A 57671-nucleotide genomic window follows, 5' to 3' on the forward strand; every position below is an offset into this window, starting at 1 on the left:
ATTTGCCTGGCGGCAATAGCGCGGTGGTCCCACCTGACCCCATGCCGAACTCAGAAGTGAAACGCCGTAGCGCCGATGGTAGTGTGGGGTCTCCCCATGCGAGAGTAGGACACTGCCAGGCATCAAACCAAGCCGAAAGCCCTGAACTGACGTTCAGGGCTTTTTGCTATGCGTAAAACGCAAAAAAGCGCAGCTATGCTGCGCTGCTTTTCCCAGCTTCTCTCCAACAGACAGCCAGAGAAAAGGCCCCGAAGGGCCTTTGATTAGGGTGTGTTTGCTTTTTTCACTTATTATTCGGTCAATGCGAGCTGCCCTGAGAGATGCCCAGCCCGGTCTGCGAACGGACAAACTGAGCCCGGAAGCGTTCCCGCTCCTGCTGCCCGGCCAGCGAACTGTCGGTGATCGAGAATAGCCAGGTACCGACAAAGGCCACGATCATCGAGAACAGCGCCGGGTATTCATACGGGTAAATCGGTTTTTCATGGCCTAGGATCTGCACCCAGATCGTCGGGCCGAGGATCATCAGAATCACCGCCGTCAACAGGCCCAGCCAGCCGCCAATCATCGCGCCGCGGGTAGTCAAACGTGACCAGTACATCGACAGAATGATAATAGGGAAGTTACAGCTGGCGGCGATGGAGAACGCCAACCCGACCATAAAGGCGATGTTCTGCTTCTCGAATAAAATCCCCAGGGCAATGGCGACAATGCCTAGCACCACAACGGTGATCTTGGATACTCTCAGTTCGTCGCGCTCGGTTGCCTTGCCGTTTTTCATCACGCTGGCGTACAGGTCATGGGAAACGGCCGAGGCGCCGGCCAGCGTCAGGCCCGCGACGACCGCCAGAATGGTGGCAAAGGCCACTGCCGAGATAAAGCCGAGGAAGAAGTTGCCGCCAACGGCATTGGCCAGGTGCACCGCCGCCATGTTGGTGCCGCCCAGCAGCGCGCCGGTGGCGTCTTTGAACGCCGGATTAGCGCTGACCAGCAAGATGGCGCCGAAGCCGATGATAAAGGTCAGAATATAGAAGTAACCGATAAAACCGGTGGCGTAGAACACGCTCTTGCGCGCTTCTTTGGCGTCGCTCACGGTGAAGAAGCGCATCAGGATATGCGGCAAACCGGCGGTGCCGAACATCAGCGCCAGGCCGAGTGACAGCGCGGAAATCGGATCGGACACCAGGCCGCCGGGGCTCATGATGGCGATGCCTTTCGGGTGCACCTTCACCGCTTCGGCGAACAGGGTATTGAAGTCGAAGTTAACCGACTTCATCACCATCAGCGCCATAAAGCTGGCGCCGGCCAGCAGCAGCACCGCCTTGATGATTTGCACCCAGGTGGTGGCCAACATGCCGCCAAACAGCACATACAGCACCATCAAAATGCCGACCAGAATCACCGCCACGTGGTAGTTGAGCCCGAACAGCAGCTGGATCAGCTTGCCGGCACCGACCATCTGCGCAATCAGATACAGCGCCACCACCACCAACGAGCCGCAGGCCGACAGGGTGCGGATCGGTTTCTGCTGCAGACGGTAAGAGGCGACGTCGGCAAAGGTATAACGGCCGAGGTTGCGCAGGCGCTCCGCGATCAGGAACAGAATGATCGGCCAGCCGATGAGGAAGCCGATGGAATAGATCAGGCCGTCATAGCCGGAGGTGTAGACCAGGGCGGAGATACCGAGGAACGAAGCGGCGGACATGAAGTCGCCGGCGATCGCCAGGCCGTTTTGCAGGCCGGTGATGCGCCCGCCCGCGGTGTAGTAGTCCTGGCGGGAACGGGTGCGTTTGGAAGCCCAATAGGTAATGTACAGGGTGGCGCCGACAAACAGGATAAACATCACGATCGCCTGGATGTTCAGCGGTTGACGATGCACTTCGCCGCCGATGGCGTCGGCGCAGGCCAGACCGGGCAGCAACAGCAGCGCGGCGGTGGACAATAAGCGCTTCATTGTTTCACCTCACGCAGGATTTCTGCGGTGAGGCGATCGAACTCGCCGTTGGCGCGAAACACGTAGATCCCTGTCAAGACGAAAGAGATCACGATCAGCCCGACACCGACCGGGATCCCGCGGGTGATGGTCGATCCGGCGGCGATCGGCGTGCCGAGCCATTGCGGATCGAAGGCGATCAACAGAATAAAGCCGACGTACAGCGCCAGCGTAATCAGTGAAAGCAGCCAGGCGAACCGGCCGCGTTTTCTCACCAGCTCTTTAAAGCGCGGGTTTTCTTCAATCCCTTGATAAATGGTGTCATTCATCAGAGTGTCTCCAGTCGGTATTGAGAGAGTACGCCGCGCCAGGGCCGCTCAACGGCACGTTATCCGAATGAGCGGCCTGAAGCGGCGTAAATTATGACGGCACTTTCATTGATTGTTTTTCTTCCAACAGCTTGTCGACTACGGCCGGATCCGCCAGCGTGGAGGTGTCCCCCAGGTTGCTGGTGTCGCCGGCGGCAATTTTGCGCAGGATACGCCGCATGATCTTGCCGGAGCGCGTTTTGGGCAGCGAATCTGTCCAGTGCAGCACGTCCGGCGTGGCGATCGGCCCTATCTCTTTGCGCACCCAGTTGCGCACTTCGGTATAGAGCTCCGGCGTCGGTTCTTCGCCGTGGTTCAGCGTGATGTAGGCGTAGATCGCCTGGCCTTTGATGTTGTGAGGAATACCGACCACTGCCGCTTCGGCGATTTTCGGGTGCGATACCAGCGCAGACTCGATCTCGGCGGTACCCAGACGGTGGCCGGAGACGTTCAGCACGTCGTCGACGCGGCCGGTGATCCAGTAGTAACCGTCCTCGTCGCGGCGAGCGCCGTCACCGCTGAAGTACATGCCTTTGAAGGTCGAGAAGTAGGTTTGCTCGAAGCGGTCATGATCGCCGAACAGGGTACGTGCCTGGCCCGGCCAGGAGTCGACGATCACCAGGTTGCCTTCGCAGGCGCCTTCCTGCGGTGTGCCGACGTTATCGACCAGCGCCGGCTGCACGCCGAAGAAAGGCCGCGTGGCGGAACCGGCCTTCAGCTCGGTAGCGCCCGGCAGCGGGGTAATCATGAAGCCGCCGGTTTCGGTTTGCCACCAGGTATCGACGATCGGGCACTTTGCGTTGCCTATCTTGTTGTAATACCACTCCCAGGCTTCCGGGTTGATCGGTTCACCGACCGAGCCCATGATGCGCAGCGAATCGCGTCGGGTGCCCTCGATCGCCTTGTCGCCTTCGGCCATCAGGGCGCGAATGGCGGTCGGCGCGGTATACAGAATGTTGACCTGGTGCTTGTCGATCACCTGCGACAGGCGATTGACGCCCGGATAGTTAGGCACGCCTTCGAACATCAGCGTGGTGGCGCCGCAGGCCAGCGGGCCGTACAGCAGATAGCTGTGGCCGGTGACCCAGCCCACGTCGGCGGTACACCAGTAAATGTCGCCGTCGTGATAGTCGAACACATACTTAAAGGTCATCGCGGCGTACACCAGGTAGCCGCCGGTGGTGTGCAGCACACCTTTCGGCTTGCCGGTCGAGCCGGAGGTGTACAGGATAAACAGCGGATCTTCGGCGTTCACTTCTTCCGGCGGGCAGTCGGCGGAAACGCCCTGTGTCAGCTCATGCCACCACAGATCGCGCCCTTCCTGCCAGTAACCCGGTTTCCCGGTGCGCTGGAATACCACCACGTTGGCCACGCTGACCACGCCGGGATTTTTCAGCGCATCGTCGACGTTCTTTTTCAGCGGTACGGCGCGGCCGGCGCGCAGGCCTTCATCGGCGGTGATGACCAGTTTGGCGTTGGAGTCGATAATGCGCCCGGCGACCGCTTCCGGCGAGAAACCGCCGAAGATCACCGAATGTACGGCGCCGATGCGCGCGCAGGCCAGCATCGCGACCGCCGCTTCCGGCACCATCGGCATATAGATAGCCACCACGTCGCCTTTTTTCACGCCGAGCTTTTTCAGCACGTTGGCGAACTGGCAGACGTCATGGTGCAGCTGTTTGTAAGTCACGTGCTTGGATTGGGTCGGGTCATCGCCTTCCCAGATAATGGCGGTCTGGTCGCCGCGCTCAGCCAGATGGCGGTCCAAACAGTTGGCTGACAGGTTCAACGTGCCGTCTTCAAACCAACGAATGCTGACGTGGCCGGGATCGAACGAGGTATTTTTGACTTTGGTATAGGGTTTGATCCAGTCCAGGATTTTGCCATGCTCACCCCAGAAAGCCTCTGGGTCTTGAACCGACTGTTGATAATACTGTTGGTATTGTGCCGGATTAATCAGGGCGCGTTCTGCAATTGCAGAAGGAATAGCGTGTTTATGCAGTTGGCTCATAGCTTTTCTCCTTGAAGTTGTTAATGATATGTCAACTGAAGGTTAAGTATAGTTTGCTACGATTCTTTGTTTCTTTTTTGCGCGGCAGATCACGCAACAAAGATATTGATTTGTAATCGTTCTGTCGCATTTGCAGGACGTATCTATCTCTTTGGCGTTTAAATCATCATAAACCCGTGTTTTTAGCCAAAAACACTTATCTAAAGAACAAAAAAGAATAAACAAAGGTAAAGTTATTTGCCCCGTGCCAAATAAATCGGTGGAAAGGCCTGCGTTATTTCGCGCTATAAATCTTTTTGGATTATTTTTCGCTATTAATATTCGAAGTTGGTATTAACGCGATATAACGATGGACGGCATATCGTGAAATAACGTTTTATTAACCTTTAATTCCTGATGAAAGGTCGGGAGATACCCGAGGATATTCAGCCTGCAATATCGTTCGTTTTTTAATCGCAATATAAAGTAGCTCTGCATTTATAGAGGAGCATGTCACTCGGCCAATTCTCATTTATTTGACTTTTAAGTAACAAAATATAAACATTTGATGCGGACTAAATATGCAGAATGGGCGAAAAATAACGCATTTCAATTGTGTTCAAAAAAACGTCGTCGGCGCGGTTATGTACTTCATTGTATGAAAAATTATGTTTTTAATAACAACCAATTATGCCGTTTGAAATAGTTACGCGAAATTTTTGTGATTCGATTCAGCGCTCAACCCTGACAAATCAAGGCTTGCAGAGCATGCCGCCCGGATGATACAGATTTATACTGCGTTGCACCCAGGGCCGGTGAACGCTTCCACTGAATTAACATAAGCCTGTAATAAATGATTAAGTATTCTTTTCGCCGTGTTGCGACTTTGTACGGTGAAAAGAGTCTTTGAGGACTTTTTGGGTATGAAAAGTGTAAAAATTAGCCTGGCTTGGCAAATCCTGATCGCGTTGGTACTGGGTATTATTGTTGGCGCAGTGTTGCACAACCAGACCGAATCTCGTGAGTGGCTGGTGAGCAATATTCTCAGCCCGGCGGGTGATATCTTTATTCGCCTGATCAAGATGATTGTGGTGCCGATCGTTATTTCCACGCTGATCGTCGGTATTGCCGGCGTGGGGGATGCGAAAAAGCTGGGCCGCATCGGATTGAAAACCATTATTTACTTCGAAGTGATCACCACCATCGCCATCGTGGTGGGGTTGACGTTGGCCAACGTATTCCAACCTGGCCACGGCATCGATATGTCGACGCTGACCACGGTGGATATTTCGCAATATGAGAAAACCACCGAACAGGTGCAAAGCGGTTCGCACAGTCTGGTGGCGACCATTCTGTCGCTGATCCCGTCGAACGTCTTCTCGTCGATGGCCAAGGGCGACATGCTGCCGATTATCTTCTTCTCGGTGCTGTTTGGTCTGGGGCTGTCGTCGTTGCCGAAAGAGACCAAAGAGCCGTTGCTGAAGGTGTTCAAGGCGGTGTCCGAAAGCATGTTCAAAGTCACCCACATGATCATGCGCTATGCGCCTATCGGGGTGTTTGGCCTGATTTCGGTTACGGTAGCCAACTTCGGTTTCGCTTCGCTGCTGCCGCTGGCCAAGCTGGTGGTGCTGGTATACTTCGCCATCGCGTTCTTCGCCCTGGTGGTGCTGGGGGCGGTCGCCCGGCTGTGCAACCTGCGCATCTGGACGCTGATCCGCATCCTGAAAGACGAACTGATCCTGGCTTATTCCACCGCCAGCTCGGAAACGGTGCTGCCGCGCATCATCGAAAAGATGGAGGCTTACGGCGCGCCCAAGTCGATCACCAGCTTCGTGGTGCCGACCGGCTACTCCTTTAACCTGGATGGCTCGACGCTGTACCAGAGCATCGCCGCTATCTTTATCGCCCAGCTGTACGGCATCGAGCTGTCGTTGGGGCAAGAGATCGTGCTGGTGCTGACGCTGATGGTCACCTCGAAAGGGATTGCCGGCGTGCCGGGCGTCTCGTTCGTGGTGCTGCTGGCTACGCTGGGCAGCGTCGGCATTCCGCTGGAAGGCCTGGCGTTCATCGCCGGCGTGGACCGTATCCTGGATATGGCGCGCACCGCGCTGAACGTCGTGGGTAACGCGCTGGCGGTGCTGGTGATCGCCAAGTGGGAACACCAGTTCGATCGCAAGAAGGCGCTGGCCTACGAAACGGAGTTTCTGGCGCAGAAGGTGAAGCCGGCCAATCAGGCCTAATTATCGAACATCGCCGACGTTAAAACGCCCCAGGCAGCTGTGCCGGGGCGTTTTGCTTTTATGAGCCTTCTACCCGTCACTTTCTTTCCTCCGTCCCTACTGCGTGACTTGCATCCCCGCTTAACAGAATCTAAAGTGTTACCAAATTAATAGAAATGATAATAGATGTTATTATCATTTTCATTTGATGATGTATGGAGACACGCAAAAGCCGTTGAACGGCGGGTTACGCCCGTTCGGCGTCTTTATTCGGGCTTATCAAAGGTAGGTAACATGTCGGACACCGCTTTGGCCTCTGAATGGTTGCCGCTGGCGCCAGCGCAGCTTGATTTCTGGGAAGAACACACCTTGCACCCCGGGCAGACCCTGTCCACCGTCGCACATTGCACCGAACTGTGCGGCGCGATAGAGGAAGAGATGCTCTGTCGGGCGATCGCCACCACCCTTGCCGAGACGCAGGCGTTTGCCTTGCGCTTTGGTGAGCGGCATGGCGACTCTCCCCCGCTGTTACGTTACGATCCGCAGCGCACACCGCCATTGCAACGCATCGATCTGCAAACGCACGGCGATCCCTGGCAGGCGGCGCAAAGCCTGATGCGCGAAGATATCGCGCAGCGCCGCGCGCTGCACCGCGAACCGTTAGCCGCCGCCTGGCTGATCAAGCTGGGGCCGGAGCGCTACCTCTGGTACGTACGTGCGCACCATATTCTGGTTGATGGTTTCGGTATGGCGCTAATTGAACACCGCTGCGCCGCGTTGTATGCACACTATCTGGGTGAAGGCAGCGCGGGTATGCCCTTGGGCGCTTTCGACGCCTTTCAACAGGCTGAGTTGGCCTACGCTGATTCTGAGCGATGCGAGCGCGATCGGCGCTTTTGGCAGACCTATCTGCCGCCGTCGCAGGCGCTGCCGACGGTGCGTAAGGGTGGTGAGGCCTATGGCGTGCGGCGTTTGAGCACCCGCCACCGGCTGCCGGCGGCGGTGTCGCACTGTCTGGCGCAGTTGGCGGAGCGTAGCGGCATCAATTGGCCCGACTTGCTGGTGGCGCTGTCGGCGGCCTGGCTGTTTCAGGTGATGCCGCGCGACACCCGGCAGGGCGATGCGTTGCCGATGTGGATGCCGGCGATGAATCGCCGTGGGCAGGCCGCCACCAACGTGCCTTCGCTGGCGGTCAATACTCTGCCGCTGCTGGTGTCACCGCCGCAAGCGGAGACGCTGGGGGGCTTTCTGACCACTCTGACGCAGCAGTTGCGGGAGCTGCGCAGCCACGCCGGCTACCGCCTGCGTCAATTGGCCGCCGATCGCGGCGTAGAACCGGACTCGCGCTTCTTTATTTCCCCTTTCATCAACGTGCAACCCTTCGATGCGCCCCGTTTTACTGGCTGTAGCGGTACCCGCAGCGTATTGGCCGGCGGCTCGGGCGATGGCTTCAACCTGACTTATCGCGGCCGCACCGACGCCCGCGATCTGCAGGTGGATATCGATATTTATCTGGAACAGTTCCCGACGGAGGATGCACTGGACTATGGCGAGGCGCTGCAAGAATTTCTGTTGCGCGCGCTGCAGCGGGGAGCCTGGGAGCAGCCGCTGGCGGCCCTGACGGCGTTGCCCGCCTGAGAAAATGCGGGCGGGGGGAATGACCCCGCCCGAGTGGTGTGGTTTCAGTTGGCCAGCAACGCCGCCACTTCGCGCGCGTTCTTGCACGGCAGGAGCGAACTGCTTACCAGACGGGTGCCGAAAGCGTCATTGAGGCGTGCCGCTACCTGTTTGATATGCGGCAGCTTCAGCCCCATGGCGATAAACGCCGTCTCTTCCCCCCATTCCGGGCGCGGCGTCACGCCGATCGCCTGCCAGTAAATGGTCAGGATCTCTGCGCTGCGCGCCAACGGTGCGTTCGGCGGCGGGGCCGCACAGGCGTTCAGCGCCAGCGCGGTTTGCTGGTGGTTCAGGTCGGCACGGATGCGATGGCGGTCGGTTTTGCCGTTGGCGGACAACGGCAGCGCCTCGGCATGGATAAAGCGCGTAGGAATATGGGTACAGGGCAGATAGCCGGTGGCGAAGGCGCGGATCTCGGACAGCGGCAGCGGTTTGCCGTCGCGGGTCAGATACAGGGCGCCGAGCGCCGCCTCGTTGTTCTCTCCGCTGGGATAATCCACCACCACCATATCCAGGATCGCCGGATGGCGGCGCAGCACGTCTTCGATTTCCGGCAGCGAGACGCGCACGCCGCGGATCTTCACATAGCCGTTCACCCGGGCGGCGAACATGATGTTGCCGTCTGTTCGGTAGTAGCCCTGATCGCCGGTGCGAAAAGCGCGCAGCGGTTGCCCATCCGGCCCTTCGAGGGTAACGAAATCGTGCTGCTTCAGCTCCCCCTGCTCCAGGTAGCCCAACGCCAGGTTCACCCCGGCGGTATGAATGCGGCCGACCACGCCGGCCGGGCAGTGGCTGCCGTCGTCATGGCAGATGAAGTAGCGGTTGGCCGGCAGCGGGCGGCCGTAAGGCACGGTGCCGCTCTCCTGCGGGGCGATCGGGTGCCAGATGCTCCAGATGGTGGTTTCGGTCGGTCCGCCGAGTGAGAACAGCGCGAGATCCGGGCGCAAGGTGCGCAGGGTTTGCACCGTCGCCGGCTTGATGTAGTCGCCGCCTTGCGCCACCAGGCGCAGCGAGCGCAGGCTGTCGGCCGTTTTGCAGGTGAGCAGCATCTCCAGAATGGCGGGCACCGAACACCACAGGCTAACCCGGTGCTTTTCCACCAACTGGTTCCAGCTGATAGCGTCTTTTTCCTGATGCGGCGCCGGCAGCACCAGCGTGGCGCCGGCGCACAGCGAACCAAACAGATCGAACATCGACATGTCATGGTGCGGCGGCGTGACGGAAATGAAGACGTCGTCGGCGGTGACCGCCCAGCGCTGCTGGGTCTGGTGGACGACATTGGCAGTGGCGCGGTTGTTGAGCACCACGCATTTGGGCTTACCGGTGGTGCCGGAGGTATACAGGTAGTAGCTCGCGGCCAGGCTGGCGCTGCGTTCCGCCAGCGCCTGTTCATCCGGCAGCGCGGGCGCGCGATCCGTCGGCGCCAGCAGGGTCGCCGGCGTCACGCCGAGCGGCGTTTCGAGATCGCCGCCGTGCACCACCAGCGTCGGCCGGCAATTCTCCAGCAGGTAGGCGGTGCGTTCCGGCGGCGAGTTGATGTCGACAGGCACCCAGATCACGCCCTGCAGGGCGCAGGCGAGGCTGAAGATGATCTGTTCCGGGCTGCGCGGCAGATACAGCGCGACCACGTTGCCCGGTTGCACGCCGCGGCTCTGCAGGTTGGCGATCGCCGTGGCGATCCGCTGGCCCAGCTCGCGGTAGGTCAGCGTCTGCTCGCCGCAGATCAGCGCGCTGCCGCCGTTTTGCTCGCCGAACAGCCGCTCGGCCAGCTGCGCCAGATAAGGATAAGGCGCGTAATTCGCTTCGCTGTCGTTGTGGCGATAATGCGCCAGATCGATGAAGTCCCGCGGCGCGACCGCCAGGTCGGCCCGTTGGCAGCTATGCAGGATGCGTCGCTGCAACGCCGCCAGCATGGCTTCTACCTGTTCGCCATGCAGCGCCTGCTCGGCGTAGTCTACGCACAGCTGCAGGTTTTTTTCGCTGTCCAGCGTCAGGCGAATGTCGATGGCGACCTGCGGTGTTTGGGTCAGGCCATCGTGAAAGCGCACCGGCGCCTCGGCCGGCAGCGTCTCCCAGCCCAGACAGTTGGTCAGGATCACCGGCAGCGCCGGGCCGCCCTGGCTTTGGCCGAGCAATTGCCGCGCCAGATCGACGCCGGAAAACGTCAGGTGATCGAGCGCGCCGAGCACGTCGTCCTGCAGGGCTTGCGCGCGCTGGATAAAATCTTCGCCGTGGCGCGAATAGCGTACCGCCACGAAGCTGGAGGCGTTGCCCAGTGCACCGTCGGCGGCGGGGAATGCCACCGGCACGCCGACGCACAGCTCGCCGTCGGTGGTCCAGTGGGCCAGCGTATCGAGGATCAGCGCCGAGAGCAGGCTGTTGCGCAGCAGCGCGTGTGGCGATCCCAGGCGGCCGAGCTGTTTTATCGTATCGTGCGGCAGCGTCAGGCTGACGCGGCGATAGCGTGACGAGGAGAGATTGGCGAGCGGGGCGCGCCACGGCAATGCCGACGGGGTGGTGACATCCTGCAGCTTTTCGCGCCAGTAGGCGGCATCGGCCTGCCGCTGCGCCGCCGGTGCGGCGGGGAGCGGCAGCGCAGCGGCGGTCGGCGCCAGAGGGCGATCGTCAAACAGGCGAGCGATCACGGTGGAGATCCCCTGGCCGTCGAGGATCAACGCATCGAAGCTGGTGAAGATCAGCGTATCGTACGGCGATCCCGTCGGATCCTGCTGTTCGGCCCGTTGGATCACGGCGATGCGCCACAGCGGTTGGCTCGGATCGTGGCGCTGGTGGGAGTATCGCTCGCGCAGTTGTTCGACCTGGCGCTGCGACGCTTCGCCATCAAGGGCGCGCAGATCGTGACGATCCAGATGCAGCGTCACCTCCGGGCGTACGTGCTGCGTGCCGCGCTGCACATCGATGCAGGTGCGCAACGCTGGGTAGTGCTGTACCAGCTCGGTCAGGCGCGCTTCAAGGCGCGGTACATCCAGCTGCCGGGCGCGGTATTCGCGAAAGTCGTGCATCGCCACGCCGCCGAGCGGCCATCGATCGCTGCGGCCCAGAAGATAGGCCTGCTGCAGTGCGGTTAATGCTGTCTCCATGGTACTTCCCTATAGTCGCTAACCGATTAAAACGAGCCGGGCGTCGCGCGCCCGGAAACCGATCTCAGTGCTGCGGCGCCAGCGCGGCGAGCAGCGTTTTCGCATGCCGTCCTGCCTCGGGCGAGCGTTGGCAGATCAGCGCCGCCAGCGCCGCAGGGGAGGAGTGCGCCGCCAGATCCTGCGCCGTCAGCGCTGCCGCCAGATACTTGTTGAGCACCGTCAGCAGCGCGTTCACCCCGGCATCCGGCAAGGCCAAGCGGCGGATATCGTCGTGGTCGTGCAAGCTAGCCTCGGGGGCCACTCGCGCCAGCAGCCGGTGCAGCACCAGGCGCACCGGCGCTTGCTGCGCCAGCGCGTCGGGCGTGCATTGCGCCAGCAGCTGCGACAGCGGGCGATCGAACGCCGCCGTTTGCCGCGCGGCCAGGTGCAGCAGCGCCCGGTAACAGGCCAGCAGGCGTGGCAGCACCTGCTCGGGGAACGCATCCAGCCGCACGTCCCAGTTGATCAGAATGCCGTCGTCGACGTGGGCGACCTGCGCATCCAGCGCCACCTGCGGCCCCTGAGAGATGACCCAGCCGAGACGGCCGAAGGTGTCGGTGACCCGTTCGGAAAACAGCGTCTTGCCGCGGATGCCAAAACCGGCGGTAAACACCACCGGCGAAGGCTGCAGGCTGCCGTGCAGGCGCGACAGATCGCGCATCACGCTCACACCGGGGTAATCCGCATGCTCGATCAATTCCGCCAGCTGCGTCATCAGGCGCCGGCAGAAGGCGCTCAGATTTTCCGTCGGATTCAGTTCCACGCCGAGCAGCACTAGGTTGGAGAAATCGCCGATGAGGCGATGCGCGTCCTCCCGTTCGCTCTCGCGGTGGAACAGCGGCACGTTGAGCCGGAAGCGCGTCATGTTCCAACCCTGGCCGACGGCCAGGGCGAACAGCGCTAAAAACAGCGTCGAGAGCGAGGTGTGGTGCCGTTTGGCGACGTTCTCCAGCGCGCGGCTTTCTTCCGCATTCAGCTGTACGGCCAGGCGATCGCTGCGGCAGCGGTCCGGCGTGCGCAGCAGGCGCGGCGCCGGGGGCACCTGCGCCAGGCGTTCACGCCACCAACGCTGGCCGCGTTCGCGCCGCTGGCGCAGCGCCTCGTCGGCGTCGCGCCGTTCGAGGTGGTCGAAGTAGGCCGGTAGCGCGTCATGGGAGGGGGACGGTGGGCACTGGTGATAAAACGCCGTCAGATCTTCCATCAACAGGCGAAAGCTCATGGCATCGCCGGCGATCATATCGAGATCGACATGCAGGCGGCTGCGCCCTTCCGGCATCAGGCTCAGGCTGATATCGCAGGGCACGCCCTGTTCCAACGGTAGCAACTGGGTGCTTTTCGCCTGGCGTTTGGCGGCGAGCGCGGCCGCCAGCGTCGCTGTATCGGCGTGCCGCCAGTCGTCGAGATGCAAAGTATGCCGGGGGCCGGGAGGCGCGATGGTCTGGCGGCCATCATCGGTAATGCGCAGGCGTAACAGCGGATGATGCAGGTACAACGCATCGACGGCCTGGCGCAACCGGGCGATGTCCAGCTCGCCGCCGTCGAATTCCGCGTACAGGTGGGCGGCCATGCCGCCGAGAGGAGGAGCGGACTGTCGGCCTACCCAATAGGCGGCCTGCATCGTGGTTAAAGCTTTCATCGGGTATCCATTTTGATTCAGCCAACGAGACTGCAAGAATATATCCAAATGTTAATAGGAATGAAAATTATTATTATTTGATCCATTTGGCGCGGAGGTGCTATCTATAAGGGGTTTTAGCGGTGGATGGCGCAGATGGTGTTGAGTGTGAATAATTTATTTATATTATTCTTAGCATTGCAATGATTGCTTGTTATTGCAGCGCGTGTTTTACCTGCAAAAGTATAAGGCCTTCTGGCTGTTTGCGTGCTCGTCCCCTCATCTTTGTTGATAATGATTTGCATTAGAATATGCAAAATATTATCATTCTTAACATTATTTTACGTTTTTATACAAGCCGCCGGCCGCTCCGCCGGCGGCTTGGCCGTGGACGGGGCCGCGCCCGTTCGGCCGCGCAAGGCATGGGTTTGCCGCAGGGATAAGCAACACAAAGGTCGGGAAGGCCGGAGCGTCAAGGTCTGTGTGAGTGTCGATGTAGGTTGTGTAAAAAAAATCAAATTTTGTGCACCTCTGGGATGAAAGGAGAAGACATCTATGGGCAAGCATTTTGCGGCTCAACGGCATGAAAGCGTAGGAAACGGGGAAAAAGCGGGGTTGAAAGCCATTGGGGCGTTTTCCTCCGTATTTTTAGGGGTTTGTTCACTGGCGATCGGTAACGTCAACGCGGCGGAAACCAAGAGCAACGAAACCTACCAGGACGCGGAAACGCTGCTGGTCACCGGTGAGAAGATCAAACGTTCCATTTTCGACACCGGCTCTAGCGTGCAGGTGTTCGACAGCAACCGCATCGCCTCGATGCCCGACGCGGTGCAGATCCCCGATCTGCTGCGCATGACCCCCAACGTGGTGGATCTGGGCATCGGCAACGAACTCCCGACCGTGCGCGGCATCGACGGTTCCGGCCCGAACGTCGGCGCCAACGCCTTCCTCAGCGGCACCCGCCCGCGCCTCAATCTGTCGTTGGACGGCCGTTCGCTGACCTATAACGAACAGGCGTTCGGCCCACAGTCGCTGTGGGATCTGGATCGCGTCGAAGTGTTCCTCGGCCCGCAAAGCTATATTCAGGGGCGCAACGCCATCGCCGGCGCCATCGTCATGGCCAGTAAAGATCCGACCTTCGAATGGGAAAGCGCCTTCAAGGGCGGGGCCGGCAACCAGCACTCTTCACAGCTGGCGGCCATGGCGTCCGGCCCGCTGGTGGAAGATCAGCTGGCGTTCCGCGTCAGCGTCGATCGCCAGCGCCGCCGCAGCGAGGCTGACCTGCCGGCCTATGCGCCGGTGGGCGATCCGCGTGAAGTGGAAGCCACCACCGCCCGCGCCAAGCTGTTGTTCAACCCGGCCGGCCTGCGCGACCTGACCACCAAGCTGACCTTTAACCACTTCGGCAGCACCGCGCCACAGAACGAAAGCCTCAACCCGCAGCCGCACCCGACCAATCCGCGCCACGATCCGCGCCGCGCCGTGTTCAAAAGCAACATGAACAGCACCATCTGGGATCTGGCCTGGGAGGCCTCCGATGCGCTGACGTTTGAAAACCGCGTTATCTACACCGACTTCAACATCAACCGTCCGACGGCTTACAATATCCAGTACGCCGAGATCGACGGCCAGGAAGTTCACGTAGAGCCGGTGGTGCGCTTCGGCGGCGCGGACAGCCGCCTGCACGGGCTGGCGGGGCTGCGTTACTTCCACGGCACGCAGGATGAGTTCGTCAACATCTTCGGCGGATCGACCTTCAAGGATAAAACCGATACCCATTCGGCGTTCGCCGAGCTGACCTATGCGCTGACGCCGCAGGTGGACGTGACCGCCGCCAGCCGTCTGGAACGCGAACACCGTCGCCGCGATGGCGGCAGCCAGGCGGTGCGCATCGACTTTGATGAAACCTATACCGTGTTTCTACCGAAGCTGGACGTGGCCTGGAAACCGACGGATACCCAAACCTACGGTGCCAAGATCGCGCGCGGCTATAACGCTGGCGGCGGCGGCATCACGATCGGCACGCCGGTGGTCAGCTACACCTACGGTTCCGAGTACGTGTGGAACTACGAGCTGTACACCCGCCACCATCTGAAAGACGCCAACGTGGTGCTGACCGCTAACGTCTTCTACAACGATTACAAAGATATGCAGCTGCCGTACTCGTTGGGTGAGAACTCCAGCGTGATCCGTAACGCCGACAAGGTGGAAACCTACGGCGCGGAAATCGGCGCCACCTGGCAGCCGCGTTGGGACTTCGAACTGTTCGGCAACCTCGGCCTGCTGAAAACCGACATCAAGAAGTTCTCGGGCAGCGGCGTGGAAGGGCATGAGCTGGCGCGCGCACCGGCTTACACCGCCAACATGGGTGCTAAATATCAGTTCTTGAAAGGGTGGGAGCTGAGCAGCAACGTGGCGTTTACCGACTCCTACTATTCGCAATACGACAACGATTCGCGCGGGCGCATCGGCTCCTATTGGACGGCCAACGCCCAGCTGGCTTACACCTTCGACTACGGTCGCGCCACGCTGTATGCGAAAAACCTGTTTGATTCAGACCGCCGCGAGATGGTCAGAAGCAACGACATCTACACGGCGACTCTCCAGCGAGGCCGTCTGGTCGGCGCAGCAGTTGAGCTGAATTTCTAACGCTATCGCGATGACGGGGGACGAATGTCCCCCGTTTCATGCGTCATCCCGGCACGGCCGGGCAAAGGAGATAACGCAGTGATCGGTGATTTTGACAGCATTCTGAGCGATGAAGAGGCCCAGCGGCTGGAGAGCGCCTTTCAGGCGCTGGGCGCGGCGTCGGTGAACGGCGATCGGCCGGTAAGCGAAGCCGAAGAGCGGGCGTGGTTCGCCCATCTGCAACAGGGTGACGCTCGCGGGCAGCGGGCGCTGGCCTGGCGCCTGACGGGGGACGTGGATATCGCCCAACTGACGGCGGCGCTGCAGGCGTTGGTGCGGGAAACGCCGGGCGTGGACGTGCATTACGTTTTTGATGACGAAAACGGTCTTGAGAAACGCCCCGCCGGCTCGGCGCCGTTGCCGGTGAGCCTTCGTCAGGTGGTGGACGAACCACACGCCATGGGTTGCCTGCTGCAAGCGCAGGCAACGCCGTTTGAGCTTGAAAACGAAGCGCCGCTGCGCTGCCTGCTGTTGCTCACGCCGGGCGATGCGGTGATTTTGGGCGTGGTCTTGCATGACATCCTGGCGGAAACGCTGCCGTGGCGCCACCTGCCGGCGATGCTGTCCGCCCGTTATAACGGGGATGTGATGCCTCTGCCTTTCGCGGTGGAACCGGTCGAGCTGGCGGAAACCTCGGAGCCGCAGCTGCCGTGGGTGCGCCAGGCGGTCTCGCTGCAGGATTATCGCAGCCCGGCGCGGCGCGCTGATGCGTTGCTGCCGGTGGGCTCGCGCGTGGTCACGCGCATTGATCGCTCGCTGTTGCCCGCCAACGACACGCCGCGGGCCTTGCTGGCGGCGGTGGCGGCACGGTTTGCCGAATTCGTCGCCGCGCAGGCCGGCGGCCAAGCGGTGCAGCTGTGCGTGCCGGCGGCGGAGACGGCGGAGTGCGTCGGCCTGGAGCTGGGCCTGACGGCGCCGCCGCTGATGCGTCTGACCGTGCAGCATGGCGAGAGCGACGTCGGGCAGAGGCTGCTGGCGCAGGCCGTGGCTGAACAGCCGGACCCGCAACGGGCGCAACTGCTGGTGGCCTGGCGCGACGATCTGGCCGCAGAGTGGCGGCTGGAAGGCGTTCACGCCGAACGCCTGTTGCTGCCGCCGCTGCATACGCCGTTCGAACTGGCGCTGCTGCTGGGCTTGCCGGAAGCGGAAGCGCTGACGCTCGAGCTGGTCACCGACCCGCGCCTGTCTCCCCATGTGGCACCTTTCTTGCTGGAGCAGTTCAGCGCCTTCCTGGCCGGGCAGCGGATTGCCGTCGCACTGCCGGCGGCTGAGGCCGATTCCCCGGCGATGGCCGCGCCGGCGGCGAACGGCGACGCGGACGAAAGCGTTGCACCGCTGATTTTGCAGGAGTTCCGTGAGGCGCTGGTGGCGCCGGAAATGACCCTGGATGAAGACTTCTTCGATCGCGGCGGCCATTCGCTGGTCGCCACCCGGGTGATCGGTCGCTTGCTGAGCCTGCATCAGATCGAAATCAACATTAACGATCTGTTCAGCCATCCGACGGCGCGCGGGTTGGCGGGCTACGCCAAACGCCTGAACGTCGCGCAGCCGAATGCCGCGGTGGCCACCGCCGACGATCATGATCGCGCGCAGGCGCCGCTGTCGCTGGCGCAGGAATCGCTGTGGAAGGTGTATGAAGCCTTCGGCCATGACGAGATTTTCAACCTGCCGTTCTCTCTGCGCTTCTTCGATGCAGTAGACGAAACGGCGCTGCGTCAGGCGTTTATCGACGTCATGACTCGCCATACCGTGCTGCGTTCACGCTTCGTCGAGCAGCAGGGAGAGGTGGTACAGGTGGTGGTGCCGGCCGCCGAACTCTCGGATTACTCGTGGTTCCGCTTCTCCAACGAAACGCCGGCGGGCAACGCCGCCGCCCTGTTGGCCGACGCCGGCCAGCACCGGTTCGATCTGGCCGCCGAGCTGCCGCTGCGCGCCACGCTGCTGCGCGATGCGGACAACGGCCAGCAGCTGCTGTCGCTATTGTTCCACCATGTGGTGCTGGATGAATGGTCGCTCAACCTGATGATGGATGAGCTGGGCGTCGCCTATCGCCATCGCGTCGTCGGCCAGGCGCCGCAGTGGAGTGGGCAACCACCGCAGTTCCACACCTTCGCCCGTCAGCAGCGGGCCTCCGGGGTGCAGCAGCAACATCTGGACTACTGGCTCGATGCGCTGCGCGGCGCACCGGTCGGCCAGCCGATCTTCCGACAAGAAGCATCCACCCACCCGGCGGTGCCGGCACCGGCGGACGTCAACGGCGGCTGGCTGGAGTTCGAGGTCGATCCTGCCGTGGCGGAAGGCCTGTATCAGCTTGCCCGCCGTAACAACGCTTCGCTGTTCAACGTGGTGTATGCCGGGATTACCTCGGCGCTGCGCCTGCTCGGCGGCCCGGCGGATCTGCTGGTGGGCACCTCGACCTCCGGTCGTAACGACGCCGAGTTCTTCGATACCGTCGGCTACTTCACCACCGTGGTGGTGCACCGCGTGCGCTTCGACGAAGGGCTGACGGTGGCCGGGTTGGTCAGCCAGGTGAAAAACACCATCAACGGCTCGCTGCCGTACACCGACATTCCGATCGATCTGGTGGAGGAAGGGCTGTTCGGCGTGGACGCCGACCGCAAGAACCACATGTTCGAAGTGTTCATCCAAATCCACAGCCGCATCAAGCTGAACGGCGAGTTCCGGCTGCAGGACGGCAGCGCGATCGCCTACCGTCAGGTGGAGCCGGAGAAAGCCGAATCGTTGCTCGGCCTGCAGTTTGAGGTGATGGAAGACGATCTGGCCGGGAAGAAATCCCTGCGGGTGATGATGACCTACCGCCAGGACCACTACAGCCGGGAGCAGGCCAATCTGATCGCCGACGGCGTTCAGCACGTCTTTACCCAGTTTGCGCAGCACATCGCTGGCGATATCGCTCTGGCGGCGCTGCCGCCCGGGCCGCAGGCATGACGTTGTTTCACTCTAACCGAAAGCATGATTTTCAAGGAGATAAAAGGATGTCTGGAACCCTAGCAACCCCGCGCGCGTTACTGTCGCTGCTGGTGGCGGCCTCTCTGGTGGTCGCCGGCGCCGCGCAGGCCGACGATGCCGGCATCAAACCGCAGGACATCAAGCGCGAGGCGCTGTCGTCGACGGTGGTGGAGATGGCCTACAGCACCTCGCAACAGGCGCTGTTCGTCAGCGCACCAGACTGGAAGGAAGAGGCGCGCTCCCGCGTGCTGCGGCTGGATCCCAACACCCTGGCGATCAAAGCGGAGATCCCGCTGCAGGTGAAAGGCTTCGGCGTGGCGCTGAACGATGCGGGCAATCGCCTATACCTGACGCAGGCCTTCAACGGCGAAGTCGGGGTGGTGGACACCACCACCAACCACGCGCTGGGCAGCATCAAGCTGCTGGACAAAGCGGTGCTGGAGCAGGCTTACAAGCAGGCGGGCATCAGCGGCAAGCGCCTGGATTTCCTGTTGGCGGAGCTGAAGAAATTCAAAATCACCGAGGACTACCTGTACCGCCTCCGCGAGCTCAAGTATGACGCGCAAAGCGGCCGTCTGTTCCTGCCGGGCCTGGGCTTCGGCGTCGACAGCGTGCTGTACGTGGTCGATACCAAGGCCGGCAAGCTGGAGAAAGTGATCCCGGGCTTCGGCTACAACGCGGTGGGCATCACGCTGGATGAGAAGGGCCGTCGGGTATTCGTCTCCAACATGCAGGGGCAGGTGATCACCCTGAACGCCGACACGCTGGCGATCACCGCCACGCACGAAGTACAGGCCGATCAGCTGCTGAACCTGGTGTATGATCCGGCGAGCAATCGCCTGTTGGGCGTCGATCAGGGCATCGATCGCGACGACTACCGCAACCATCATCTGGGGCACGACTACGTGAAGCGCAGCAGCGGCCATCGGGTGTTTGCGCTGGATGCGGACAGCGGCAAGGTGCTGGCCAGCGAGCTGACGGATGAGGTGCCGATCGGCCTGCTGCTCGACGAGCGCAGCCAGCGGCTGTATGTCGCCAACCGCAAAGGCGTGCGTGTGGATCATGGCGCCGGGACGCTGACGGTGTTCGACGCCAAGACGCTCAAGCGCCTGCAAACCGTAGACCTGCCGCCGCACCCTAACAGCCTGGCGTTGGATCCGAAAGGCGACGCGCTGTTCGTGACGGTGAAAAACGACGGCGCTTCCACCAAGGCCGGCAAGCCGGAAAGCGTGGTGCGTATTCAGCTGCATACCAGGTAACGAAAAAGCGAAAATAAAAAGGGGCGCCGCGGCGCCCCTTTGTTATTGGGACCATGTCATCAGAAGTGGGTGTTGATGCTCATGTAGTAGGTACGGCCCGGTTCGTTGTAGGTGGCCGCGCCCGCGCCGGCGATGTTAATCGCGCCGGTGTTCGGATCGCCCACGTTCTGCGCGTTGCCGGCGCGGAACTGGCGTTTGTCGAACAGGTTGTCGATGCCGGCGGTGAGGCTGACGTTTTTGGTCAGGTCATAGGTCGCGCTGGCGCCGACGACGGCATAAGGGCTGACCTCGCGGGTTTCGCCGCCGGTGGCCGGTTTACCCTGGTAGTTGTACTTCTTCGGCTTCTGACGGCCGTACCAGGTCAGGGTGGACTGCATCGACAGATCCTGCGTGGCCTGCCAGCTGAGGGTCGAGTTGACGGTGAACTTCGGGATCACCGACAGGTAATCGCCGGTGGTCTTGTTCTTGTTCTCGATCATGTAGGTGGCGTTGTTGCTCCAGGTGACGGTCTCGCTGACCGGCACGTTCAACGAGCCTTCCAGCCCTTGTACCACCGCTTTCGGTACGTTTTCCCACTGATAGACCGCCGTGCCGGTGCTGCTGGTGGCGATGCGAGAGTTACCCGCCTCAATCTTGTTGTGGTAATCGTTGCGGAAGTAGGTCACGCCGGCCAGCCAGCCTTCGTTATGGAATTCCAGCCCGATCTCTTTGTTGACGCTGGTTTCCGCTTTCAGATCGTCGTTGCCCAGCAGGTAGCAGCCGTTTTTGGTATCGCTGCCGGCACATCCCTGGCCTTTGCTGTACAGCAGGTAGTTGCCGTTGGTCTGGAACAGCGTCGGGGCTTTATAGGAACGCGCGATGCCCATCTTCAGCGTGAAGTAGTCGCCCAGTTCCTGCGACAGGTTTAGCGCCGGGCTCCAGTTGTTGCCGGATTCGGAATGCAGATCGTAACGCAGGCCCGGCGTCAGCATGGTGGTGTCGGTCAGCTCGATATTGTCTTCGGCGAACAGCGAGAAGATATGCGCGGAAGCGTAAGGGCTGCGCGTACCGGTAGTCATGCCGGGAATGGTGCCGCCCATCAGCGTTTGGCTGGTGGACGTGCCGTCTTTCATCCGCTGCTGGGTCCACTCGGTACCCAGCGTGGCGGTCTGGGCGACGCCCAGTTCAAACGGCACGCTGACTTCGCTGTGCGCCAGGAAGTCGTCCAGTTTGGTGGTGCCGAACCCGGTGTTTTTGGTGTCGAAGATGCCTTCGGTGCCGCCGGCCAGCCCTTCGTTCAGGCGGGTGTTGCGGGTGCGTTCAAACTGAACGTAGTTGTTGGTGCTCACGCCGTTGTCCCAGGCGCCGCGGTGGGTCAGGCCGAAGGTTTCACGGTAGATGCGGTTGGTCTCTTCGCCGTAGTTGCTCTGCACCAGGGCGTTGGTGTTGGTGTTCTGGGTATCGCCGGCGTACAGGTTGCCCTGGCGGCCGTAAGCGTACTCGAACTCCAGCGACTGCAGATGGGCGAAGTCCCAGTGCAGCAAGGCGTCGATGTTTTTATCGACTACCCCTTCGCGCCCGGCCGGGACGCTGTTGGCGTAGGCGCCGACGCGTTCGGACTTGTGTGATTCGTTAATGTCCCAGGCATCGGCCTGCGTTTTGCTGTAGCCGCCGAACAGGCGGAAGCTCAGGGAATCGCTCAGCGGGCCGGACAGGCTGAAGTCGGTGCGCTTGGTGGCACCCTCCTGCTTGTGCTGCGGCACGTTGAAGTAGCCGTTCAGCGAGCCGTGCAGCGCATCGCCGGCCTTCTTGGTGATGATGTTGACCACGCCGCCCGCGGCGCCGTTGCCGTAGCGCGCTGCGGCAGGGCCGCGCAGCACTTCGATGCGCTCGATCATTTCCGGCGGCACCCAGGCGGTATCGCCGCGCGAGTCGCGCTCGCCGCGCCAGCCCTGGCGCACCGAGTTGCGGCTGGAGGCCGGCTTGCCGTCGATCAGAATCAGGGTGTTTTCCGGGCCCATGCCGCGGATATCGATCTGGCGGTTGTTGCCACGCTGGCCGCTGGTGGAGTTGCCGGTCAGGTTAACCCCGGGCATGGTGCGGATCAGTTCGCTGATGTCGCGCGCCGGCGGGCGTTTTTGGATCTCGTCGGCGGTGATGGTGGACACCCCCGGTGCCTGCAGGTTCTGCCGGGCGGCGGTCACCACGATGGTGTCTTCGCCGCGCGGTTTTTTATCCACTGCGCCGCTGTTTTCTTCCGTGGTGGGGGTGTCGGTCTGCTGTGCGGCGTTGGCGAACGCGGACGCGCCCAATCCCAAGCCGATAAGAGTGGCTAAAGAATAACGTGATAGCTTGCTTTTCATTTGAGTGTCCTACCTTGCTGCCATCCCTCGCCGAACGGGGGGAAGGGCGGTTGTAGTTTTTGTGTAGTCGGAAATAGAAAATCGGCTGCGGCAAGGGATGCCATTGATATATCCCCGATCCCTGTCCGTTGCGCGCAATACCAGCACGATCTCCAAGCCTTACACACTATTGCAAATGCAAATTATTATCAATAGTATTTGGCGTACAGTGCGTTCGGGCGGTGGCCGGCGATAGGGAAAAGTCGACGTTCCCGGTGCCGCCAACTACAAAATGGGTAGGCGTTGTGAATACAGAACTACAGTCAGAAAGCAGCAGATTATTGGCCAGCAGCAATGCGGGCAGTCCAGGGTGGTGGTTGACGGTGGCACGGCGCGGTACGCCATGGGTAGAACCGGCGGGTAACGGCCGCTGGCGAACCACCTTTTTCTGGCGCGATCCTCAGGGATGCGAATTGACCTCCGCCTACCGTCGCGTGTGGATCAACATTAACTGCCTGACCGACCATCATCAGCCGAATCCGCCGCAAAGCCTGCAGCGTTTGGCCGGCACCGACGTGTGGTACTGGCAGACCGAGCTGAGCGGCGCCTGGCGCGGCAGCTACTGCTTTATCCCCTGCTTTGACGAGCGGCCGCCGGCGTTCAGCGGCGACGATGCGCACGCCAACATGCACAACCTGCGCCACTGGTGGCATCAGGTGTTCGCCAGCGCCACCCCCGATTTGCTCAACCCGTATCGCTCCTGGCAAAGCGCCAGCGGCCACAGCGTCTCCGGCCTGCACATGCCGGATGCGCCGCCGCAGCCGGTATGGCGCTCGTTCGACGAGTACGAGATCGCCAGCGGGCGCTGCACGCCGCCGTTGCCGGCGCGTTTGCAGCGCCATACCTGGCAGAGCGAACGCCTGGGCAACAGCCGCGATGTCTGGATCTACACGACAGGCGACAGCAAGCCGGCCGAGCGTCCGTTGGCTATCCTGCTCGACGGCCAGTTCTGGGCGAAGCAGATGCCGGTCTGGGAGCCGCTGATGCAACTGACCCGCGAGGGGGCGTTGCCGGAAGCGGTGTATGTGCTGATCGACATCATCGATCTGCCGCACCGGGCGCGAGAATTAACCTGCAAGGACGATTTCTGGCTGGCGGTGCAGGAAGAACTGATGCCGCAGCTGGCCGACTGGGCGCCGCACAGCGACAAACCGGCCGATACGGTGGTGGCGGGGCAAAGCTTTGGCGGTCTGGCCTCCCTGTATGCCGGGCTGCGCTGGCCGCAGCGTTTCGGCGCGGTGATCACCCAGTCCGGTTCCTATTGGTGGCCGCGGCGCGACATGCTGCAGCTGCCGAGCATTCCCGACGACGCCTGCTGGCTGATGCAGCAGGTAGAACGGCACGGCTTGGGCAACCACGGCGCGCTGAAGGTATTTATGGAAGCCGGTTCGCAGGAAAAGCTGGTGCACCGGGTCAGCGGCGAAATGGCGGCGCGCCTGAGCGACGCCGGCCATCGGGTGCACTACCGGGTGGTGGAAGGCGGGCACGACGCGCTGTGCTGGCGCAGTGGCCTGACCGACGGGCTGCAGGCGGTCTGGGCCTCCGCTTTCGCCACCGCTTACCCGGCATCGGCGACGGCACGAGGAACACATGATGGAAAGCCTGAATCCGTTCGATGATCCACAGCAGCGCAGCCTGGTGCTGCGCAACGTACAACAACAATACAGTTTGTGGCCGGATTTCCGCGCCATTCCGTCCGATTGGACGATCGTCTTCGGCCCGGCGGCGCACACCGCGTGCGCCGAATGGCTGGAACAGCATTGGCAAGACATTTTGCCGGTCGCAGCACGCGAGGCGTGACCGGCGCCAGGTAATCACGGGAGCAATAAGCAGTGTCACACACCCCTAACTCTCTCAGCGGCCCGGCGCTTGCGGGCGAATGGCCGCTGGTCGCGGCGCAACCCGGCATCTGGGTCGCCGATCAAATTTCTCCACATCGCAATGCCTACGCGGTGGCCCACGCCATCGAACTCAACGGCCCCATTGCCGTAGAGCCTCTGCTGCAGGCCATCATCCAGGGCCTGGGCGAGGTGGATATGCTGCGCCTGCGTTTTGCGGAACGCGACGGCGTGCCGGTGCAATGGCTGGACGACGCGCTGTCGGTGCACGAGCCGGAACTCGTCGATCTGACGACGTCGCCGGATCCCGAAGCCGCCGCGCGCGCGCTGATGGACATCGATCTGGCGAGCGATCTGCGCGCCGGCAGCGGCGCGCCGCTGTATCGCCATGTGGTGATGCGTCTGGCGGATGATCGCTGGTTCTGGTATCAGCGCTATCACCATCTGCTGGTGGACGGTTTCAGCTTCACCGCCATCGCTCGCCGCGTGGCGGCGATTTACACCCATCTTTGCCGCGGCGACGCGCTGGAACCGACGCCTTTCACGGCGTTCAGCGACGTGGTGGCGGAATACCAGGCTTACCGGGAGGCGCCGGCCTGGCAGCGCGACGCCGATTTCTGGCTCGAAAAAGCGCGGCAGCTGCCGCCGCCGGCCACGCTCTGCCCGCAGCCGCTGGCCGGGCAAACCCCCACGCCGCGCATCCATCGATTGGAACAGCGCTGCGATCCGCAGGCCTTCGCCGAACTGGTGCAGTGCGGTGCGCAGCAGAAGCTGAACGCCGCCGATATGGCGGTGGCGCTGGTGGCGCTGTGGGTATCGCGCCTGAGCGGCCAACCGAGCTTCAGTGCCGGTTTTATCTTCATGCGCCGCACCGGATCGGCCGCCCTGTGCGCCGCCGGCCCGGTGATCAACGTGCTGCCGATGGAGATGCATCTCGAGCCGCAGGCCACGCTGTATGAGGCAGCCACTCGCATCAGCCGCGAGCTGAAAACGGTGCGCCGCCATCAGCGCTACGACGCCGAGCAGGTGCAGCGCGATCTGGGGCGCATCGGCGACGGTGAACCGCTGTACGGCACGGTCTTCAACTTCAAAATGTTCGATTACCAGTTGGACTTCGCCGGTATCGAAGGCATCACCCACGATCTGGCCTCCGGGCCGGTGCGCGATCTGGAGATTGCGCTGTTTATCGACGAACACCATCAGCTGAAGGTGGAGCTGCTGGCCAACGCCGAGCGTTACAGCCGCCAGGAACTGCAGGCGCATTTGCAGCGGTTGCCGCTGCTGCTGGCGCAGTTCGCCGCGCAGGCAACGTTGCCGATCGGCGAAGCCGATATGCTGACCGCCGACGATCACGCGCTGCTGGCGCGGGTCAACGACACGGCGCACCCGGTGCCGGCGACCACGCTGAGCCAGCTGCTGGCGCAGCAGGCGCAAACCACGCCGGACGCACCGGCGCTGGCGGATGCGCATTTCAGCTTTACCTACCGCGAAACGCGCGAGCAGGTTACGGCGCTGGCGCGCGAGCTGGTGGCGCAGGGCGTGCGGCCGGGCGACATTGTGGCAGTGGCGCTGCCGCGTTCGGTGTTCCTGTCGCTGGCGTTGATGGCGATCGTGGAAGCGGGCGCCGCCTATCTGCCGCTGGACACCGGTTATCCGGACGAGCGGCTGGCGATGATGCTGGAAGACGCCGCGCCGCGGCTGGTCATCACCAACCCGGCGCAGCAGGCGCGTTTCGCCGACAAGGGCGAAATCTTGCTGTATGACGCGCCGCTGGCGGCCGATCACGCCGCCGAGGTGGCGATCGCGGGCCCGACGCCGGACCATGCGGCCTATATCATCTTTACCTCCGGCTCCACCGGGCGCCCGAAAGGCGTGTTGGTCGGCCATCAGGCGATCGTCAACCGCCTGCTGTGGATGCAGCACCAGTATCCGCTGGGAGCGGACGACGCGGTGCTGCAGAAAACGCCGTGCAGTTTCGACGTCTCGGTGTGGGAATTCTTCTGGCCGCTGATGGTCGGCGCCCGGCTGGTGATGGCGCCGCCGGAGGCGCATCGCGATCCGCAGCAGCTGCAACAGCTGATCGCGCAACACCGCATTACCACGCTGCACTTCGTGCCGTCGATGCTGGCGGCTTTTGTGGCCGCCCTGGACGACGACGCGGCGGTGGCGAACTGCGCCGCGTTGCGCCAGGTGTTCTGCAGCGGCGAAGCGCTGCCGGCGGAGCTGTGCCGCCTGTGGCAAAGCCGCACGGCGGTGCCGTTGCACAACCTCTACGGCCCGACCGAAGCGGCGGTGGATGTGACCTGGCATCCGGCCTACGGCGACGCGCTGGCGAAGGTGACCGGCGCCAACGTGCCGATCGGCCTGCCGGTGTGGAACACCGGGCTGCGCATTCTTGACGCGCGCCTGCGGCCGGTACCGCCGGGCGTGGCGGGCGATCTGTATCTGACCGGCGTGCAGCTGGCGCACGGCTACCTTGGCCGGCCGGATCTGACCGCCAGCCGCTTTGTCGCCGATCCGTTCGGCGAGGGCGGGCGCATGTACCGCACCGGCGACGTGGCGCGCTGGCTGCCGGACGGTGCGGTGGAATATTTGGGCCGCAGCGACGATCAGCTGAAGATCCGCGGGCAGCGTATCGAGCTGAGCGAAATCGACCACGCCTTGCTGTCGCTGCCGGGCGTGCGCCAGGCGGTGACGCACGCGCTGGTGCTGCAGGGCACGCCGGTGGACGCCGGCGGCGATGCGCGCCAACTGGTGGGTTATCTGGTGATGCAGCCCGGCGCGAGCTGGGATGCGGAAGCCCTGCGTGCGGCGCTGGCCGACCGCCTGCCGCCGCACATGGTGCCGGTGGCGCTGGTGGAAATGAGCGATTTGCCGCTGAGCGCCAACGGCAAGCTGGATCGCAAGGCCTTGCCGCAGCCGCAGGGCGGTGAACGCAAGGCAGGACGGCCGCCGCAGGCCGGGCTGGAAAGCGAGATCGCGGCGGTATTCGCCCGTTTGCTGCAGCGCGAGCAGGTGTTCGCCGACGACGATTTCTTCGCGCTCGGCGGCCATTCGCTGCTGGCGATGCGGCTGGCGGCGGAGCTGCGCCGCGATCTGGGCAAGGCGGTGTCCGTCGGCCAGGTGATGGTGGCGTCGCGCGTCGAGCAGCTGGCCGCCTTGCTGGCGGAAGATCGCACGCAGGAAGAGGCCGATCGCAGCGGCTTCGACAGCGTATTGCCGCTGCGCGTCACCGAGGGGCCGACGCTGTTCTGTCTGCACCCGGCGTCCGGTTTCTCCTGGCAGTTCAGCGTATTGCCGCGCTATCTCGATCAGCACTGGTCGCTGGTCGGTATCCAGTCACCGCGGCCGGACGGCCCGTTGGCGCTGAGCGAAGATATGGATCAGGTGGTGGATGCCCACCTGCAGACGGTGTTGCAGGTACAGCCGCATGGGCCGTACCACTTCATCGGCTACTCGCTGGGCGGCACGCTGGCGCAGGGCATCGCCGCCCGGCTGCAGGCGCGCGGCGAGCAGGTGGCGTTCCTTGGCCTGCTGGATACCTATCCGCCGGAGACCCAAAACTGGGACGTGATGCTGGACGACAACGTGTTGAAGGAAGTGCAGCGCGAGCGCGAGCAGTTCCTGGCGGTGTCGCAGGATACGCTCGATCCGGCGCTGGGCGAGACGCGCACCGCGATGTTCGACAACATCGAGGCCAACTACGCCGATTCGGTGCGGTTGCTGTCGCACACGCGCACCGCCCGTTTCCTCGGCCAGGCGACGCTGTTCGTCGCCAAACGCACATTGCAGGAAGGAATGGACGTGCATCAGACCTGGTCGCAGTACGTCGATGCGCTGCAGGTGCACGAGCTGGACTGCGCGCATGTCGATATCGTTTCGCCGGCGTCGTTCAAAGTGTTGGGGCCGCTGCTGAACCGGATCTTGCGCACGCTGTAATCGCGCCGTTATCTCGCCGCCAGGCACGGGGATGACCCCGCGTGTGGCGGCGTTTCTTGCGGTCGCTCACAGTTGAATATCAATGAGTTTTATTATCATTATTGATTTCGTCATCTGTGCTAGCATAGCGCCCCGCAACTGCAGAATCCCCGTTTAAAGATGTGGTGAACAACCGATGAGTAGCAAACCCTCCATCCTGCTTGATTTTAGCCTGCTGAAAACCAACCGGGCTTTCCGCGCGGTATTCTGCGCGCGCTTTATCTCCATTGTGGCGCTGGGGCTGATGGCGATCGCCATCCCGGTGCAGATCCAGGCGCTGACCGGTTCCACCCTGCAGGTGGGGCTGGCGGTGACGCTGGCCGGCGGCGGCATGTTCGCCGGGCTGCTGATGGGGGGCGTATTGGCCGATCGCTATGAGCGGCGCCGGCTGATCCTGTTCGCGCGTTCTACCTGCGGCGTCGGCTTCGTCGGCCTGTGCCTCAACGCCCTGTTGCCGTCGCCTTCGCTGGCGGCCATTTATCTGCTGGCGGTGTGGGACGGCTTCTTCGGCGCGGTGGGGGTGACGGCGCTGCTGGCGGCCACGCCGGCGCTGGTGGGCCGCGAAAACATCGTGCAGGCGGGCGCCATCAGCATGCTGACGGTGCGCTTCGGCTCGATTCTTTCCCCGGCGATTGGCGGTCTGGTGATCGCCCATATGGGCATTGCCTGGAACTACGGCCTGGCGGCGTTTGGCACCCTGTTGACGCTGCTGCCGCTGCTGAGCCTGCCGCAGCTGATGCCGCCGCCGCAGCCGCGTGAACATCCGCTGCGCGCGCTGGCGGGCGGCTTCGCCTTCCTGTTCCAGAACAAGGTGATCGGCATGGTGGCGCTGATCGGCGCGCTGCTGACCATGGCCAGCGCAGTGCGCGTGCTGTACCCGGCGATGGCGGAAAGCTGGCACATCGACGCTGCCCACCTCGGCTATATGTACGCCGCCGTGCCGCTCGGCGCGGCCATCGGTGCGTTCACCAGCGGGCGCGTGGCGCACGTGGCGCGCCCCGGCTGGGTGATGCTGCTGACAGCGATCGCGGCGTTCGCCGCCATTGGCATGTTCGGCCTGATGCCGTGGTACAGCCTGGCGTTGCTGTGCCTGGTGGCGTTCGGCTACCTGAGCGCACTGAACTCGCTGCTGCAATACGGCCTGATCCAGAGCCTGACGCCGGACAACTTCCTCGGCCGCATCAACGGCCTGTGGACGGCGCAGAACGTGGTGGGCGATGCGCTGGGCGCGTTGCTGCTGGGGGCGATGGGCGCCTTCATGCTGCCGGCGATGAGCGCCAGCGGTTTCGGCTTCGGCGCGGCGCTGCTCGGCATCCTGTTGCTGTTCGCCATGACCGGTTTGCGCCAGGTGACGCTGCACAAACCGGAACCGCAGAACGAGGCGCAACCAGCCAGCGAAAAGTAACGTCATGCGCTAATGCGACGCTGTGGGATCAAATAGCAATGCTTATCATCGGCATGCGTAAAACCCACAGCGTTTATGTCATGATTTCGAAATGAAAGAAGTGCTTACGTTTATTGACATAGCAAATATCGGCGAGTAATTTAGCGCGGAATTAACTCAAATGATAATCATTATTATATTGGTTATCACTTCAAATCCTTGAGGGCGAAGCGATGGATACTGCCGTGAACGACATCAATCGAAAGGAAATGCAGGAGCGCGAAGAACACCGGTTCGCCGCTGATTTTTCTCCGGCGTCGGGCTTCTTCTTTACCTCCCCTTTCCGCAGCTTGACCACCACCGGTTGTTTCAGCCGCATTCGCCTGCCGGCCGCGGACGGCGCCGATCTGAACGGCGAGTTCCAGCGTAGCGTGCGGCAGGCGTTTACCGATGCCCGTCAGGCCGGCATCAAAAACCCGCTGCTGTGCGGCGCCATCCCGTTCGATACCCGGCAGCCTTCGGCGCTGTTTATTCCACAGCAGAGCCGCTGGTTCGATCGCGCCGCCTTTATGGCCGGCGTTCGGCCGGCGGCGAACGGCCCTGAACTGGCCGGCGTGACGGAGCTGCCGCCGCAGCAGCCGTTCATGAACATGGTCAGCGATGCCGTTGACGCGATGAAGGCCGGTGAGCTGGATAAAGTGGTGCTGTCGCGCCTGCTGGAGATCGAAACGCGTCAGCCGGTGGATCGCCATGCGCTGATGGCGCGCGTGATTGCCCAGAACCCGCACGGTTTCCATTTCCATGTGCCGCTGGAGCAGGGCGCGCTGTTGGGCGCCAGCCCAGAGCTGCTGTTGCGCCAGGACGGCGGCCGTTTCTATTCCAACCCGCTGGCCGGTTCCGCCCGGCGCGAGGCCGACCCGCAACGCGATCGCGAAGTGGGAGAGCGGCTGATGGCCTCGGCGAAAGATCGCCACGAGCATCGCATCGTCACCGAAAGCATGCGTGACGTGCTGGCCGGCCGCTGCCGCTACCTGAATGTGCCGCACACCCCCGAATTGTTGACCACCACGACGCTGTGGCACCTCTCCACGCCGATCGACGGCGAGGCGGCGTCTCCAGACGAAAATGCCCTGTCGCTGGCCTGCCTGCTGCACCCGACGCCGGCGCTGTGCGGCATGCCGACGGCCGAGGCGCACGCCCTGATCGGCAAGCTGGAGCCGTTCGATCGCGGCCTGTTCGGCGGCATCGTCGGCTGGTGCGACGACGAAGGCAACGGCGAGTGGGTAGTGACTATCCGCTGCGGCACCGTTGACGGCAACCGGGTGCGGCTGTTCGCCGGCGCCGGCATCGTGGAAGACTCTTCACCCGAATCTGAATGGCATGAAACAGGCACCAAACTCAGCACCATTCTGCGTGCCTTTGGTATGAATCAAGGATAACGACAAGATGAGCATTGCCTTTACCCCCTGGCCGGCGGAGTTCGCCAGCCGCTATCGCGAGCGCGGCTACTGGATTGACAAGCCGCTGACCGAAATTCTCGACCGCCAGGCCAACAACGACGCCCCGGCGATTATCGACGCCCAGGGCAGCCTGACTTACCGCGAGCTGCAGCAGCGCGCCGATCGCCTGGCGGCCGCTCTGCAGCGCCGCGGCGTGAAATCCGGCGACACCGCGCTGGTGCAGCTGGGCAACGTGGCGGAGTTCTATATCGTGTTCTTCGCGCTGCTGAAAATTGGCGTGGCGCCGGTCAACGCGCTGTTCAGCCACCAGCGCAGCGAGCTGAACGCCTATGCCGAGCAGATCAAGCCGGTGCTGCTGATCGCCGACCGCCAGCACGCGCTGTTTGCCGACGACCAATTCCTGAACGCGTTCCGCGATGCGCATCCTTCGCTGCGTGTCGTGGCGCTGCGTAGCCAGCCCGAGGGTGAGCTGGCGCTGGCCGCCTGGCTGGACGAAGCCAGCGACGGTTTCGTCGCGCGGCCTTCTGCGGCCGATCAGGTGGCGTTCTTCCAGCTTTCCGGCGGCAGCACCGGTACGCCGAAGCTGATCCCGCGTACCCACAACGACTACTACTACAGCATTCGCCGCAGCGTGGAGATCTGCCGTTTCGACGCGCAGACCCGCTATCTGTGCGCGCTGCCGGTGGCGCACAACTACCCGATGAGCTCGCCGGGCGTGCTGGGCGTGTTTTATGGCGCCGGGCTGGTGGTGTTCGCCGCCGATCCGGACGCCGGGCAGTGCTTCCGCCTGATCGAACAGCACCAAATCAACGTGACGGCGCTGGTGCCGCCGGCGGTCACGCTGTGGCTGCAGGCGATCGAAGAGTGGGGCGGCAATGCCCAGCTCGCCAGCCTGAAACTGCTGCAGGTGGGCGGCGCCAAATTGGGCGAGACGCTGGCAGCGCGCATTCAGAACGAAATCGGCTGCCAACTGCAGCAGGTGTTCGGTATGGCGGAAGGGCTGGTGAACTACACCCGGCTGGACGACGACGAACGCCACATCCTGGCGACGCAAGGGCGGCCGATGTCGCCGGACGACGAGGTGTGGGTGGCGGATGACGACGGCAATCCATTGCCGGCGGGCGAGGTCGGCCGGTTGATGACGCGCGGGCCTTATACCTTCCGCGGTTACTACCAGAGCCCGGCGCACAACGCCGATGCCTTCGACGCCGACGGTTTCTACTGCTCCGGCGATCTGATCAGCATCAGCGAAGACGGCTACATCACCGTGCAGGGGCGGCAGAAAGACCAGATCAACCGCGGCGGGGAAAAGATCGCCGCCGAGGAGATCGAGAACCTGCTGCTGCGTCATCCGGACGTGATCAACGCCGCGCTGGTGTCGATGCCGGACGCGCTGATGGGGGAGAAGAGCTGCGCCTATATTATCGCCAACGCGCCGCTGAAACCGGTGGTGCTACGCCGCCACCTGCGCGAGCAGGGCGTGGCGGACTTCAAACTGCCGGATCGTTTTATTCAGGTGGACAGCCTGCCGCTGACCCCGGTCGGCAAAGTGGACAAAAAACGGCTGCGCCAGCAGCTCGACGCGCAACTACAGACTCAGGCTCAGGGAGATTAATCGATGGCCATTCCAAAACTTAATGATTACGCGCTGCCGACGGCGGACGAACTGCCGCAAAATAAAGTCACCTGGCAGGTAGAACCGCAGCGCGCCGCGCTGCTGATCCACGACATGCAGCAGTATTTCCTCAATTTCTGGGGCGAAGACAGCGCGCTGATTAAACAGGTGGTGGAGAACATCGCCAGCCTGCGCCGCTACTGCAAACAGCAGGGCATTCCGGTGTTCTATACCGCGCAGCCGAACCAGCAGAGCGATGAAGATCGCGCGCTGTTGAACGACATGTGGGGGCCGGGCCTGAACAAACACCCCGAGCAGCAGGCGGTGACCGCCGCGCTGGCGCCGGACGAAAACGACACGGTGCTGGTGAAATGGCGCTACAGCGCCTTCCACCGCTCGCCGCTGCAGGAGATCCTGCAGGAGTCCGGCCGCGATCAGCTGATCATCTGCGGCGTGTATGCGCACATCGGCTGCCTGACCACCGCCATCGACGCCTTCATGCGCAACATCCAGCCGTTCATGGTGGCCGACGGCCTGGCGGATTTCTCGCGCGACGAACACCTGATGGCGCTGCGTTACACCGCCGGCCGCTGCGGCCGGGTAGTGACCACCGCGTCTCTGTTGCCGGCTGCCGGTATCGCCAGCATCGATGCGCTGCGTCAGCAGATCCTGCCGCTGTTGGACGAAGACAGCGAAGACATGGGCAACGATGAGAACCTGATCGATTACGGCCTGGATTCGGTGCGCATCATGGAGCTGGCGACCCGCTGGCGCAAGATCCGCGGCGACATCGACTTTATCGCGCTGGCGCGCAACCCGACCATCGACAGCTGGTGGGCGCTGCTTTCCGAAGAGAAAGCCTGATTTTAATAACGAGAGAGGGCGGCCGAGCGGCCGCCCCGTTGGCTCTATAAGGAGATTTTAATGAATACGTTGATCACCAAGGGAAAACGTGCGGCATTTCCGCTGATGCTGTTGTCCACGCTGCTGTTCTCCAACTCGCTGCTGGCGCAGACCGCGCCGGAAGTGCTGCGCAAGCCGGTTGGCAAGGGCGCCTATGAAATGGCCTACAGCCCGAGCGAGAACGCGCTCTACCTGGCAACGTCGCAGAGCCGCAAGCTGGACAAGGGCGGCATCGTTTACCGTCTGGATCCGACCACGCTGGACGTGACCCAAATTATCCATAACGACATCAAGCCGTTCGGCGCCGCCGTTAACGCCAAGACCGGCACGCTGTTCTTCGGCAACACCGTCAATAACTCGGTGACCGCCATCGACGCCAAGACCGGCGACGTGAAAGGCCGCCTGGTGCTGGACGCGCGCAAGCGTTCCGAGACCGTCAAGCCGCTGGCGCCGCGCGAACTGGTGGCGGATGCCGACAGCGATACCCTGTATATCACCGGGCTGGGTGAATCCAGCGTGGTGTGGGTGGTGGACGGCAAGGATCTGACCCTGCGCGCCACCGTGACCGACACCGGCAAATACGGCACCGGCCTGGCGCTGGACGCAGCCGCCAAACGCCTGTACGTCACCAACGCCGACGGCGAGCTGGTGACCATCGACACCCAATCCAATAAGGTGCTGTCGCGCAAGAAGCTGGATGAGTCCAAAGAGCACTTCTTCCTGAACATCAGCCTGGATACCGCTACCCATCGCGCGTTCATCACCGATTCCAAGCAGCCGCAGGTGCTGGTGGTGGATACCCGCAATGGCAACATCCTGAGCAAGATCGATGTGCCGGAATCGCTGGCGGTGCTGTTCAACCCGGCGCGCAATGAAGTTTACGTCACCCATCGCCAGGCGGGCGAAGTGAGCGTAATCGACGCCAAGAGCTACAAGGTGCTGAACACCATCAAGACGCCGACCCACCCGAACAGCCTGGCGCTGTCGCCGGACGGCCAGACGCTGTACGTCAGCGTCAAGCAGGCCTCCAGCCGCGAGAAAGAAGCCACCGCGCCGGACGATGTGATCCGCGTAGCGCTGAAATAATCCCACGCAGGGTAAGCGCACATCGAACAGGCGAAGCGGCGACGCTTCGCCTGTTTTTTTTCGCCCCAGGATCTGCGGTATAAAGAGTGCATTGATCCGTTAACCCGAAGGAACGTTGGTTATGTCCGCCTCGCGCACCCCGCTGTTGTTGTCCATTATCACACTGATGCTGCTGGCCGCGCTGATCCACAGCGGCATCCGCCCTTACGATCGCACCACCTGGCTGATGGAGGTGGCGCCGGTATTGATCGCCTTGCCGCTGCTGTGGCTGACCCATCGCCGTTATCCGCTGACGCCGCTGCTCTATACGCTGATTTTCTTCCATGCGTTGATCCTGATTTTCGGTGGCATGTACAGCTACGCCCGCGTGCCGCTGGGGTTTGAGGTGCAGCAGTGGCTGGATCTTGGCCGCAACCCGTACGACAAACTGGGGCACTTCTTCCAGGGGCTGGTGCCGGCGCTGGTGGCGCGCGAGATCCTGCAGCGCGGCGGTTATGTGCAGGGCCGCAAGATGCTGGGCTTTGTGGTGTGTTGCATCGCGCTGGCCATCAGCGCCGTGTATGAGCTGATCGAGTGGTGGGCGGCGCTGGCGCTGGGCCAGGGCGCCGACGAGTTTCTCGGCACCCAGGGCGACCCGTGGGATACCCAGTCCGACATGTTCTGCGCGTTGCTCGGCGCGCTATGCGGTTTGCTGCTGTTCGCCGGTTGGCAAGACCGGCAAATTCGCCGCCTGCGCTGAGTATTTTCCGACGTTGATCAGGCCCGCCTTATGGCGGGTTTTTTTATTTATGTTCAGGTTGTTAACCCCTTTAGGGGCTCACTGGATTATGGCTATACGGCAAAATATTCTTTCTAATACTACGGATGATTTATTTTTATGTATTTGTTTTATATATTCTTTGTGTATTTTGTTAAGAATTTTCTTATCCTCTGCGCTATGCTAATATCGCCATGTTTGGTAGGGGATAATTGGCGTTAATAAGTTTATCGCGCAGGGAATTATGAGATACATAATTAATAATAATATTAAATATCATGAAGATAGATCGGAGCTGGTCTCGCTACATGACGATACCCCGCCGATTGTGCTGACGGCCACGCTGAACCGCCTGCTTTCCGCGCTGGTGCGCAACAATAACCTGGTGCTTTCCCGCGAAACGCTGTTGATGCAGGTGTGGGAGGCGCACGGCCAGGTCGCCTCCGGCAACAACCTCAACAACACCATTTCGATGCTGCGCAAAGCGTTTTCTTCGCTCGGCGAGGAAGAGATCATCGTCACCCTGCCGCGGCAGGGATTTATGTTTACCGCCGGTGAGCTGAATACGGCCGATAGCCTGGCGGAAAGCTTGCAAACGGTGGAGGCGGTACCGACACCGCCAGAAAAGGCGGCGCTTTCTTCTAGCGCCGTGCAAAGTCCGTGGTGGAAACTCGCCGCCGTGGCACTGGTTCTGTTGGCCTTAGGCAGCGGCATTTGGGCGTGGCTGGAGGCGGGCTATCCTCCTGTCAGCGCAATCCCGGTGGGGAAAATCGGCAGCTGTGAAGTCCGCTTCGTCTCTTCCTACCATAAACCGGGGCCCGGTGAGGTCGATTTGGCACATTTGAAAACGCTGCTTGAACAGCGGAATCACATCAACTGCAGCGAGCCCGGCACGCTGTTTTATTATGACAGCCTTTCGATAACACCAAATACCACGGGGCGGGTGAGAGTGTCTTACTTCTATTACTGCCCACAGGCGCAGATGAAGGCCGGCCAGGTACAATGCGAGAATTTTCATGAAAACAGTGGGTTATAAATTTTTCCATCGTTATCGCTATGTGCTGTTGGCGCTTTTGGCGTTGCTCGGTGGTGCAGTGGCCTGTTACTCGTTGTGGTTCAAACCTCAGATCCCAGAATGTCGGGCGGTAATATGGGCAACGAATCGGCTGGAAGGCGAAACGCTGCGGCGTGCGTTATTGATCAGCGTAGTGCCGAACGGGGCGCGGCGCGCCAATCTGATCGTCAACGGCAGCTTTTTTGTCGGGGATGCTCGATACAGCATTGACCGGGTCGTGGTGGCGGACTATCAGCGGCAGGGCAACAACTATACTTTCACGATGGTAGCGAACAACAAAAGGCCCCATGATTCTTTAACATTACCGGAGCTGAATCGGCGCTTGCCTATGGTGGGCCAGCAGTATCATTTACGTATTGAGCAGATAGACAGCCGACATTTCCTGTTCGTCAGTAATTCGGAACCGTTATTTGTCTGTACCGTGGCCTCGTAATAGGGGGTTCCCTTGGCAATGAAGGGAACCCATAAACACGTTCACACCTGGTTGGATAAAGTAAAAAAGACTAGCGCTCGTTATGATCTTTGTAGTTATTGATACATGGGCTACGGGCATCGCGCGGGCAGAAGGTTATTTGCTCCTCATGGCGTTGAGAACTCTCGTTAAGAATACTATCGTAGTAATAGACATCCGCCCGTTGTTGGCAGCTGAGGCCCGCCTGTTGAATCATACGTTTAACTTTTTCTATATTTCCGTTGCCTAGCGTCATGCTATAGATTTGACAGTGCTGATAGTTACCCAGCGGATAAACATTAATGCGCGTGCTGTTTTGGTATAATACGACCGCGGCAAACGGCACTAAACACGCGGCGGCGATCATAATTAATCGCTGTATAGCGTGCCGCATGCTGGGGTCGCTCCTTTGGGAAGCGGGCAGGGTCATATTTTCAATTGTACTTTCATCCCGGTTGTTTGACTCCTCTTGGTGAATATTCATTTCATGAATATTTTTGGCGCTGAATTTAAACCCCTGTCGCGGGTAGGTGATAACAATTTCCTCCGCACCGAACTGCGCCAGCGACTTGCGTAATCCTGAAATGTAGTTGTTCAGGTTATTATTAGACGCTTTCAATCCATGCTCAACCCAAACCTCATTAAGTAATCTATCACGAAGCAGCAGCTTATTATTATTCCTGATAAATAAGGAAAGCAGGCGACTGGCAGGTTTGAGTAAAGCTATTTTATTATTGACGTTATCGATATGCGCCAATGTCCCTTCCTCCTCGTTATAGAGGATGCTGTCATTTATACAGTAAATCATTTTATTTACCCATCAACCTTCCTGTCGAGAGATGATTCTGAGACCTATTCAGGCTTTTTTCAATCCTTGCTGACAGGTGTAAATCAGATTTTTCTCTATATGGGTATATATAGTGTGAAGTGTTTATTAATTGACAAGTTTTTTAAAATAAATATTGATAATTAATCTGTATTTTATGGTGTTAAAATCTATTTTTTTGCTATTTTTTTTATAAAAATCCTGTGTTTTTGTATTTTCACGACATAACATTTTATTTTCTGTTTTGAGAGGGTAAATTTGTTCCCACTGAAACGGAGCGGTAAACGTTACGTCTCAGCGACCACAAGAAACGTGGCCGGTATTAAAACGGTGGCGTTGAATGTTGAAGTCGAAGTGATGACTTATAAATTGGATTGAATCCTCTTCTTGCTAAGGAATGTAAGGGCTTTATATGAAACTGAATAAAATTATGCTGGCCGCAGTGATGGCTATGGGTGTCTCCTCTTTCGCTAACGCGGCAAATCAGGGCAGCGGTTCCGTTACCTTCACCGGTGAAATTATCGATGCGCCATGTTCTATTGCTGCTGACAATATCGACCAAACCATTCCGCTGGGCCAAATTTCTAACCTGAGCCTGAAAGATGGCCGTGAGTCTGACGTGAAGGAAGACTTCTCGATCAAATTGGAAGACTGTGCTTTTGCAACGGCTAAGACAGTGAAAACCACCTTTACCGGTGCACCGGGCGGCACTACCGGCGCTGACAAGAAAATGGTTGCTTTTGGCAGCGGCAGCACCGCTAAAGGCGCAAGCGTTGTGATTACCGATAACAATAAGCCAATTGAGCTGGGCACTGCGACGGCCGGTCAGCTGCTCGATGTCGGTACCACCCAGGCTGAGCTGAAATTCCAGGCCTTCCTGAAAGGGAATGGCGGCGCTCTGGACACCATCGTTCCAGGTGCCTTCACCAGCGTGGTTAACTTCGCCCTGGATTATCAATAAGCAATAGTTATAAACGTATCCAGCATGCGGGTTAACCGCATGCTTTTTTAAATGGAATCTCATTGCCAGGAACGCGCTATGTTTCGGAAAGCCCATATCTTAGTGGCCCCTTCCCTGTTGATCACATTTTTTATTACCCAGCCATCGGTGGCGCAGAGTGCTGTGATTGGGTGGGGAAAGGTCAATATGGAAGGTGCCATTGTTAATGCCGCGTGCGCTATTGAAGCGGCAAGCCGCGATCAAACCATCGATATGCAAACATTACCGGTAGAGCAAATTGCCCGTGAGGGTCATGGCCTGACCAAAGCATTCAGTTTGCGGTTATTAAATTGCAGTGTGTCGGACGTGGGGGGAATACAGCCTGGTCGCCAACATTTTCAAATGACCTTTGATGGTCAAACCGATAATGGGTTATTCGGAGTGACAGGCGAGGCAAAGGGAATCGCATTACGCATTTCAGACAGCGTCGGCAATATTATTTATCCCGGTTCGGCCATGCCAATTGATGGCACCGCGATAAAAGAGAATTACGTAAATTATTCCATGCAACTGGTGGCTAATCGCCAGATTTTGCGTGCCGGGGATTATAGAACCGCTATCCGTTTTAAATTGAATTACTACTGATTATAAATAAGTTAAAGGCTGGCGGAACGATGAAATCGAACGCGAATAACTCAAAGACACCTTCATTGAGCCTGCTGGGCATGTGTGTTGCTTTGGCGATAGGCAGCGTCCCTTTTCAATTGCAGGCGAGTGAGGAGGTGCAATTTAACATCGACGTGTTAGAGCTTAATGACAGAAAAAACATCGATCTGAGCCAGTTTTCTCGCGGTGGTTTCATCATGCCGGGGAACTATGTCATGTCGGTGAGCCTGAACGCGCAGGTGTTACCTGAAGAACCTGTCGCATTCTATGCGCCGGAAAATGATGCCAAAGGCAGTGAGGTTTGCATCTCGCCGGCGCTGGTTGAAAAGCTCGGGTTTAAGTCAGATGCCTTGGCAAAGTTGCGCTGGTGGCATGACGAACAGTGTCTGGATCTCACCAGCCTTAATGGTCTGGAAGCAAAAGGCGATCTGGCGACGTCCACTCTGTATTTGAACGTTCCGCAGGCCTACCTGGAGTATTCATCACCAGACTGGGATCCCCCGTCACGCTGGGATGAAGGCATTCCGGGGGTGCTGCTGGATTACAACCTGAATTCACAGGTGCAACGCACTCAGCAAAATAGCCAACAGTCTTATAGCCTCAGCGGAAACGGAACGACGGGGGCCAATCTGGGGGCCTGGCGTTTACGGGCCGACTGGCAGATGAACATCAATCATCAAACCGGTTCCGGTTTATCGACGCAGCAAGATTTCGACTGGAGCCGGTACTACGCGTTCCGCGCACTGCCTAACTGGGGGGCCCGGCTGAGTCTGGGTGAGGATTATCTGACGACGGATATCTTCGACAGCTTCCGTTACACCGGTTTCAGCGTGAGTTCAGATGACAGCATGCTGCCGCCCAACCTGCGCGGCTACGCGCCGGAGGTAACGGGGATTGCCAAAAGCAACGCCAAGGTCGTGATTAGCCAGATGGGGCGCGTGCTGTATGAAACCCGGGTCGCGGCGGGGCCATTCCGCATTCAGGACATTAATGACTCGATCAACGGGCAGTTGGATGTCCGGGTGGAAGAGCAAGATGGCAGCGTACAGGAATTTAAAGTCGATACCGCCAATATTCCTTATCTGACACGGCCCGGCACGGTGCGTTACAAATTTGCCGGCGGCAGGCCTTCGGACTGGAATCACCATGTCAATGGCCCTCTGTTCGCCACCGGTGAATTCTCCTGGGGGGTGAGCAACGGGTGGTCGCTGTACGGTGGGGCACTGGCAGGCGGGGATTACAAGACCTTATCCATGGGGGTAGGCCGTGACCTGCTGGCATTGGGGGCGCTGTCGTTCGATTCCACGCAATCGCGCGCGGAAGTGCCGCAACAGGGCGGCACTAAAGGCGGGGGATCATACCGGGTCAGTTATTCCAAGAGTTTTGACGAATACGACAGCCAAATCACCTTTGCCGGCTACCGTTTCTCTGAGCAGAACTTTATGACGATGAGTGAATACCTCGACGCCCGCTATGGGGATAGCCGCCTCGGGAAAAGCCGGGAAATGTACACCATCACGTTGAATAAACAGTTTCGTGATTTGGGCCTAAGCGCTTATCTCAATTACAGCCATCAGACGTATTGGGATCAGCCCGTGAATGAACGCTACAACCTGGCGCTTTCTCGCTATTTCGATATGGGGCCGATGAAAAATATCAGCGCGTCGATCACGGCGTTTCGAAATAAATATCAGGGGGCCAATGACGATGGCCTGTATTTGTCCTTCACCTTGCCGTGGGGGGTGAATGCCAACGTCAGTTACAGCAGCGCGTGGAACCGCAACGAAAACACACAGCGGGTGGGGTATTACGAACGGTTGGATGAGCACAACAACTATCAGTTGAGTACCGGTCTTTCGCGCCGGGGAGGCTCAGCCAGCGGTTTCTATAACCATGAGGGGGATAACGCGCGCATAGGTGCCAACGCCAGTTACCAGGGGGGCAGCTACTCATCTATGGGGCTCTCTTTGCAAGGCGGGATGACGGCCACCGCCAAAGGGGCGGCGCTGCACCGGAATAGCATTTATGGCGGAACGCGTCTGTTGCTGGATACCGAAGGCGTGGCCGACGTGCCGGTTCGCGGATTTGGCGCGACGACGCGAACTAACAGGTTTGGCAAGGCGGTGGTTGCGGACGTCAGCAGTTATTACCGCAGCAAGGCGAGTATCGATCTCAATACCTTGCCGGATAACGCGGATGCCACGCAGTCGGTGGTGCAGGCGACGCTGACCGAAGGGGCGATTGGCTATCGGCGCTTCAACGTAATTTCCGGGCAAAAGGCGATGGCGGTGATCCGCCTGGCCGACGGTAGCGCACCGCCGTTTGGCGCCCTGGTCTACAACAGCAGGCGCCAACAAACCGGCCTGGTCAATGATGATGGCAGCGTATACCTGAGCGGCATTCAGCCCGACACGGAGATGACGGTGAATTGGGATGGCAAAGCGCAATGCCGGATCTTATTGCCGAAGATACGCACGGATATCGCGTTGAGCAACCTGCTGTTGCCATGCCGGGAGCATACCGAGGCGAGGGCGGAGTAAGCCGCCGCGCCCAGGACCATTTCAGTAAGAATAAGCGTGATGAAACGGAAAAATTTTATGAAAAACAACATGGTAAAAACATTCACAGTGGCTGGCGTGCTGTCGGCAACGGTATTGAGCAGCCAGGCCCAGGCCGCCATCGCACTGGACCGGACCCGCGTGGTTTTTAACGGTGCGGAGAAATCGGTAAGCCTGAATATCAGCAATAAAAATACCCAGCTGCCGTATTTGGCGCAGGGCTGGCTGGAAGATGCCGAGGGCAAGAAGATTACCAGTCCGCTGGTGGTCTTGCCGCCGGTGCAGCGCCTGGAACCAGGCACGCAGAGCCAAATAAAAGTGCAGGCGACGCCGGCCGTCAATCTGCTGGCCCAGGATCGTGAAACCCTGTTCTATTTCAACCTGCGAGAAATACCGCCGAAAAGCGAGAAGGCTAACACCCTGCAAATCGCCTTGCAGACCCGCATCAAGCTGTTCTACCGCCCGGCGGCGATTGCGCCAGACAAAGGCAGCGCCTTTGCGCCGTGGCAGGAGAAGTTAACGCTGACGCGCCAGGGGGCGGGCTTCCAGGTGAATAATCCTACGCCTTATTACATCACGCTGGTCGATGCCAGCAGCAGCAAAAAGGGAACAACGGCGCAGGGCTTTGAACCGTTGATGGTGCCGCCGAAGGGAAGCATCGCGCTGGGGGCCACTGGGCTGGGTAATGCGCCGGTGCTGACCTACATCAATGATTACGGCGGTCGCCCTGCGTTGACCTTCAAATGCGGCGCCAGTGATTGCCAGGTTGTGCCTGACGCCAAAGGGTAACCGAAACCGGTGGCCTGTTTATCGGTTGCAGCAAGCGGGGAGGAAGCCATGCAAAGAAAGGACGAAGGGGATCGCAATGTGAAGGGCGGTTTTTTGAAGCGGCGAAGCGGCCTGGGCGTCATGTTGGCGCTGACCTGGTTGATGGCCGGTTCCGCGAAGGCGGAAGAAGGGAATCACGGCGTGTTATTCGTTCATGGCGCATTGACGGAGGGGGCTTGCCGGCTGGATATGGCCTCGGCATACCAGGACGTTGGGCTGGGGGAAGCGACGACGGGCAGCCTGGCCAACGTCGGGGCTCGCACTCCGCCGGTCGCTTTCCAGCTTCGTCTGAGAGACTGCCTGCGCGCGGGGGCGGCAACGCAGGATCAACGCCGGGGCAGCCAGGTTTGGGATGCTTACCAGCCGGCTGTGACGGTGAGTTTCAATGCGCCTGCGGATGCGGATAACCCACAGTTGGTTAAGGTGCGCGGGGCCGGCGGGCTGGCGTTGCGCTTAGTAGATAGCGAAAGAAACGATGTGCGCATGGGCAGCCGCAGCCGGCCACAGTTGCTGGCGGTGGGAAGCGACGCGCTGAATTTCTATGTGATGGCGGAGCGCACGCGCGCGCCACTGGTGGCCGGCGCCTATCAGGCCGCCATTGACTTTCGGATGAACTATGACTGAGGCGAAAGCGATGGGCAGCGCATGGCGAAGGGCGGGGGAAAGTCTGCGGCTTTTCTGCGCCCTGGCGGCCACCATGACGGCCGCCTCGGCGCTCACGGTATTGGCGGTGTTGTTGCTCAGCCAAAGCGGGTGGGCGGCGACGGCGATAGTCACGGTGAAAGGGGGCGTTGTCGCTAAGCCGAAATGCGAAGTTAACGGCGGCCAGGATATTTTCGTGAACTTCAATGAGCTGATCACCACCAAAATAGATGGCGAAAAATACGGCAAGCGGCCGATTCCGTACGGGGTGAGCTGCAGCGGCAATACGTCCGGGACCGCCGGGTTGTTGAAAGTGAGCCTGCAGGGGCTGGGGCCGGATTTTGGTGACGGCTTGTTACGTACCAGTAATAACGATTTGGCGATTAAGCTGCTGCAAGAGAACGGCCAACAGCTGCGGTTAAATGGCTGGCTTAATTTTACCTACCCGATCGTACCGCCGTTATATGCCGTGCCGGTGAAACGCAGCGGCGCCACGCTGAAAGGAATGGGCTTTTCCAGTAGCGCCACATTAGTCGTAGAAGTTCAATAATAAGGAGATGAACATGAAGATAATGAATATGGAAAAAATGAAGGTGATGCGTTTCTCTGGCATAGCGGCGGTGCTTTGCATGGGCATGCTGAACCTGGAGCCTGCGCAAGCGGTGAACGTCAAGTTCAACGGGACATTGGTGGAGCAACCGACCTGTACGCTGAATGATGGCAAAGACATTAGCGTGGATTTTGCCAACGTCGTCATTAATAAAATTGACGGCGTCGCGTACAAAAAAATGGAAATCCCCTACAGCGTTTCCTGTAGCGGCGGTTCGCCGAATGCCGGCGATCTGAAAGTGAAGCTGAGCTTTGCGCCAGTGTCCTGGGGCGATGGCAAACCGCTGCAATCCAGTTTGCCCAATCTGGGGCTGCGCATCACGCAAGGTACGGGTGATACCACCTACGTCAGCGATACCAAACTGATCATTGATGCCGCCAACCCGACGAAACTGTACGCGGTGCCGATTGCGCGCCCAAGCACCATTTTGGTGGGGGCCAATTTTACCGGAACGGCGACGTTAACTGCAGAGTATGAGTAATCAGGGTTCCTGCAACTGGGTGGCCTACGCCGGGTTGCAGGAAACCAGGGCGGGTGGCGTGAAAGGCTCAACAGGCAAAGCGGTGATGGCGTGGCGTGAAGGTATGGCGCTTAGGGGAGCAGTAGGCAGTAAGGCGTAGTGATACGCAGGGCAATTTTTTCTGTATGTGCGTTAACCTGAACACGGGTTAATGACTGCGTTAGTGTTTGTTTTATTTTTTTTAATGCACCGGTGATTATTCAAGAGGTACCCATGAATTATTATAATTTATGTTCTTTTAAAAATAAGCTTGCATGGACAGGTAAGTTTGTTTTGTTTTCTTTTTTTATGGTTTTTTTTATCGCTAAAGCCGGTGCCGGCATGGTGTGGCAGACCGAGAAGGCGCCTATCGTCGATGGGCTGATTAACCAGGCAATCACTTATTCCTATGGCGCGTTAGGGAGACTGGTGAGTATCGATTTCAACGATCCGACGCCGAATCCTTGTAATAATCTTGTTGGTGCTAATGAAAGCTGCTTCATAACGTTTGGCGTTTTTCATAATTACACCCAGTTTCCGCAGGAGTATATGCCTTCCGCCACGGCGCCCACCTGGAGCTCAACGCAGTATCCTGATCTCCTGAAAAAGAAGACCATGGGGGAACTGTATACCTACCTAAGCCAAAATGGATATTATGGCAAGCTGCAGGTGGGTATGGAGAGCAGGGGATATAGCAGCGTGCGGTATTATTGTGAACCTAGCGTTAACCCGGCATCCGCATGCATTATTAAAAATAGGTGGGAGGCCTATTCAAAAGTCTGTCATGCATTGGTTTATCGTAAAGTTTCATCGTCTTACTATTACGTGTTTCCTGGGCAAGGCTGTATTGGCCCGACGCCGCCCAATAATGAATGCAACATTGATGCGGGCGCCGTCACGCTGGATCACGGTCAATTAGGCACCGATGAGGTGAATGGCCATCGGAAAAGAGAGAGCTTCCGCATCTCCTGCACCTACCCGGCTAACGCGGAAGTGTCGGTGGTGAGCAATAATGCCAATGAAAAAATCATGTTAAAAGGCGACGGCAGCCTCTATTCCACCATTACCGTGGATGGTGTGCCTGGCATTACCGGCAAGAAAATCACCATTCCGACGGGCGGTGTGCCCATTGATTTGGAATCTACCCTGCATACCGTCGGTAATATTGAAGAAGGTCCGTTCAGCGGTAATGGCATTCTAATCATCAATGCTTATTAAGCAATGATTGGGCGGTTTTTTGCTGCCTGTCAGGAATTGAAAACCTACGCTGGCTATTAAAAATGGCGGGGAAACTTCACGCCTGTCGTCATAACGGCAGGCAGACGCTGCATTTTATTGCAGACTCTACGGCACTGTAACTATTAGAGAGGTTAAGGATGAAGGCAATCAATATCATCATTGATGATGATAATAGCTATTTTTCCGCGGGTCTGCAAAGCAGCATAAACGAATATGCCAAAACCAATAATAAGGCCATTTGTTTTTTAAAGCAGGGTGCGGCAGTGCGGCCGGATGTGATGTTCATTTCATCAAGGCGCATCGCTCAGCGCTGGCGCAGAGCGGCCTATGATGAAGGGGGGCCGCCCGTTGTCACCATAGAGGATAGGCCGGTGACTGCGCATGAAGCGTTCTGCGTGCTGTACCGAACGGATAGCCCGGAGAAATTGTTTAAGCTGTTGGCCGATACGCTGGGCAATACCCGAATTGCGGACCGTTTTGAATATCAGCCTTTTACGCGTCGTGAGCGTCAGGTGGTGAATTACCTCAGAAGAGGGTTTGACCAGTCGCAAACCGCTCGAGTGTTGGGCGTGAGCGTCAAAACGGTGCATAGCCATAAGCGAGCGGTGATGAAAAAATTAATGCTGAGCCGGCATCATGATTTTATTTACTGGTTGCTCTCTCAAGAGGGAGAATGTTCTTAACTTTTACGAGGGATAGTCTATTTTCAGGTTTTTGTTATCTTGTCTTTGTGATGCCTGACGATATGAAATGAATGCTGTCAATAAATTGATGGTGTGAATTTTATTTTTCTAACTATTCATTTTCAGGGAATACTATTTATGTGGAAAACGACGCTGCCATTTATTGTGGCTTGCCTGCTTATGGCACCGCAGACTTATGCCGGGTTCAACGGCAATCAAGGAGTATCGGGAAATGAGGGGGCAGGCGACGGTGCCGGCAACAACAATGTCGGGGTATGCATTAATGGCAATGGCCAAAATGCCGGGCAGTGCGTAGGGGAAAGTAACGGCACCGCCAAACCCAAAGAAAAAGAGCGGAGTGAGACGTTAAAATCCGTTTGTTCTTCACCCTTCATGAAAAAATATGCCGCCATCTGCCGACAGTAATTATCCGTCTTGAACTACAGGGGTAGGCCTGATTTTTTCTACCCCACTTAAAAAGCTATCAGCTTGGCATTACAGATAAGCCGGGGGAGTAATATCGTGCCGGTATCTCGTGAGGTTTCTTTTGAAATAACGAGGGTCAGTAAACGCTGCCCAAGGAAGGTAAAATGAATTTGTTATTTCTGGCAGTATTCTTGTTTTTTTTGAGCCTTTATTCATTTTTTCAGCATGCGAAACATATAAAAAGACGGCGATTGATGCAGCAGGAAAATAGAGGCTTCAGGGGGATTGCGGTAGTGGGGAGACGAGTTTCAATGACCAAGACGAGTTCCCCACGCTAAAAAGTAGCAACCCAGCCATAGGCTGGGTTCTCTAAATAGGGCGACCGGACTCGGACAACCGGTGCATGTGCCGGATTGAACAGCGCTTTAGCGCTGGCCCATAGGGTGAGGCCTTTGGCCGAATAATCGAACGCAGTTCGATGGAGAGTCCGTACCCCAGAAAGCAAAAACCCAGCCATAGGCTGGGTTCTTCTAAATAGGGCGACCGGACTCGGACAACCGGCGCATGCGCCGGATTGAACAGCGCTTTAGCGCTGGCCCGCAGGGTGAGGCCTTTGGCCGAATAATCGAACGCAGTTCGATGGAGAGTCCGTACTCCAGAAAGCAAAAACCCAGCCATAGGCTGGGTTCTCTAAATAGGGCGACCGGACTCGGACAACCGGCGCATGCGCCGGATTGAACAGCGCTTAGCGCTGGCCCGTAGGGGAGGCCTTTGGCCGAATAATCGAACGCAGTTCGATGGAGAGTCCGTACCCCAGAAAGCAAAAACCCAGCCATAGGCTGGGTTCTCTAAATATGGTGCCCGGACTCGGAATCGAACCAAGGACACGGGGATTTTCAATCCCCTGCTCTACCGACTGAGCTATCCGGGCAACGCGCAGCATTAAACCGTATTGGCCGATGGCCGTCAACGGCTTTATGCGTGAAAGACGTTAAAATGCCACCGGTTGCTGGCTTTTCAGGCAAAGGGCGCAAAAAATGCGCCTGTTCCGGCTATCACCTTGGGCTGGCGGCGCCGCAAGCGCGGTTCGCTTAGCTCAGCGCCCCGTTGCGGCGGCACTGTGCCACCTGCAAGATGTCTTCCGCCAGCCGTTTGGCGACCGATACATCCTGGAGCTGGCGTTTTACCAGCAGTTTGCTCAGGCAGCCTTCCTGAATCAATTCCATTTGATGCGCCACCATGTCGGCGTCGTCGGCGTCCATTTCACGCAGCAGTTCGCGGGTCAGCTCCAGCGAGGTTAGCTTTTGCTGCTCCGCCAGTTGGTGGATCGGGTGATCCGTTTCCGGGAAAAAGCTGCAGGCGGCGATAAACAGGCAGCCGGGATAGCGGTCTTGCTGCACATATTCCGCCAGCACGTCATAGCGCGCCAGCAGCTTTTGCTGCGGGCTCAGGTTTTCGTCCAGCAACAGCTGGCGGCGCCAGGTGTCAATCTGTTGGCCGTGGTAGCGTAGGCAGTCGTACAGCAGCGCTTCGCGATCCGGCCAAAACCGTTTGAGATCGCCGGGCTGAACGTCGAGTTTTTCCGCCAGCATCTCTAATGTGGCGGTCGCCAGGCCCTGTTGTTCTAACAGGCCCAGCGCGGTATCAAGGACGTGTTCACGTTGCACTTGTGCTTCCTCCTCTTCAGTTCTGAACCTCAGTGTTATCTATTATACCCGTCATCTTTCGAGCCGCAGCGTTGTTGGCTGCTCACCGTTATTCGGCCCCTCCATGGGCCTCACCCCTTGCGGGGCCACTGTAGGCAGTGTTCAAATCTACTCCCGACAGATTTGTCACCCCATTCACTTACTTTAGTAAGCTCCTGGGGACTCCTGTGCTTGCCGCCTAGCTGCAACTCGAAAGCTATAGGGTATGTCGCATCACTTTCTGCAAATGCGCGTTGAAGGCTTCTGCCTTCATGAAACCGGTGACCCGCTGGGCCGTCAGCTCCTGGCCCGCCGGATCGAAGAACAGGATCGTCGGTAGCCCCAGCACCTGCAGGTGCTTCAGCAGCGCCGCCTGTTCCGCACCGTTGGCGGTCACATCCGCCTGCAGCAGCACCGCGTTGGCCAGGCTCGCCTGCACCGCCGCATCGCTGAAGGTGTATTTTTCGAACTCTTTACAGGCTACGCACCAGTCGGCATACAGGTCCAGCATCACCGGCTTGCCCCGCGCCTTTTGCAGCGCCAGATCTAACTGCTCGACGTTGTTGATACGGGTAAAGGCCAGATGCGGTTGAGCCGCCTGCTGCGCGTGGTCGGCGCCGAAAACCCAGTCCTGCAGCGGCCGCGCGGCGATCACCGCCGCCGCCAGCAGCAGTAGTTGCAGGGCGCGCGCCCAGCCGCGCGCGCTTCTCAGGCTCAGGGCGAAGGCCCAACCGAAGAACGCCAGGCCGAGCAGGCTCCACAGGCGCATGCCCCACAAATCGCCGATCACCCGTTCCAGCAGGAACACCGGCAGCGCCAGAATGACGAAGCCGAAGGCCTCTTTCACGTACTGCATCCACGAGCCGCTGCGCGGCAGCAGGCGGTTGCCGAATAGGGTGACGATCACCAGCGGAATGCCCATTCCCAGTGCGTACAGGTACAGTGTGCCGCCGCCGGCCCACAGGTTACCGCTCTGGGCGATATACAGCAGGATGGCGCTGAGCGGCGCGGTGGTGCAGGGGGAACAAATCAGCCCGGCCAGGGCGCCCATCAGAAACACGCCGGTCAGCGAGCCGCCGCGCTGGGTGTTGCTCCAGTTCGCCAGCCGGGTTTGCAGCGCCGAGGGCAGCTGCAGGGAATAGAGGCCGAACATCGACAGCGCCAGCGCGATGAACAGCACCGACAGGCCGATCAGCACGTAAGGGTGCTGCAGTGCCGCCTGGAACTGCAATCCGGCGGCGGCCACCACCAGGCCCAGCAGGGTGTAGGTGAGCGCCATGCCCTGCACGTAAACCACCGCCAGCGCCAGAATGCGGCCGCTGCTTTGCGGCCGATCGCGGCCGAGGATGATGCCGGCGATCAGCGGGTACATCGGCAGCACGCACGGCGTGAAAGCGATGCCGATGCCGATCAGCAGCGCCCACAGCGGCGAGAACGGTAAGCTGGCCGGTGTAGCGGGCTGTTCGATTGGCGCAGAGGCAGCTGCCGGGAGCGGGGCGGCCGCGCCGGCGCTGACAGCGTCCAGCGGGATGATCCGGGTTTCCGGCGGATAGCAGAAGCCGGCCTCGGCGCAGCCCTGATAGGTGACGCTGAGGCTGGCGTTGGCCGCCGCCTGTTGCAGCGGCACCTGCAGATTCAGCTGCTGTTTGAAAATCGCCACTTCGCCGAAGAACTCGTCCTTGTGGCTCAACCCTTCGGGCAGGGTAAAGGCGCCGAGCGTAGCCTGCTGCGGCACCAGTTTGATCTGCTGGCGATACAGATAGTAGCCGGGGCGGATCTGCCAGTTCAGCGTTACCTGGCTGCCTTGCTGTTTGAAATCGAAGGCGAAGGCCTGATCGACAGGCACGAACTGGCTGCCGCCCTTCGGCGCGAACAGCGAAGCCTGCGCCGCCTGCGGCAGGAAGAACAGGCAGCACAGCAGCAAAATCAGTTTAAGGAAGCGTTGATCCATAACAGGTAGTCTTTATCTCCGGCCATCACCGGCAGCACCAGCAGCTCGGGCGTCTGGTAAGGGTGATGTTGTTTCAGGGTGTCGAGCAGGGCCTGCTGACGGCGGCGATCGCTTTTGAACAGCATCTGCACTTCGTATTCCTGTTCCAGTTTCCCTTCCCAGTAATACAGCGAGGTGGCGCCGGGCAGCAGCGTGGCGCAGGCCGCCAGCTTATCGCCCAGGACCCGCGCCGCCAGTTCCTGGGCGCTGGCTTCATCGGGTGCGGTACAGAGTATGACGACAGCTTCGCAATCAGACATCTTCAGCCCTCTCATTGGTTCGAATGGGCACTATACCCTGAAGGCGGATTGGCTAGAAGGCGAGTTTATCGTCAGGAGGAAAACCGGGGCCGCAGCCCCGGTCGAAGCGTTACAGCATGATGCTGCCGAGCAGGAAGCCGAATACCACCGCGAAGATCACGCCCATGGTGCCGGGAATGAAGAACGGATGGTTGAACACGAAGCGGCCGATGCGCGTGGTGCCGGTATCGTCCATCTGCACCGCGGCGACCAGCGTCGGGTAGGTTGGCAGGATGAACAGGCCGGAGACGGCGGCGAAGGAGGCGACGGCGGTCAGCGGCGATACGTTCAGCGCCAGCGCCATCGGCATCAGCGCCTTGGCGGTGGCGGCCTGCGAGTACAGCAGCGCCGAGCAGAAGAAGAAGATCACCGCCAGCAGCCACGGGTGCGCCTGAATGACACTGCCGGCCGTTTCTTTGATCCAGTCGATGTTGGCCTGCACGAAGGTATCGCCCAGCCAGGCGACGCCGAGGATACAGATACAGGCGCTCATGCCGGCCTTGAAGGTGCTGGAGTTCAGCACCATGTCGGTGTCGACGCGGCACAGCAGAGTGGTCAGCGTGGCGACGCTCAGCATGATGATCAGGATGGCGTTGGTGGTGTTCATCAGCGGCTTGGCCACCAGGCCCAGGCCCGGGCTGTTGATGATGGCGTAGGCGACCACGCACAGCACGCCCAGCAGGAACAGCAGCACCGAGGCTTTGGCGCGCGGTTTGATCGCCAGCGCGTTGTTGCCGCGCAGGGTGATCAGGCCTTCTTCCAGGCGTTTCAGGTACACCGGGTCGTTAGACAGTTTGGAGTCGAACAGCCAGGTCACCAGCAGCGACATCACCAGCACGGCGCAGAAGGTGGACGGGATCACCACCATCAGCAGGTGCAGGTAGCTGACGCCGTGGCCTTCCATCACCGAAGACATGTACACCACCGCGGCGGAGATTGGCGAGGCGGTGATGGCGATCTGGGCGGACACCACGGCGGTCGACAGCGGGCGGCAAGGCTTGATGCCCTGTTCTTTCGCCACTTCGGCGATCACCGGCAGCGCCGAGAGCGAGATGTTGCCGGTGCCGGCGAAGATGGTCAGGAAGTAGGTGACGATAGGGGCGAGAATGGTGATGTGCTTGGGGTTCTTGCGCAGCAGCTTTTCGGTCTGCTGCACCAGGTAATCCATCCCCCCGGCGACCTGCATCGCGGAGATCGCCGCGATCACCGCCATGATGATGGAAATCACGTCGAAGGGAATGCTGCCCGGCTTGACGCCGATCAGCGCCAGGACCAGAACGCCCAATCCCCCCGCGAACCCGATACCGATACCGCCCAACCTGGCCCCTAAAAAGATGGCCAGCAGAACGATAACCAATTCCAAGGCTAGCATAGTGTTTACTCCTTAAAATGAGATTTCCCGTCATCCTTGAAACTGCATCGGTGTTGGCTGCGAGCGCTCACCCCAGTCACTTACTTGAGTAAGCTCCCGGGGCTTGCGCGCTTGCCGCCTTGATGCAGTCCCAATGATTTAGGGTGTAAATTGAAAATAAAACGTTAAAATTTTGTGGGCGCCGGAAAGTAAAAAGGCACGCTATCCAGAGGATTTAGCGTGCCTTTCAGGGCTACCGGGTAGGTCTGTTATTGTTCATTTTCATCCGTATAGCGTTTGGCTTTATAGGCCGGGTGCATCAGGTTCTCCACGGAGAAGATGTCATCCAGCTCGGCTTCGGTCAGCAGGCCGCGTTCCAGCACCACCTCACGCACGCTCTTGCCGGTTTCGGCGCAGATCTTCCCGACGATGTCACCGTTATGGTGGCCGATGAACGGGTTCAGATAGGTGACGATACCGATCGAGTTGAAGACGTAGTGTTCGCAGACTTCTTTATTCGCGGTGATGCCGTTAATGCATTTTTCCAGCAGGTTGTAGCAGGCGTTGGTCAGGATGTGGATCGACTCGAACATCGCCTGGCCGATCACCGGCTCCATCACGTTCAGCTGCAGCTGGCCCGCTTCGGCCGCCATGGTAACGCAAGTGTCGTTGCCAATCACCTTGAAACACACCTGATTGACCACTTCCGGCACTACCGGGTTCACTTTGGCTGGCATGATGGACGAGCCTGCCTGCAGCTCAGGCAGGTTGATTTCGTTCAGGCCGGCGCGCGGGCCGGAGGAGAGCAGCCGCAGGTCGTTACAGATTTTGGACAGTTTCACCGCCAGGCGTTTGAGCGCGCTGTGCACCATCACGTAGGCGCCGCAGTCGGAGGTGGCCTCGATCAGGTCTTCCGCCGGCACCACCGGCAGGCCGCTGACTTCCGCCAGTTTTTGCACCGCCAGTGGCTGGTAGCCTTCCGGGGTGTTGAGCGCGGTGCCGATGGCGGTGGCACCCAGGTTCACTTCCAGCAGCAGCTCCGCGGTGCGGTGCAGGTTGCGGGTCTCTTCGTTCAGCAGCACGCTGAAGGCGTGGAACTCCTGGCCGAGGGTCATCGGCACTGCGTCTTGCAGCTGGGTGCGGCCCATTTTCAGGATGGTTTCGAACTCTTTCGCCTTGCGGTCGAAGCCTTCGCGCAGCTGGTTGATGGCGTCGATCAGTTTCTGGTTGGAGGCGTACACCGCGATGCGGAACCCGGTCGGGTAGGCGTCGTTGGTGGACTGGCATTTATTGAGGTGATCGTTCGGGTTCAGATACTGGTATTCGCCTTTTTGGTGGCCCATCAGCTCCAGGCCGATGTTCGCCAGCACTTCGTTGGTGTTCATGTTCAGCGAGGTGCCTGCGCCGCCCTGGAACACGTCCACCGGGAACTGATCCATGCATTTGCCTTTATCCAGCACCTCGTCGCAGGCCTGGATGATCACATCGGCGATTTTGCGCGGGATGGTTTTGAGTTCTTTGTTGGCCATCGCCGCGGCCTTTTTCACCATCACCATGCCGCGAACGAACTCGGGGACATCGCTGATTTTGCTGTTGCTGATGTAGAAGTTTTCAATCGCACGCAGAGTGTGAACTCCGTAGTAAGCGTCTGCGGGGACTTCACGTGTTCCTAACAGGTCTTCTTCGATACGAATGTTGTTTGACATGAGAACCTTCTCTATGTGTTGCTGCCGAATTAATAATTTGTCAGGTCAAGGCTAGTAAGGGCACAGCCTAAATTAATATTGCCGAAGGCTTGGGGCGTGAAACGATTAACCAAATCGCCCGTTGCTGCCCAGATCATATGCTGGTTGGTAAGAAATGACTGAATCCAGATCACCTTATGGTGTTTAAGGATATGCCCTTTTCCGGTTCTGTGACTTCTTTCACGTTTGTGAACTTTAGCAATAAAAACCGGCTCTCGGTTGAAATGGTGGGGTGATGCCCTCATTGTAATAGTGTCGGCCGTTTACGGCCTCTTTTTTCGCGCCGTCGCCCCGTGGCGGCCGCGCTTTACCTACCGATAGGAGAACCAGGTGCGCTGGTTACCGCTACTGCTGATATTTCTGCTGGCTTACATAGAAATATCCATCTTTATCAAAGTCGCCGCCGTGCTCGGCGTGGCTGTCACCCTGCTGCTGGTGGTGTTCAGCTCCTGCGTCGGCATTTCGCTGGTGCGCAATCAGGGCATGAAAACCTTCGTGCAGATGCAGCAAAAACTGGCGGCCGGCGAAAGCCCGGCGGCGGAAATGGTGAAAAGCGTTTCGCTGGTGCTGGCGGGCTTCCTGCTGCTGATCCCGGGCTTCTTCACCGACTTCCTCGGCCTGTTGCTGCTGCTGCCGCCGGTGCAAAAATCGTTGACGCTGAAGCTGATGCCGCATCTGTCGGTTTATCGCCCCGGCGGTTGGACGGGGGACGACGCCGCCAATGGCAACACCTTCGACGGCGAATTCCAGCGCAAGGAGGACGAGCGCCCGGTGCTGGAACACCACCCGGACGAGGAGCGCAAGCCTCACGATCGTTAAGCAAACGCGGCTCAGGCCGCGTTTTTCATCTCTGTCGCACCCGCGCGACCCAAAATGCGAAATTTTTTTCGCTAGCCCCCTTGAAGGGGGCTGGAACGCCCCCATCTCAAATCCCACGAGGCCGGTAATAACAACCTTCCGGTGTACAACCCTAAATCTGATAGAGACCTTCTTACAGGAGAGCGTTCAATGAGTATTCGTCCATTGCATGACCGCGTTATCGTCAAGCGCAAAGAAGTTGAATCAAAATCTGCTGGCGGCATCGTCCTGACTGGCTCCGCTGCGGGTAAATCCACTCGCGGTGAAGTGGTTGCAGTGGGTAAAGGGCGTGTGCTGGAAAGCGGCAACATCCAACCGCTGGATGTGAAAGTTGGCGATATCGTGATTTTCAACGACGGCTACGGCGTGAAAGCAGAGAAGATCGACAATGAAGAAGTGTTGATCATGTCCGAAAGCGACATTCTGGCAATTGTTGAAGCGTAATTGCGCTTTATCTTCTGAACTGAACGAGTTGAAGGGAAATACCAATGGCAGCTAAAGACGTAAAATTCGGCAATGACGCTCGCGTGAAAATGCTCCGCGGCGTGAATGTTCTCGCTGATGCAGTAAAAGTGACCCTGGGCCCGAAAGGCCGCAACGTAGTGCTGGATAAATCTTTCGGCGCACCGACCATCACCAAAGACGGCGTTTCCGTTGCGCGTGAAATCGAACTGGAAGACAAGTTCGAGAACATGGGCGCACAGATGGTGAAAGAAGTGGCCTCCAAAGCGAATGACGCGGCGGGCGACGGTACCACCACGGCAACCGTACTGGCGCAATCCATCATCACCGAAGGCCTGAAAGCGGTTGCTGCAGGCATGAACCCGATGGATCTGAAGCGCGGCATCGACAAAGCGGTTATCGCTGCGGTTGAAGAACTGAAAAAACTGTCCGTACCTTGCTCCGATTCCAAAGCTATCGCTCAGGTAGGCACCATCTCCGCCAACTCCGACGAAACCGTGGGTAAACTGATCGCGGAAGCGATGGAGAAAGTGGGCAAAGAAGGCGTTATCACCGTTGAAGAAGGCACCGGCCTGCAAGACGAGCTGGACGTGGTTGAAGGTATGCAGTTCGACCGCGGTTACCTGTCCCCATACTTCATCAACAAGCCGGAAACCGGTTCTGTTGAGCTGGAAAGCCCGTTCATCCTGCTGGCTGACAAGAAGATCTCCAACATCCGCGAAATGCTGCCGGTGCTGGAAGCCGTTGCCAAAGCAGGCAAACCGCTGCTGATCATCGCTGAAGACGTAGAAGGCGAAGCGCTGGCGACCCTGGTGGTCAACACCATGCGCGGCATCGTGAAAGTGGCTGCCGTTAAGGCGCCTGGCTTCGGCGACCGCCGTAAAGCCATGCTGCAGGACATCGCGACCCTGACTGCCGGTACCGTTATCTCTGAAGAGATCGGTCTGGAGCTGGAAAAAGCCACCCTGGAAGACCTGGGCCAGGCGAAACGCGTTGTCATCAACAAAGACACCACCATCATCATCGATGGCGTGGGCGACGAAGCGACCATCCAGGGCCGCGTTGCTCAGATCCGTCAGCAGATCGAAGAAGCGACCTCTGACTACGATCGTGAAAAACTGCAGGAGCGCGTAGCGAAACTGGCCGGCGGCGTTGCCGTTATCAAGGTTGGCGCAGCCACTGAAGTTGAAATGAAAGAGAAGAAAGCCCGCGTTGAAGACGCCCTGCACGCGACCCGCGCCGCAGTGGAAGAAGGCGTGGTGGCCGGCGGTGGCGTAGCGCTGATCCGCGTTGCAGGCAAAATCGCCGCGCTGAAAGGCGACAACGAAGACCAGAACGTGGGTATCAAAGTTGCGCTGCGCGCAATGGAAGCCCCTCTGCGTCAGATCGTGGTCAACGCCGGTGAAGAAGCTTCCGTTATCGCCAACCAGGTGAAAGCGGGCGAAGGCAGCTACGGCTACAACGCTTACTCCGAAGAATACGGCGACATGATCGCGATGGGCATCCTGGATCCAACCAAAGTGACCCGTTCTGCTCTGCAGTACGCGGCTTCCGTGGCTGGCCTGATGATCACCACCGAATGCATGGTCACCGACCTGCCGAAAGCTGACGCACCGGATATGGGCGCAGCAGGCGGCATGGGTGGCATGGGCGGCATGGGCGGCATGATGTAATCATCCCCCACACGCTTGTGTGCTGAGAACCCCGGTCAAATGGCCGGGGTTTTTTTATGCCTGCGCGCCGCCGCACTGTATTTGATGATATTTTTGCCGCCGGGGGCGATTTAGCTGGTAAACTGGTAAGTCATCAGCTGTCGCTCAAGACGTTGGCCCGCTCGCGTGGCAACGGATGCTTAAGAGATGGCATCGCTTTCTGATAAGCTTTTGCGTAATTCTCAACATCGAATGGGGAACAAGATGCGGATTAAAGCCTTACTGGGTCTCTCGGCAGCGATGCTGCTGGCGGGTTGCAGCACCACTCATGAACTGACCGCTGCGGGTCAGCAGATCAAGTTCACCGACAGCAAGCCGGCGGCGGAATGCCAACTGCTGGGGGAAGTGACCGGCACCCAGAGCAACTGGCTGTCCGGCAACGGCGGTGAAGGCAGCTCCATGCGCGGTGCGGCCAACGATCTGCGCAATAAGGCGGCGGCCATGGGCGGCAACGTGATCTACGGTGCCAACAGCCCGAGCCAGAACCTGCTCTCCAGCTTCGCACCGCTGGACAGCAAAATGGTCGGCCAGGTTTACAAGTGCCCTTAAGGCGCTGAGGCCGCAGCCGCAAAGAGATAAAAAAAGAGGAATGCCCCGGCATTCCTCTTTTCGTTACGGCATTGGGCGTGCGTCACTCCTGCATCAGGCGCAGGTCGATCGGCGTTTTGCTCGGTTCGCCGCCCACTTCGCGCGTCAGGCGCGGCACCAGATAACCGGACACCTTGCTCAGCAGCGCCTGCATGATGGCGCGCGCTTCATCGTCGCTGACCATGAAGTGCGCCGCGCCCTGCACCTTGTCCAGCACGTGGATGTAGTAGGGCAGGATACCGGCGTCGAACAGCGCGTTGCTGAGCGCCGCCAGCGTGTC

Annotated in this window: 43 protein-coding genes, 1 tRNA gene and 1 rRNA gene (1 of these 45 running past the window's edge); 31 read left to right on the forward strand and 14 right to left on the reverse strand. The window is 59.6% G+C overall.

The genetic code is table 11. From position 1 onward, the window contains the following. Positions 1–5: 5 nt before the first annotated feature. Positions 6–121: ribosomal RNA gene (gene rrf / locus C9411_RS05060) — 5S ribosomal RNA — on the forward strand. Between the two features lie 177 nt (positions 122–298). On the opposite strand, the gene actP is transcribed toward rrf, so the two are convergent. The 3 genes from actP to acs all read right to left on the reverse strand — a co-directional run bounded on the left by actP (position 299) and on the right by acs (position 4309). Then, positions 299–1951 carry a cation/acetate symporter ActP gene (gene actP, locus C9411_RS05065; RefSeq protein ID WP_063988402.1) on the reverse strand — a complete coding sequence of 551 codons (1653 nt, stop codon included), beginning with the start codon at positions 1949–1951 and terminating at the stop codon, positions 299–301. Further along, positions 1948–2259, reverse strand: a complete 312-nt coding sequence (locus C9411_RS05070) for a DUF485 domain-containing protein (protein WP_004930047.1) — start codon at positions 2257–2259, stop codon at positions 1948–1950. Before C9411_RS05070 ends, actP begins: the two co-directional genes overlap by 4 nt. A gap of 91 nt (positions 2260–2350) precedes the next feature. Next, on the reverse strand, positions 2351–4309 hold the full coding sequence (gene acs, locus C9411_RS05075) for an acetate--CoA ligase (protein ID WP_107226601.1): 1959 nt from the start codon (positions 4307–4309) through the stop codon (positions 2351–2353). 902 nt (positions 4310–5211) lie between these two features. On the opposite strand from acs, the gene gltP reads away from it, so the two are divergent. Both gltP and C9411_RS05085 read left to right on the forward strand, forming a co-directional pair. Further along, on the forward strand, positions 5212–6528 hold the full coding sequence (gltP, locus tag C9411_RS05080; protein ID WP_063988404.1) for a glutamate/aspartate:proton symporter GltP: 1317 nt from the start codon (positions 5212–5214) through the stop codon (positions 6526–6528). Between the two features lie 273 nt (positions 6529–6801). After that, complete coding sequence (locus C9411_RS05085; RefSeq protein ID WP_107226602.1) at positions 6802–8145, forward strand: condensation domain-containing protein; 1344 nt, start codon at positions 6802–6804, stop codon at positions 8143–8145. 44 nt (positions 8146–8189) lie between these two features. Here the strand turns inward: C9411_RS05085 and C9411_RS05090 are convergent, their stop codons facing one another. Further along, the gene (locus C9411_RS05090) at positions 8190–11285 is read right to left on the reverse strand and encodes an amino acid adenylation domain-containing protein (protein ID WP_107226603.1); all 3096 of its coding nucleotides are present in this window, start codon (positions 11283–11285) and stop codon (positions 8190–8192) included. A gap of 64 nt (positions 11286–11349) precedes the next feature. Further along, entirely contained in the window at positions 11350–12960 is a 1611-nt protein-coding gene (locus C9411_RS05095) for a condensation domain-containing protein (protein WP_107226604.1), read from the reverse strand. A 534-nt stretch (positions 12961–13494) separates the two neighbouring features. Here C9411_RS05095 and C9411_RS05100 point away from each other — a divergent pair. The 3 genes from C9411_RS05100 (at position 13495) to C9411_RS05110 (ending at position 19856) form a co-directional block, all read left to right on the forward strand. After that, a complete protein-coding gene (locus tag C9411_RS05100) occupies positions 13495–15588 on the forward strand; it encodes a TonB-dependent receptor (RefSeq protein ID WP_063988408.1) in 2094 nt (697 codons plus the stop codon). A 78-nt stretch (positions 15589–15666) separates the two neighbouring features. Continuing rightward, positions 15667–18576: a condensation domain-containing protein gene (locus C9411_RS05105; RefSeq protein ID WP_107226605.1), complete on the forward strand. Its 2910-nt coding sequence runs from the start codon at positions 15667–15669 to the stop codon at positions 18574–18576. A 47-nt stretch (positions 18577–18623) separates the two neighbouring features. Continuing rightward, positions 18624–19856, forward strand: coding sequence for a YncE family protein (locus C9411_RS05110; protein ID WP_063988410.1), 1233 nt, complete (start codon positions 18624–18626; stop codon positions 19854–19856). A gap of 59 nt (positions 19857–19915) precedes the next feature. Here the strand turns inward: C9411_RS05110 and C9411_RS05115 are convergent, their stop codons facing one another. Continuing rightward, the gene (locus C9411_RS05115; protein WP_063988411.1) at positions 19916–22198 is read right to left on the reverse strand and encodes a TonB-dependent siderophore receptor; all 2283 of its coding nucleotides are present in this window, start codon (positions 22196–22198) and stop codon (positions 19916–19918) included. Between the two features lie 284 nt (positions 22199–22482). Here C9411_RS05115 and fes point away from each other — a divergent pair, with 284 nt between their 5' ends. The 11 genes from fes to C9411_RS05170 all read left to right on the forward strand — a co-directional run bounded on the left by fes (position 22483) and on the right by C9411_RS05170 (position 36766). Further along, on the forward strand, positions 22483–23856 hold the full coding sequence (gene fes, locus C9411_RS05120) for an enterochelin esterase (RefSeq protein WP_072265060.1): 1374 nt from the start codon (positions 22483–22485) through the stop codon (positions 23854–23856). Continuing rightward, entirely contained in the window at positions 23831–24037 is a 207-nt protein-coding gene (locus tag C9411_RS05125; RefSeq protein ID WP_063988413.1) for an MbtH family protein, read from the forward strand. The genes fes and C9411_RS05125 overlap by 26 nt, the downstream gene beginning before the upstream one ends. Before the next feature lie 32 nt (positions 24038–24069). Next, the gene (locus C9411_RS05130; RefSeq protein WP_107226606.1) at positions 24070–28014 is read left to right on the forward strand and encodes an enterobactin synthase subunit F; all 3945 of its coding nucleotides are present in this window, start codon (positions 24070–24072) and stop codon (positions 28012–28014) included. 175 nt (positions 28015–28189) lie between these two features. Then, entirely contained in the window at positions 28190–29458 is a 1269-nt protein-coding gene (entS, locus tag C9411_RS05135) for an enterobactin transporter EntS (RefSeq protein ID WP_107226607.1), read from the forward strand. A 212-nt stretch (positions 29459–29670) separates the two neighbouring features. Continuing rightward, complete coding sequence (locus tag C9411_RS05140) at positions 29671–30876, forward strand: isochorismate synthase (RefSeq protein ID WP_107226608.1); 1206 nt, start codon at positions 29671–29673, stop codon at positions 30874–30876. A gap of 7 nt (positions 30877–30883) precedes the next feature. Further along, on the forward strand, positions 30884–32512 hold the full coding sequence (locus tag C9411_RS05145; RefSeq protein WP_107226609.1) for a (2,3-dihydroxybenzoyl)adenylate synthase: 1629 nt from the start codon (positions 30884–30886) through the stop codon (positions 32510–32512). A gap of 3 nt (positions 32513–32515) precedes the next feature. Then, positions 32516–33376, forward strand: coding sequence for an isochorismatase (locus C9411_RS05150; RefSeq protein ID WP_107226610.1), 861 nt, complete (start codon positions 32516–32518; stop codon positions 33374–33376). Between the two features lie 60 nt (positions 33377–33436). Next, positions 33437–34501: a YncE family protein gene (locus C9411_RS05155; RefSeq protein WP_060425210.1), complete on the forward strand. Its 1065-nt coding sequence runs from the start codon at positions 33437–33439 to the stop codon at positions 34499–34501. Positions 34502–34622: 121 nt separating this feature from the next. Beyond that, complete coding sequence (locus tag C9411_RS05160; protein WP_063988419.1) at positions 34623–35240, forward strand: DUF2238 domain-containing protein; 618 nt, start codon at positions 34623–34625, stop codon at positions 35238–35240. A gap of 346 nt (positions 35241–35586) precedes the next feature. Beyond that, positions 35587–36294 carry a helix-turn-helix domain-containing protein gene (locus C9411_RS05165; RefSeq protein ID WP_233221883.1) on the forward strand — a complete coding sequence of 236 codons (708 nt, stop codon included), beginning with the start codon at positions 35587–35589 and terminating at the stop codon, positions 36292–36294. Further along, positions 36275–36766 (forward strand): hypothetical protein, encoded by a 492-nt coding sequence (locus tag C9411_RS05170; protein WP_130018643.1) that lies wholly within the window; start codon positions 36275–36277, stop codon positions 36764–36766. The genes C9411_RS05165 and C9411_RS05170 overlap by 20 nt, the downstream gene beginning before the upstream one ends. A 70-nt stretch (positions 36767–36836) precedes the next feature. Here the strand turns inward: C9411_RS05170 and C9411_RS05175 are convergent, their stop codons facing one another. After that, on the reverse strand, positions 36837–37541 hold the full coding sequence (locus C9411_RS05175; RefSeq protein ID WP_233221884.1) for a helix-turn-helix domain-containing protein: 705 nt from the start codon (positions 37539–37541) through the stop codon (positions 36837–36839). A gap of 481 nt (positions 37542–38022) precedes the next feature. Between C9411_RS05175 and C9411_RS05180 the strand changes: the two genes are divergently transcribed. The 10 genes from C9411_RS05180 (at position 38023) to C9411_RS25535 (ending at position 46701) form a co-directional block, all read left to right on the forward strand. Beyond that, positions 38023–38571 carry a fimbrial protein gene (locus tag C9411_RS05180; RefSeq protein ID WP_107226614.1) on the forward strand — a complete coding sequence of 183 codons (549 nt, stop codon included), beginning with the start codon at positions 38023–38025 and terminating at the stop codon, positions 38569–38571. 78 nt (positions 38572–38649) lie between these two features. After that, positions 38650–39195, forward strand: coding sequence for a fimbrial protein (locus tag C9411_RS05185; RefSeq protein WP_063988424.1), 546 nt, complete (start codon positions 38650–38652; stop codon positions 39193–39195). A 29-nt stretch (positions 39196–39224) separates the two neighbouring features. Further along, positions 39225–41756 (forward strand): outer membrane usher protein, encoded by a 2532-nt coding sequence (locus C9411_RS05190; RefSeq protein ID WP_107226615.1) that lies wholly within the window; start codon positions 39225–39227, stop codon positions 41754–41756. A gap of 57 nt (positions 41757–41813) precedes the next feature. Next, complete coding sequence (locus C9411_RS05195) at positions 41814–42563, forward strand: fimbria/pilus periplasmic chaperone (RefSeq protein WP_063988426.1); 750 nt, start codon at positions 41814–41816, stop codon at positions 42561–42563. A 48-nt stretch (positions 42564–42611) separates the two neighbouring features. After that, positions 42612–43226, forward strand: coding sequence for a fimbrial protein (locus C9411_RS05200; protein ID WP_107226616.1), 615 nt, complete (start codon positions 42612–42614; stop codon positions 43224–43226). Further along, positions 43219–43794, forward strand: a complete 576-nt coding sequence (locus C9411_RS05205; RefSeq protein ID WP_107226617.1) for a fimbrial protein — start codon at positions 43219–43221, stop codon at positions 43792–43794. Before C9411_RS05200 ends, C9411_RS05205 begins: the two co-directional genes overlap by 8 nt. A gap of 13 nt (positions 43795–43807) precedes the next feature. Beyond that, the gene (locus tag C9411_RS05210) at positions 43808–44335 is read left to right on the forward strand and encodes a fimbrial protein (protein WP_158263873.1); all 528 of its coding nucleotides are present in this window, start codon (positions 43808–43810) and stop codon (positions 44333–44335) included. 252 nt (positions 44336–44587) lie between these two features. Continuing rightward, entirely contained in the window at positions 44588–45571 is a 984-nt protein-coding gene (locus C9411_RS05215; protein WP_107226619.1) for a hypothetical protein, read from the forward strand. Between the two features lie 158 nt (positions 45572–45729). Continuing rightward, positions 45730–46275 carry a LuxR C-terminal-related transcriptional regulator gene (locus tag C9411_RS05220; RefSeq protein WP_063988431.1) on the forward strand — a complete coding sequence of 182 codons (546 nt, stop codon included), beginning with the start codon at positions 45730–45732 and terminating at the stop codon, positions 46273–46275. Between the two features lie 138 nt (positions 46276–46413). Continuing rightward, the gene (locus C9411_RS25535; protein ID WP_146158864.1) at positions 46414–46701 is read left to right on the forward strand and encodes a hypothetical protein; all 288 of its coding nucleotides are present in this window, start codon (positions 46414–46416) and stop codon (positions 46699–46701) included. A gap of 855 nt (positions 46702–47556) precedes the next feature. Here the strand turns inward: C9411_RS25535 and C9411_RS05225 are convergent. From C9411_RS05225 to aspA, 6 genes are all read right to left on the reverse strand, one after another. Continuing rightward, positions 47557–47632: transfer RNA gene (locus tag C9411_RS05225), tRNA-Phe, on the reverse strand. Positions 47633–47792: 160 nt separating this feature from the next. Next, on the reverse strand, positions 47793–48368 hold the full coding sequence (locus C9411_RS05230) for a transcriptional regulator (RefSeq protein ID WP_063991643.1): 576 nt from the start codon (positions 48366–48368) through the stop codon (positions 47793–47795). Between the two features lie 235 nt (positions 48369–48603). Beyond that, positions 48604–50337, reverse strand: a complete 1734-nt coding sequence (locus C9411_RS05235; RefSeq protein ID WP_107226620.1) for a protein-disulfide reductase DsbD — start codon at positions 50335–50337, stop codon at positions 48604–48606. After that, positions 50313–50636: a divalent cation tolerance protein CutA gene (gene cutA / locus C9411_RS05240; RefSeq protein ID WP_004929657.1), complete on the reverse strand. Its 324-nt coding sequence runs from the start codon at positions 50634–50636 to the stop codon at positions 50313–50315. The genes C9411_RS05235 and cutA overlap by 25 nt, the downstream gene beginning before the upstream one ends. Positions 50637–50745: 109 nt before the next feature. Further along, positions 50746–52047, reverse strand: coding sequence for an anaerobic C4-dicarboxylate transporter (locus C9411_RS05245; protein WP_038879248.1), 1302 nt, complete (start codon positions 52045–52047; stop codon positions 50746–50748). Between the two features lie 248 nt (positions 52048–52295). Beyond that, a complete protein-coding gene (gene aspA / locus C9411_RS05250) occupies positions 52296–53732 on the reverse strand; it encodes an aspartate ammonia-lyase (RefSeq protein WP_004929659.1) in 1437 nt (478 codons plus the stop codon). Between the two features lie 369 nt (positions 53733–54101). Between aspA and C9411_RS05255 the strand changes: the two genes are divergently transcribed. The 4 genes from C9411_RS05255 (at position 54102) to C9411_RS05270 (ending at position 57352) form a co-directional block, all read left to right on the forward strand. Then, positions 54102–54590: an FxsA family protein gene (locus tag C9411_RS05255; protein ID WP_107226621.1), complete on the forward strand. Its 489-nt coding sequence runs from the start codon at positions 54102–54104 to the stop codon at positions 54588–54590. 189 nt (positions 54591–54779) lie between these two features. After that, positions 54780–55073, forward strand: a complete 294-nt coding sequence (locus tag C9411_RS05260; protein WP_004952634.1) for a co-chaperone GroES — start codon at positions 54780–54782, stop codon at positions 55071–55073. 44 nt (positions 55074–55117) lie between these two features. Continuing rightward, positions 55118–56764, forward strand: a complete 1647-nt coding sequence (gene groL, locus C9411_RS05265; RefSeq protein ID WP_063991640.1) for a chaperonin GroEL — start codon at positions 55118–55120, stop codon at positions 56762–56764. A 243-nt stretch (positions 56765–57007) separates the two neighbouring features. Continuing rightward, complete coding sequence (locus tag C9411_RS05270) at positions 57008–57352, forward strand: DUF4156 domain-containing protein (RefSeq protein WP_025305007.1); 345 nt, start codon at positions 57008–57010, stop codon at positions 57350–57352. 82 nt (positions 57353–57434) lie between these two features. Here the strand turns inward: C9411_RS05270 and epmB are convergent, their stop codons facing one another. Then, positions 57435–57671, reverse strand: partial view of an EF-P beta-lysylation protein EpmB gene (gene epmB, locus C9411_RS05275; protein ID WP_107226622.1) — the 3' end only. Its footprint extends 792 nt past the window's final position; only the last 237 of its 1029 coding nucleotides appear in the window; its start codon lies off the right edge, out of view — the gene reads right to left on this strand; the stop codon is at positions 57435–57437.

Source organism: Serratia sp. Nf2 (genome assembly GCF_003028435.1).
GTDB lineage: Bacteria > Pseudomonadota > Gammaproteobacteria > Enterobacterales > Enterobacteriaceae > Serratia > Serratia marcescens_L.

Excerpts from the sequence above, each read along its gene's own strand:
- actP (WP_063988402.1), bottom strand. The coding sequence starts at position 1,951 with ATGAAGCGCTTATTGTCCACCGCCGCGCTGCTGTTGCTGCCCGGTCTG.
- C9411_RS05070 (WP_004930047.1), bottom strand. The coding sequence starts at position 2,259 with ATGAATGACACCATTTATCAAGGGATTGAAGAAAACCCGCGCTTTAAA.
- acs (WP_107226601.1), bottom strand. The coding sequence starts at position 4,309 with ATGAGCCAACTGCATAAACACGCTATTCCTTCTGCAATTGCAGAACGC.
- gltP (WP_063988404.1), top strand. The coding sequence starts at position 5,212 with ATGAAAAGTGTAAAAATTAGCCTGGCTTGGCAAATCCTGATCGCGTTG.
- C9411_RS05085 (WP_107226602.1), top strand. The coding sequence starts at position 6,802 with ATGTCGGACACCGCTTTGGCCTCTGAATGGTTGCCGCTGGCGCCAGCG.
- C9411_RS05090 (WP_107226603.1), bottom strand. The coding sequence starts at position 11,285 with ATGGAGACAGCATTAACCGCACTGCAGCAGGCCTATCTTCTGGGCCGC.
- C9411_RS05095 (WP_107226604.1), bottom strand. The coding sequence starts at position 12,960 with ATGAAAGCTTTAACCACGATGCAGGCCGCCTATTGGGTAGGCCGACAG.
- C9411_RS05100 (WP_063988408.1), top strand. The coding sequence starts at position 13,495 with ATGGGCAAGCATTTTGCGGCTCAACGGCATGAAAGCGTAGGAAACGGG.
- C9411_RS05110 (WP_063988410.1), top strand. The coding sequence starts at position 18,624 with ATGTCTGGAACCCTAGCAACCCCGCGCGCGTTACTGTCGCTGCTGGTG.
- C9411_RS05115 (WP_063988411.1), bottom strand. The coding sequence starts at position 22,198 with ATGAAAAGCAAGCTATCACGTTATTCTTTAGCCACTCTTATCGGCTTG.
- C9411_RS05125 (WP_063988413.1), top strand. The coding sequence starts at position 23,831 with ATGGAAAGCCTGAATCCGTTCGATGATCCACAGCAGCGCAGCCTGGTG.
- entS (WP_107226607.1), top strand. The coding sequence starts at position 28,190 with ATGAGTAGCAAACCCTCCATCCTGCTTGATTTTAGCCTGCTGAAAACC.
- C9411_RS05140 (WP_107226608.1), top strand. The coding sequence starts at position 29,671 with ATGGATACTGCCGTGAACGACATCAATCGAAAGGAAATGCAGGAGCGC.
- C9411_RS05145 (WP_107226609.1), top strand. The coding sequence starts at position 30,884 with ATGAGCATTGCCTTTACCCCCTGGCCGGCGGAGTTCGCCAGCCGCTAT.
- C9411_RS05150 (WP_107226610.1), top strand. The coding sequence starts at position 32,516 with ATGGCCATTCCAAAACTTAATGATTACGCGCTGCCGACGGCGGACGAA.
- C9411_RS05155 (WP_060425210.1), top strand. The coding sequence starts at position 33,437 with ATGAATACGTTGATCACCAAGGGAAAACGTGCGGCATTTCCGCTGATG.
- C9411_RS05160 (WP_063988419.1), top strand. The coding sequence starts at position 34,623 with ATGTCCGCCTCGCGCACCCCGCTGTTGTTGTCCATTATCACACTGATG.
- C9411_RS05170 (WP_130018643.1), top strand. The coding sequence starts at position 36,275 with ATGAAAACAGTGGGTTATAAATTTTTCCATCGTTATCGCTATGTGCTG.
- C9411_RS05180 (WP_107226614.1), top strand. The coding sequence starts at position 38,023 with ATGAAACTGAATAAAATTATGCTGGCCGCAGTGATGGCTATGGGTGTC.
- C9411_RS05185 (WP_063988424.1), top strand. The coding sequence starts at position 38,650 with ATGTTTCGGAAAGCCCATATCTTAGTGGCCCCTTCCCTGTTGATCACA.
- C9411_RS05190 (WP_107226615.1), top strand. The coding sequence starts at position 39,225 with ATGAAATCGAACGCGAATAACTCAAAGACACCTTCATTGAGCCTGCTG.
- C9411_RS05195 (WP_063988426.1), top strand. The coding sequence starts at position 41,814 with ATGAAAAACAACATGGTAAAAACATTCACAGTGGCTGGCGTGCTGTCG.
- C9411_RS05200 (WP_107226616.1), top strand. The coding sequence starts at position 42,612 with ATGCAAAGAAAGGACGAAGGGGATCGCAATGTGAAGGGCGGTTTTTTG.
- C9411_RS05205 (WP_107226617.1), top strand. The coding sequence starts at position 43,219 with ATGACTGAGGCGAAAGCGATGGGCAGCGCATGGCGAAGGGCGGGGGAA.
- C9411_RS05210 (WP_158263873.1), top strand. The coding sequence starts at position 43,808 with ATGAAGATAATGAATATGGAAAAAATGAAGGTGATGCGTTTCTCTGGC.
- C9411_RS05215 (WP_107226619.1), top strand. The coding sequence starts at position 44,588 with ATGAATTATTATAATTTATGTTCTTTTAAAAATAAGCTTGCATGGACA.
- C9411_RS05220 (WP_063988431.1), top strand. The coding sequence starts at position 45,730 with ATGAAGGCAATCAATATCATCATTGATGATGATAATAGCTATTTTTCC.
- C9411_RS25535 (WP_146158864.1), top strand. The coding sequence starts at position 46,414 with ATGTGGAAAACGACGCTGCCATTTATTGTGGCTTGCCTGCTTATGGCA.
- C9411_RS05235 (WP_107226620.1), bottom strand. The coding sequence starts at position 50,337 with ATGGATCAACGCTTCCTTAAACTGATTTTGCTGCTGTGCTGCCTGTTC.
- cutA (WP_004929657.1), bottom strand. The coding sequence starts at position 50,636 with ATGTCTGATTGCGAAGCTGTCGTCATACTCTGTACCGCACCCGATGAA.
- C9411_RS05245 (WP_038879248.1), bottom strand. The coding sequence starts at position 52,047 with ATGCTAGCCTTGGAATTGGTTATCGTTCTGCTGGCCATCTTTTTAGGG.
- aspA (WP_004929659.1), bottom strand. The coding sequence starts at position 53,732 with ATGTCAAACAACATTCGTATCGAAGAAGACCTGTTAGGAACACGTGAA.
- C9411_RS05260 (WP_004952634.1), top strand. The coding sequence starts at position 54,780 with ATGAGTATTCGTCCATTGCATGACCGCGTTATCGTCAAGCGCAAAGAA.
- groL (WP_063991640.1), top strand. The coding sequence starts at position 55,118 with ATGGCAGCTAAAGACGTAAAATTCGGCAATGACGCTCGCGTGAAAATG.
- C9411_RS05270 (WP_025305007.1), top strand. The coding sequence starts at position 57,008 with ATGCGGATTAAAGCCTTACTGGGTCTCTCGGCAGCGATGCTGCTGGCG.